This window comes from Salmonella sp. SAL04196 (assembly GCF_046550835.1).
In the GTDB taxonomy this organism is placed as follows: domain Bacteria; phylum Pseudomonadota; class Gammaproteobacteria; order Enterobacterales; family Enterobacteriaceae; genus Salmonella; species Salmonella enterica.
On the sequence record NZ_JBGDXE010000004.1, the window covers coordinates 321881 to 379551 of the forward strand.

The following is a 57671-nucleotide window of genomic DNA, read 5'->3' on the forward strand; positions in this document are numbered from 1 at the left end:
TAGTGGTGATTTTCGGCTTTTATTTTCTGCTGCAAACGCGCTGGGGCGCAGATCACATCAGCAACTGGGTATCAGAGAACAGCGGTTATCACCTCACATTCGACGTGATGGATCATCGTTTTTCCGCCCCATCCCATCTTTTACTGGAGAATGTGACCTTTGGTCGTGATGGTCAGCCTGCTACCCTAGTCGCGAAAACCGTAGATATCGGCCTGAGCATTCGCCAGTTAACCGCGCCGCTGCATGTCGACACGATTCTGTTACAGGACGGCACGCTGAATATTTCAGTGCAAACCGCACCTTTCCCGTTTGAGGCCGACCGCCTGCAACTTCGCAATATGGCGCTCAATAGTCCCGGCAGCGAATGGCGGTTGAGCGCCCAGCGCGTTAACGGCGGCGTAATGCCCTGGCACCCCGAAGCCGGTCGGGTATTGGGCAATAAAGCCCAGATCCAACTGAGCGCCGGTTCGCTGACGTTAAACGACGTTCCCGCCACTAATGTGCTTATTGAAGGCAGTATCGACCATAATCAGGTGATGTTAAACACCGTCGGCGCCGATATGGCGCGCGGAGCGTTAACCGGCGTCGCCCGGCGTAACGCTGATGGTAGTTGGGTCGTTGAAAATCTGCGGCTGAATGATATTCGGTTACAAAGCGATAAATCCCTGAGCGAGTTTTTCGCGCCGCTTACTACGGTTCCATCTTTGCAGTTTGGTCGTCTTGAAGTGACGGACTCCAGCCTGCAAGGACCAGACTGGGCAGTCACCGATCTTGACCTGAGTTTGCGCAATCTGACTCTGCGCAAAGAAGACTGGCAAAGTCAGGAAGGTAAATTATCGATGAACGCCAGCGAGTTTATTTACGGCTCGCTGCACTTGCTCGATCCAATCCTGAACGCCGAATTTTCACCACAGGGCGTTGCGCTACGCCAGTTCACCACCCGCTGGGAAGGCGGTATGGTCAGAACTTCCGGCGCCTGGTTACGCGAAGGCAAAGCGCTTATTCTGGACGATACCGCTATCGCCGGGCTGGAGTACACGCTGCCGGAAAACTGGAAGCAGTTATGGATGAAGCCGTTGCCCGACTGGTTGAACAGCCTGACGCTGAAAAAATTCAGCGCCAGCCGCAACCTGGTGATTGATATCGACCCAGCCTTCCCGTGGCAAATCACCGCTCTGGACGGCTACGGCGCAAACCTGGAGCTGGTACAACATCATCAATGGGGCGTCTGGAGCGGCAATGCGACCCTCAACGCCGCAGCGGCAACCTTTAACCGTGTGGATGTGCGCCGCCCGTCGCTGTCGTTGACGGCTAATGCCAGCACGGTCAACATCAGCGATCTGAGCGCGTTTACTGGAAAAGGGATACTGGAAGCCACTGCCAGCGTATCGCAACTGCCGCAGCGTCAGACGCAAATCAGCCTGAACGGACGCGGCGTACCAATGGATGTGCTACAGCAGTGGGGCTGGCCGGCATTACCGATTGCTGGCGATGGCAATATTCAGCTCACGGCCAGCGGCAATATTCAGGCCGATGCGCCGTTGAAACCGACGGTAAATGGGCAATTACACGCGGTCAACGCACAAAAGCAGCAGATAACGCAAACGATGCAAGCGGGCGTGGTGTCCGGCGGGGAAGTTACGTCAACGGAGCCAGCGCTGTAATTGAGGGCTTGCCCGGTGGCGATGGCGCTTACCGGGCTTACGGTTCTTGCTCATTTATAGGCCGGATAAGCGCAGCTCACGGCGCCATCCGGCGATTCAGATTTAAAGCGTAATCACCACTTCATTTCCCTGCGGGGTGATCACTACGCCCAGTTCACTTCCCGCATATGAGCCGCATTTGGTACCGCTAATCTGCGTAATATTACGCAGACACAGCGTCCAGTTGCGCGCCTCGCCTTCGCCGCTCACCGTAATGGTATTGCCTGTGCGTTTCGCCTGCAGCGTAAAGATTGTCGAACCATCCGTAGCAGGGACTTCGCAGACCGCTTCGCAGCCGTCATCCAGATGGAATAACTGGAAGGCCGTACCCTCATGCCAGGCGTAATCGGGCTTCTGGCTATTGTTGCCCAGCGCCAGTAGTGTATTGTCACGCACGTACACTGGCAGGCTCAGGAAGCCATGCTGCTGTTTATGCCAGCGACTGCCCTGCACTTCATCGTTGCGCCACAGGTGCGTCCAGCGGCCTTCTGGCAGGTAGAACTCCACGTCGCCCGCTTCACTAAATACCGGCGCTACCATGACCGCATCTCCCAGCATGTACTGGCGATCAAGATAATCACACGCCGGATCGTCCGGGAACTCCAGCATCATCGCCCGCATCATTGGCGTACCGGCTTCGTTGGCGCGCGCCGCTTCCCGATACAGATACGGCATCATCCGGCACTTCTGTTCGGTGAAGAAGCGCACCACGTCACAGGACTCGTCGTCATAGGCCCACGGAACCCGGTAGGATTTGCTACCGTGCAGGCGGCTGTGGCTGGAGAGCAAGCCGAATGCGCACCAACGCTTGTAGACATGCGCCGGCGCGGTATTCTCGAATCCGCCAATATCATGGCTCCAGAAGCCAAATCCTGACAGGCCAATGGACAGCCCGCCGCGCAGGCTTTCCGCCATCGATTCGTAGTTGGCGTAACAGTCGCCGCCCCAGTGCACCGGGAACTGTTGCGCGCCCACCGAGGCGGAACGGGCGAACAGCACCGCCTCTTCAACGCCGACGGTCTCTTTCAGCACGTTCCACACCAGTTCGTTGTAGATATAGGCATAATGGTTATGCATTTTCTGTGGATCTGAACCATCAAACCACTGCACATCCGTTGGAATGCGTTCGCCGAAGTCAGTTTTGAAGCAGTCCACTCCCATCTCCACCAGGCCCTTCAGCTTGTCGGCATACCATTCGCAGGCTTGCGGGTTGGTGAAGTCGTAAATCGCCAGTCCCGGCTGCCATTTATCCCACTGCCACAAGGAGCCGTCCGGGCGTTTTAGCAAATATCCTTTCTCTTTTAGCTCCTGGAAGACCGGGGATTTCTGGCCGATGTAGGGGTTAATCCACACGCAGACTTTCAGCCCTTTCGCTTTCAGGCGGCGAATCATCCCTTTCGGATCGGGGAAAGTCACCGGGTCCCATTCAAAATCGCACCACTGAAAAGCTTTCATCCAGAAACAGTCGAAGTGGAAGACGTGCAGCGGCAGATTGCGCTCGGCCATACCGTCGATAAAGCTGTTAACGGTCGCTTCGTCGTAGTTGGTGGTAAATGAGGTGGTCAGCCACAGGCCAAACGACCAGGCGGGCGGCAGCGCCGGACGACCCGTAAATTGGGTATAGCGGTTCAGCACGTCTTTCGGGGTCGGGCCGTCAATGACGAAGTATTCCAGATACTCGCTCTCAACGCTGAACTGGACTTTGGAGACTTTCTCGGAGCCAATTTCAAACGACACGCACTGCGGATGGTTTACCAGCACACCGTAGCCACGGTTGGTGATATAGAACGGGATGTTCTTGTAAGACTGCTCGGTGCTGGTGCCGCCGTCGCGGTTCCAGGTCTCCACCGTCTGACCGTTACGCACCAGCGCGGTAAAGCGCTCGCCCAGCCCGTAGACGGTTTCGCCCACGCCGAGATCCAGACGCTCGAACATGTAGTTGCGCCCGCTGTTGGTGTCCCGTACATAGCCGTTATTTTTCAACTGGCTACCGGTGATACGTACACCGTTGCGCAGAAAATCCAGTGACCAGATCTCGCCTTTGGTGACGCGCACGCTCAGGCTGCCGCTCTTGAGTTCGGCAAATTCGGCGTTGTTCTGCATCTCTACGTTGATATCTTGCAAGACATTGAGTGGATAATGTGGGCCGTTATCCAAAGCGCCCTGGAAGTGTTCCATCCGTACACCTATCACTCCTTCCTGCGGCGAGAAAAAGCGCAAGGTAAACAACGGGGTATCCAGTTGCCAGGTTCGTTCGCGGACATCGCGCGGCGCGGCATAGACCACCATCTCATTCCCCTGCTGTTCAACGTCGAACACCTGAACCGGGTGAATCAAATTAAGGCCAGGCTGGATCAGCCAGTTTCCGTCGCTAATTTTCATAGTCTGTTCCTTTAGTTTTGCAATTCTTTATGGGTAAATTCTTGTTCGTTGCGGTGTGCGCCCTGCGCCAGTTGTTCCAGAATGGTTTTCAGGAACGGGCTTTTCAGGGTGTAGTAGCGTTTAGCGATCGCGGCGCTCAGCAGATAACAGATGGCCGGGACGATAGTGAACAGAGCGATAATGATGCTGATCGTGGCGCTGTTTTGCGTTTTCGCCGCCGCGTCGTAACCGCCGCCTGCCAGCATCCAGCCAATCAGCGCCCCGCCGAGGGCAAGACCCAGTTTCAGCACGAACAACGTGCCGGCAAAACTGATCCCCGTCAGGCGTTTGCCGTTACACCATTCACCGTAGTCGACGGTGTCAGACATCATCACCCACTGGATAGGCGTGACTAACTGGTGCAACACGCCAATCACGAAGATAAAGACGAACATAGCGATCGTGGCGTGCATCGGTACGAAGAACATCGCCACGCTGATTACTGCGAGTAAAGCGTTGGTCCACCAGAAAACGCTCACTTTGCATTTCCAGTCGGTCAACGGTTTTGCCAGCGCCGAGCCAATCAGGTTGCCGACGCAATAGGTAGTGAGGAAGGCGACAAACACGCCCGGCTTGCCCAATATCCAGGTGACGTAATACATCATCGCCCCGCCGCGCACGCATACCGCCAGAATATTCAGGATGGTGAGCAGGCCGACTATGCGCCACTGGTCGTTGTGCCAGATATCACGCAGGTCTTCACGCATGGAGGTATGGGTGGCAGGCGCTTCAACGCGCTCTTTGGTGGTAAAGAAGCAGAACGCCAGCATCAGGAACGCCACCACCGAGAGCGCCGCGATACCCCCCTGGAAGCCCAGCGCCTTATTCTCGCCGCCAATCAGTTTCACCAGAGGCATCATCAGTACGGTAGAGAGCATTCCGCCCGCCGTTGCCAGCACAAAGCGCCAGGATTGCAGGGAGATACGCTGCGTTGGGTCATTGGTTATTACACCCCCCAACGCGCAGTAAGGGATGTTGACCACAGTGTACAGAAGGGTGAGCAACGTGTAGGTGATGGCGGCATAAATCATTTTGCCGTTCAGACTGAGATCCGGCGTGCTATAAGCCAGCACACAAACGATACCAAACGGCAACGCGCCAAACAGCACCCAGGGTCGGAATTTGCCCCAGCGAGAGCGGGTGCGGTCGGCCAGCAGGCCCATGCAAGGGTCGGAGATGGCATCAAGCGCACGCGCCAGTAAAAACATGGTGCCGACAAAACCAGCAGGAATGCCGAAAATATCGGTATAGAAGAACATCATATATAACATGACGTTATCAAAGATGATGTGGCTCGCGGCATCGCCCATACCATAGCCAATCTTCTCCTTAACGGAGAGAATTTCACTTTTCATTACGCATCCTTAACGCTCACAACACTCACTGATACCGGTTACAGTTTTTGTAAACCTTCCCTGCGAGCGTGAATATTCCGTTATTTAGTTATCAAATTACGATTCTTGTTTTCTGTGATCGGGGTAGCGTCAAAAAGTGTGATGAAATGTAACTAATGGATTTTATGGGGATTTACATGAAACCGATCATGGCAGAAGGAAAGGGAAGTTAAAAAAGCACGGGAGGGGATGTGGAAACGCCAGGAAGTAGCTATAATGCGCGCGCCTCCATGTAGCAATCGAGGCGCGGAAGATCGTCGTCTCCGGTGAGGCGGCTGGACTTCAAATCCAGTTGGGGCCGCCAGCGGTCCCGGGCAGGTTCGACTCCTGTGATCTTCCGCCAAAATCCTTCTCTTATGCCCACCATTCGTCCTCTATTTCAAGATAAAGTATTTGCTTATTATTAAGACTAGTTCTTGCATATAATAAGAAAGGAAAAGTGGAGAGAGAAAGTGGAATATTATTTTATTAACCACCACTTACCGATTGCTAAAACCGAACGTCCATTTATTGTGGAATATCGACCGCAAAGAAGGGATAAAAGTACGCCAGGACTAACGCGGGCGGGACTTAACTAATCACCAAACGAGCTTGTGGGTCATACTTACAGACTCATCCTTTCTCAAAAGAGATAACGCTTACCAGACCAAAATTATGAGATCAACGTATAGAGCCATCCGGATAAAGATACATGCCTCCCTCCAGATACACGGGTTCTCCTTCTTCTACCGCTAAATTATGATATCGCGATTGCATTTCATCATCTGCAATTTCTTCCTGTTGGTTTTCAACTCGATAATAGGTATCTACATCATAGTTCTGTTTACGGAGATCGTCATCGCTGTATACGCCAAGCCGTTTTTTTAAGCCTGTTATATTAAATATCCATTTTAACCCATCTTTAATATAATAGGCATCACCATAAGCATTTTCATCGGGGTATTCTTTATAGCCCATCCGCAATGCAACATCACAGCCATGCTTACCAACATATTTATAACTCATATCCCCCCCACAATATGTTGCTTCAATATCCCAGATAAAATTCCTAACGAAAACCTATCCTGATAACCTATGCCACATGAAGGATAGAATTTAAACTAAAGTACACGTTATATTATCCCCTAAGTCCGTATCAAGTATGCGTATTCTGTAGTAGGTAGTAATATGTTCCAATTTATTAATGTGAGTTATATATGAAGAGATTATTTACAGCGATGATTATCGCTTTTATTACCGTCACGGCATCATCCGGTGCGCTTGCCTGCCCAAAGGGTCAACATCCACATGGGGGTACGGGCTCACATCATAAGGGTGGATGGTGTTCATACGAGCAGTAACGTCGCAGCTTACTCATCTACTTGAAGGCACTATAGCCTTACGTTTATCAACGCAGGCGCTACGTTTGTCGATGCCGTAACTTTCTGAAGAAAAAACATGAACGAGTTGGTATCGATCGCAAAGAATATGGTTACCAGCAACAGTCACCTTGTCTCCAGGCTGTCGATATTCTACGGACACGACAGGAAAGGATTTTATTAATTCCTTAGAAAAACCATGTTAATCAACAGGATAAATAGTTGAAACGTGATAAAAGGCGTAACCTTTGCCCGCTTAAAGCGGGCTATATTGCAGGCAAGAGATGTTATTATACTAAAACATAAAAACAGGTGAGGCTGGTGTAATGAGAATCGACAAACTTTCACTGCTTAACTTTCGTTGTTTCAGGCAGCTCGATATTACTTTTGATGAACACATTACGATTCTGGTTGCACCGAACGGCGCGGGCAAGACGACAGTGCTGGATGCGGTACGCCTGGCGCTGTTTCCCTTTATTCGTGGTTTTGATGCCGGCCTCTACGTAAAAGATAAATCGCTGGCGATCCGTACAGAAGATGTACGTCTGGTTTTCCGCCCCGAAGCGCTGAACATGGAAATGTCGTCTCCGGCCATGATTACGGCTACCGGGGAATGGGAAAGTGGAAAGACGGCAACCTGGATGCTCGACAAGCGAGGAGAACAGCCGCCGCATGAAGATAAGACGGCGGCGCACCTTACCCGTTGGGGTGAACAACTTCAGACGCTGGTGCATGAAGAGCATAGTTTGCAGCAGGTTGATCTCCCCCTAATGCTTTATCTGGGGACTGCTCGCTTGTGGTATCAGGAACGTTATGAGGCACAGCCTACTGAACAGCGTCTGGATAACAGCGCCTTTTCACGTTTGTCTGGTTATGACGATTGCCTCTCGGCCACATCAAATTATAAGCAATTTGAACAATGGTATAGCTGGTTATGGCTTAGCTACCGTGAACATCAAATCACACAACTTGAATCACCTTCAGCAAAGTTAAAAGAAGCTGTTCGTGTTCAGCGGATGAAAGAAGCTATTCAAGCCATCCAGCAAGCCATTAACTGTCTGACGCAGGAAGTGACTGGCTGGCACGATCTGGAATACAGCTCCAGCCATAACCAGCAATTGGTGATGAACCATCCACAGCACGGTAAGATTCCCTTATCCCAGCTCAGCGACGGCCTGCGTAATGCGGTTGCAATGGTAGCGGATATCGCGTTTCGCTGTGTCAAACTCAACCCCCATTTACGCGATGAAGCCGCCTTAAAAACACAGGGGATTGTGCTGATCGATGAAGTCGATATGTTCCTGCACCCAGCCTGGCAGCAGCAAATTATCCAGTCTTTACGCAGCGCATTTCCACTGATCCAGTTTATTGTCACGACCCATAGCCCGCAGGTTATCAGCACGGTAAAACGTGAGTCTGTTCGCCTACTTGAACAGGACGAGAAAGGTAATGGTCTGGCGTCAATACCACCGGGGCGACCTACGGCGAGCCAAGTAATGATGTACTGCACAGCGTGATGGGCGTCGATCCGCAACCTCCGGTTAAGGAACAGGATGTTTTCGAACGTGGGGTTATCAATGTATTTAAGGGGTTAAGCCAGGAGTACAAAACCAATAATCCTTGTTATTTCGGCAAGAAGACTATCGTCAACAATCTGGTGAAGCATGACCGATGGGGCTACAGCCTGAACTGGGGCTGGCGACGCGACCAGCTCGCCGATCTGGAACGAATGCTCTACCTGCTGGATAGTAAAACCATTCCTGACAACCGGCATGATGTCTCTATCCAGTTTATGGACTTCGTGCGCGATAATCCGCGTGAGCAGGTCTTTGAAGACGATATGTTCACCATCCGCTACTTTTAGAAGGGCAGCGGACATATCACATTTAAGCGTCTGGATCTGGTGGAGAAGATGAATGATATCGTGGCGAAGCATTATCCGGGGGCGCTGCCCGCAAAATAAACGCTATCTGCGTAATAAGCTTCACCAGGAATTTCTGGCATACTAGGCAGATTACGGCATTGCGAGTCAGATATAAGCGGAGGCGGCATGGCAGACAAATACTTAACCCAATCCCCGGCAGGCGAATTTGTTATGTTTGCCAGCGATGACGGTGAAGTTCGTGTGGAGTGCCGCTTTGAGCAAGAGACGCTATGGCTCCCTCAGGCAACCATCGCCAACCTTTATCAGATCACTCCCCAGGCAGTTACACAGCACATTAAAGCGATCTATGAAGAAGGCGAACTTGAGCAAAACGCAACCTGTAAGTCTTACTTACAAGTTCAACAGGAAGGTAGCCGTCAGGTAAGCCGCAACAGGCTTCACTACAGCCTGCCTGTCATCCTTGCTGTGGGCTACCGCGTTCGCTCCCCGCGCGGCACGCAGTTCCGCCAGTGGGCAACCCAGATGCTCCAGGAATACCTGATCAAAGGTTTTGTGATGGACGATGAGCGGCTGAAAAATCCGCCCGTGGGTTCATCGGCTGTACCCGACTATTTTGATGAGATGCTGGAGCGTATCCGCGATATTCGCGCCAGCGAGCGTCGGGTTTATTTGCGGGTACGAGAGATCTTTGCGTTAGCCGCCGACTATCAACCATCGCTCAAAGAAACCACGCAATTTTTTCAAACCATCCAGAACAAGTTGCATTTTGCCTGTACCGGACATACCGCTGCTGAACTCATTCATCAGCGTGCTGACGCCAGCCAGCCGCATATGGGGCTAACCAGCTATAAAGGTGAAGAGGTACGTAAGGGTGACGTGACGGTGGCAAAAAATTATCTCACTCAAGATGAAGTCAGCGAGCTTAACCGCGTAGTTAACATGTGGCTGGATTTTGCCGAGGATCAGGCCCGTCGTCGTCAGCAGGTCTTTTTACGCGACTGGCAGGATAAGCTGGATCAGTTCCTGCAATTTAACGACCGTGAGGTTTTACAAGGCGCAGGTAAAGTCAGTAAGAAAATGGCCGATGAAAAAGCGCAGGCGGAATATAGTCAGTTTGCTGAACAACAACGGCGCTTAAAAGAAGCCGAAGGTGAGAAGGATATCGCCGGTTTGCTACAATGGAAAACAGAACCTTAAAAGTAGCTCAAAATGCCCAGAACCCCACAAGCAAAATCATTTGGGGGCACAATAGTGGGCACCAGTAAAAATCCAACAAGATAAAAATCAATAAATTCAACAGGCCAAGATATCAAATTAGACTCCTGTGATTGCATGATATCGTCGTGAATATGGCGGCTTTATCCAGGCGTAAAGACTGTGGGTAGTAATATCAAAACGTGTTGCGACGCTGGAAACAGAATGGCCGCGCTCAATAACCTGTTTTACCGCTTTAATTATAAACTCTTCGGGATAACGTTTACCGCTCATGGGCTCCTCTCTTTAAGCCATCTTAAATGACTCTGCGGTGTCTGTTAAACCTGTGGCGATTCATTTAATTTTTTGTACGTATTCCACATAATCGTGCTATTCACATTTAGAGATCACGTCATCGATCTGCTGACGAAAGAATCTCTATGTGTAAAGCCCGTCTCACTGAGCATCAGAACATCGCCGTAATTAAGTTGGTCGAAGCCGGACGAACGGTTAAAGATATCTGCCAGGAGGCGGATATTTGTGAAGTGACTGACGACATCTATGGACATTAGGTTTGACCACATTCTGTTTCTCACTAATGTGCTCCGGGAAAGAGTTTTCATCAGATGAGCAATTGAAAAGAGAAGCCAGAGGCTGAAGTTGCCTCGACCGATAAGTCTGTCGGTTGCTCACACTGTCACATTCAGAATTAAGTCAGATCAACTTATTGGCAAGGTATAACCCCCGGCATTAAGTTACAAGATTTTCTCATGGCATTAGCATTACACCCCCTTAAAGTTTACATGCGTCTCTATAAAATAGTCTTAAATTTGTATATAAGAAGTTGATGAGAGCACAAATGTCACCATTAAGTCATTGAATAACAATGCAATGAAAGGAAAAATCTTAAATTAGGTTTTAATAATAAGAATTCATTACAGGTTTACAGGAATTACTTTTATATTTCATCACATCACTCCGATAGTGACGAAGGCAGCAGATAGATGGTATTGAGAACCGTTATTTATCACTCTCATGATTTAGCAAATAGTGCTGTTTTAAGATTTTTTATGATATTGGAGATTATGTATAAAAATCCCAATGGGTGAAATACAAATCCGAAATGATGTATTACGACTGTCGGATCTGTCATGGTTCCTTAAAGCTGTATTTTAGGTCTTTCCAGGAGTTTATGACACTGACAATAATTCACGACTTTTGACAACCGTAGCACTGTATATTATCTGGATTGACACATTTATTTACCAATGAAATATTAATAGAAACATCGACGGGAGTCGTTCAGGATGATGAGAAAGCCTTCACAAATTGTCCATTGCATTAGTTGCGATTTATCCTGTCAATTATTCCCTGACAGCGCAGTACGGGTGCAATACTGTCATAATGCGGCATTTTCCATCTGGCCAGATGGTAATGCTTTCCTGAAAAAAGGGTTTATTGAAAAGTTATTGCTTGATAGACACAACCATTTATCCAGCGGTTTTATCTTTGTTGATTTTTCTTTCCCGAATCTTCGACGATTTACCGATTTACAATGGGCTGACAGTCTGGCAAACAGTGGTATGCATATTGTTCTGATTTCTGACAGAAGTTTAACTCCGCTGGCCAATTACTGGATTTTGAAAAGCAATAAAATACAAGGAATTATTTATTCCGATGACGATGATATTGTGCAACAGCAAAAGATGCACCGCTTGTTTACCGGTCGGCTTGCCAACAGTAAACGTGGACGAACGCTTAACTATACGGAATTTATATTACTGAAGCGCTTTGTATCAGGAATAAGTATTCAGCAGATTGTAAATATTGACAATATTGATATTAAGAAACTTTATGTGCATAAGCTGCGGCTTGAAAATAAGCTAGGGCATAGCATTCATAAAATAATATCAAATATTTTATAGATCCGTTTCCATTTTTATTATTTCCATATTATTGCGATGTGGAAGACGCTTTACGCCATAATGCAGGAGGCAGAATGCCAACTCCCCAAAATTACTCATTCATCGCCATAGCGGTATCAGCAGCATTAGCCTCTATGGTATTTCCCTCCCAGGCGGCCTGGGTTGACGTTGATAGTCTGCCATCCAGTGGGCTGGTTAGTCAGTTGCCGCCGGAATTACAGGCTATTATTCCCGCTCAGGCCAGTACCGGTTTCACCAAAGTCGGTACCATGCCCAACTACGTTTATCAGTGGAACACCGGCACCATCCCGGTTTATGGCAATGGCCTCACGCTTAATGGGCCGGGCGCGGAGGCGTTTGAACACACTGTCACGGTTATTCAAAACAGCGGGACGGGAAGTCCGGGCGTGATTTTTGGCAACGACCTGACCATTCGGACGCAGTCGGCGAATGCCGCGAATAATGGTAGAGACGTCGATGGCATCCGTACTCACGGCGCGAATACTCCGGATAACCCGGTATTTATTATTACCGGTGACCGTACCCGCATCTACGTGGATGGTCAGGATGGTGACGGTATTAACGCCGGATATAACTCACTGGGCCAGGGTTGGACCGGATCGGCCAATATTTACGTCGGCGACGATCTGTATATCAAAACAACAGGTAGCCAGGGACGTGGAATTACAGCTAACGCCATGCGGGATGCGTCACGTGCCAAAAATACGATTGTCGTCGGCAATCGTGCGCATATTGTTACTACCGGCGACAGTTCAGAGGGGCTGCGTACCGGACAAAGTGGTTCTTTGATTCGTCTGGGTGACGATGCAACCATCGAAACCTCCGGCGCATCCTCTACGGGGATTTACGCAGCATCCTCCTCCAGAACCGAGCTTGGCAACAACGCTACTATTACGGTGAACGGTGCCAGCGCACACGCGGTATATGCAACTAACGCTACCGTTAATTTGGGAGATAATGCCACTATTAGCGTCAACAGCGCCAGTAAGGCTGCATCCTATAGTAAAGCCCCTGCCGGTTTATACGCCCTCTCCCGAGGCGCCATTAATCTGTCAGGCGGTGCGGCTATTACTATGGCGGGCGATAACAGTAGCGAAAGTTACGCCATCAGCACGGAGACTGGCGGCATTGTTGACGGTTCTTCAGGAGGACGTTTCGTCATCGACGGTGATATTCGTGCTGCTGGCGCCACCGCTGCCAGCGGTACGCTACCGCAGCAGAACAGTACGATTAAGCTCAATATGACGGACAACTCGCGGTGGGACGGGGCGTCGTACATCACCAGCGCTACGGCGGGCACAGGCGTTATCTCTGTACAAATGAGCGATGCGACCTGGAATATGACCAGCAGCTCAACGCTCACTGACCTGACGCTGAATAGTGGCGCAATCATTAACTTCAGCCATGAAGATGGCGAGCCATGGCAAACGCTCACCATCAATGAAGATTATGTAGGCAACGGCGGTAAGCTGGTCTTTAATACTGTGCTCAACGATGATGATTCCGAAACGGACAGGCTGCAGGTTCTCGGCAATACTTCAGGTAACACATTTGTTGCAGTAAATAATATTGGAGGAGCCGGGGCGCAAACCATTGAAGGTATTGAAATTGTTAACGTTGCTGGCAATTCCAACGGTACTTTCGAAAAAGCAAGCCGTATTGTTGCCGGAGCCTATGACTACAACGTGGTGCAGAAAGGTAAAAACTGGTATCTGACCAGCTACATTGAGCCGGACGAACCGATTATTCCTGATCCAGTAGACCCTGTTATCCCTGACCCTGTCATTCCCGATCCGGTGGACCCTGATCCAGTAGACCCGGTCATCCCTGACCCTGTTATTCCCGATCCGGTGGACCCTGATCCTGTAGACCCTGAGCCAGTAGACCCGGTCATCCCTGATCCGGTCATTCCTGACATAGGGCAATCTGACACACCGCCGATAACAGAACATCAGTTCCGTCCGGAAGTGGGCAGCTATCTTGCCAACAACTATGCGGCAAATACGCTGTTCATGACGCGTCTCCATGACCGTCTGGGTGAAACCCAGTACACCGACATGCTGACGGGTGAGAAGAAGGTCACCAGCCTGTGGATGCGTAACGTCGGCGCCCATACTCGCTTCAACGATGGCAGCGGGCAGCTAAAAACCCGCATCAACAGCTATGTGTTACAAGTGGGAGGCGATCTGGCACAGTGGAGCACTGACGGTCTTGACCGTTGGCATATTGGTGCAATGGCAGGTTATGCCAACAGCCAGAACCGCACGCAGTCGTCCGTGAGTGACTATCATTCCCGTGGTCAAGTCACCGGTTACAGCGTCGGCCTTTACGGCACCTGGTATGCTAACAATATCGATCGGTCTGGGGCTTATGTGGATACCTGGATGCTGTACAACTGGTTTGATAACAAGGTCATGGGTCAGGATCAGGCCGCTGAGAAATATAAATCCAAAGGAATTACCGCCTCGGTTGAAGCCGGTTACAGCTTCAGGTTAGGTGAAAGCGCGCATCAAAGCTACTGGTTGCAGCCCAAAGCGCAGGTGGTATGGATGGGCGTGCAGGCTGACGACCATCGCGAAGCCAACGGTACTCTCGTGAAGGATGATACCGCCGGTAATCTGCTAACCCGCATGGGCGTAAAAGCCTATATTAACGGCCACAACGCTATTGATGACGATAAATCTCGAGAGTTCCAGCCGTTCGTGGAGGCGAACTGGATCCATAATACGCAGCCTGCCAGCGTGAAAATGGACGATGTCAGCAGCGATATGCGTGGTACAAAAAATATTGGTGAACTGAAAGTGGGTATTGAAGGACAAATTACCCCGCGCCTGAACGTATGGGGTAACGTGGCGCAACAGGTAGGTGACCAGGGCTATAGTAATACCCAAGGCCTACTGGGGGTTAAATACAGTTTCTGATTCAGGTAACAACAGAGCCGCTGATCTTCAGCGGCTTTTACCCGGAAGCGCTTTCATTTGGCTGATACGTTCCATGAACGGCTCCCAAAACAGCTTAATGTGTACAGAAAAATATCGGGCGTTTCCCGATGGTGAACATAAAGCCACGATGGCCCTGAGTCAGGATGGTGTAACTGATACTTTTCCCTGGATAGACATAAAAATCGGGTAAAACCGTCTCGATAACCGCATCGGACAGTGTTTCGTCACGCGTGACTTTGTTGATATCCGTCGATATAAAATGGGTGCTGTCTTTATTTTCACTCCATACATAGGAAACATCACGGCGGATCACGCCGCTCATTTTATTATCGACGTAATACGTTCCGCTGATGGAAACCACCCCAGTGCGTTTTTTCAGCGAATACATAAAGTCCAGCGTCAGGTTAGCCTGAGTGTTGTTATAAAACACAATCACAGGCGCCGTACATTTCTCTGGATCCCGGTTCTTTTCCGTATATAAATGAAAAAGATGCCCAAGCCCTACTCCCAGAAACAGTAGCGTCAGGCAGGCTAACATCAGTGCCTTTTTACCCATGAGCCACCCCGCGGAAAAAAAGCGTCACGCAGCCTGTATCACCGCGCGTTTTATAAGGTTGCTGACAAATCAATGCCGTAACCGCTGGGGTGCGACTGCTGGAAGGGAAATAGACCCATGGGTATTTCTGACAATCCATACCGGTTTTTAGAATCATTGACTTATAGCTTGCAAAGCGGCTACCGCTTTCGATATCTTCATTCCGCGAGAAAAAATGACAACCCTGGGTTGTTTCAACCAGCGTGTAGCGATCGTAAAAATCCTTATCGGGAACGGTTTGCCAGCTTATAGTGCCAAGCAAAATACCGACAGCAAATGTCCCGGTCATCCAAAGTACAGGTACATAATGTTTAAACCAACGCTCTGACATACGCGGCGGCGTCTCACCCTTTTTTTCTATTGTCTGAGCGAAGTCTTTGCGGATGGTCATGATGCTCACACCAGGCTCAATCTGAAAGCCTCTACGCGGAACCGTGATTATCAGCGTATCTTCATTTTCGCCAACGGTACGTAATCCGCGGCGAATAATGGAGATATTCTGATAAAGCGTATTTGCCGACACCACCATGCCGTCTTCTTCCCACACTTTTTGAAAGAATGTTTGTTGTGAGACGACGGAGGGGGCGTTTTCCAGCAGAAGGCGCAAGCAGCGGCTGGCGGGCGTTGTCAGAATAATGTTGAGATCTGGCCTCGATAATGACGCCAGGCGATTCATTTCTGGATTAAATTCAATATTATCGTTAATTATCCATAACATCGCATTGTTACCATGCCAAAACATAACGTAGTTGGAGAGGGTTAATAGACACCACTGAGTATAGTCTGATGCTGTGGCTGCGTAGCAGGACATGGATTGTCCCCTGCACATACCGATCATATAGAAGAGCGAGAGGCATAAGACATTAACAGGTAAGCGTAGACACTGCTTTTCTCATTATAGCAGACTCAGGAGTGAAAGTACGTTTGGTTTTCTTGTTCGTTAAGTCTCCTGTTTTGTATTGAGGTGAGAATATCACCTTTAATCAGGTGGCCAAATTTACTGTGCCGCTACGCTTTAATATCTCATATATAAATCATGAGAAAATATATCCTGAAAATCTATATCATATGAAAGACAGGGTTTTATTGAACGTGTTCTCTATAATGGCTTGTAATATCCAAAAAAGCAGCACTCGTTATGTAGGGATAGTTTCCAATTTATTAAGAGTTACAGTAGCCATACTTAATAACAACACGCTTCCCACTTAATATTTAAGCTGTGCTTTATGTTATTTAAATATAAATAAGTTAACTCTTAATTGAACTATTTCAAACTTATACTAAATAAGTTTAAAACTATCTATCAGAAACAATTTGTAGGGATATAGCCTGTTTTTTCAATCAATAATCCTCTCTGACATGTAAAATAGAAACATTTATTCATAATATGAATATTGTTGTGATAACAGATTCGCGTGAAAGTAAATCGACTGAAGGTGATGCCGATGAATATTCCTTCAGAAAGAACTCAACAGGGTAATCCAAAATCGGCAACGGATTACTGTCATCAGCTTAAAAACGGAAATCGCCCCGGCGATTAATGACTTTAACACTGATAGTGATTATCAGTGATAAGGCAACAACAAGGAATGAATTATGTCTACACCCGCGAATTTTAACGGTCAACGCCCTGCCATTGATGCTAACGACGCAGTAATGCTGCTGATTGACCACCAAAGTGGCCTGTTTCAGACCGTCGGCGACATGCCGATGCCGGAATTACGCGCGCGCGCCGCGGCGCTGGCTAAGATCGCTACCTTATGCAATATGCCGGTCATTACTACCGCATCCGTACCACAGGGACCGAATGGTCCGCTGATTCCGGAAATCCATGCGAATGCGCCACACGCGCAATATGTCGCGCGTAAAGGGGAAATTAATGCCTGGGATAATGCCGATTTTGTACAAGCGGTAAAAGCAACAGGCCGTAAAACGCTGATCATCGCCGGTACTATTACCAGTGTCTGCATGGCTTTTCCAGCCATCAGCGCCGTCGCGGAAGGTTACAAGGTATTTGCGGTAATTGATGCCTCCGGTACGTACAGTAAAATGGCGCAGGAAATTACGATGGCCCGCGTGGTGCAGGCGGGCGTAGTACCAATGGATACCGCGGCGGTAGCCTCTGAGCTGCAACGTACCTGGAATAGGGAAGATGCCGCAGAATGGGCGGATGTATATACCAAAATATTCCCGGCCTATCAGCTACTGATTGAAAGTTATACCAAAGCGCAGGAAGTAGTAAAAAATAATGAACTGCTGGATTCTCAGCGCGCATAAATAACGCCCTGAAGCGGCTAAATAGCCCCATTTAATGGGGCTATTTTACTTGCCATTTTGGTCCTGGGCAGAAAATCCTCACGTACTACGTGTACGCTCCGGTTTTTGCGCGCTGTCCGTGTCCAAACTGGCTGCGCCAATAACGCCTGGTGGGATAGGCTCTTAATCAAATACGCCATTAATAATCGCCGTGACCACCGCGGTACTGAGCGCGATCAGCACCAGATTATCCCCAATGATTTTCCACTCATAGCCCGGATAATAAGGTAATTGTCCCAGCATAGACGCCGGCACCGTTTTTTTAGCGATTCCCGGCGGCAGCGGTTTTCCTCTCGCCAGATTTTTCGCAATCCCCGGAGGTAAAGACTGATAACCCGTCAGCCCTAAATTCACTGCCAGTTGCCTGGCGACAGCATAGCTAATGTCCGACTCGACGTGATCCGGTTTACCGCCATTTTTACGGTGTTCCGTTTTTTGCCCGGCATTTCCTTTATGTCCGTTACCGTTATTACCCTGATTAGCCGCGTTATTACCATGTCCGCCGCCATTGCCATTTCCCGGATTCGCCAGCACAGGCGTAGCGCTCAGGGAAAACGTAATCAACGTCGCCAGGACGGCGGTTAAACCACGACGATTATTCATGATATTGCCCTTCTGATGTGGGATACCATGAAAATAGCGCCCCGCCATAAAAAGAACAACTACATCGATTCTTATTTTAAGCGGGGCTCGCCAACAGCAGCTTATCGTATCCAGATAGTCAGTAAAATCAGGATGATTGCTATCAGGACAACCTGATAAAAAATTTTGTCCAACCCTCTTTTTTGCATGGCGTCACCTCGTTATAAAACGATTTGCCAGAGGGCTAAACACAACACCAACAGGCTAATCAGTAAAAATATCAGCGCGATGATTTTATCGGGTGAGCGATTCATCTGGGCGATCCTCAAACATCATTAAAACCACTGGCCAAAGCGTTTGATATAAAAGCGCTTCATGCCTTGCGCCACCAGACAGTAGCTCAATAATGTCGCCACCAACCACGGGAAGTAGCTCAGCGGCAGCGGCTCCAGTCCAACCATCGCACCCAAAGGTGAGAATGGAATATAAATGCCTATCGCCATAATCAAGCCGGTCGTCAATAATACCGGCAACGTCGCCCGACTTTGGATAAACGGTATTTTCTGCGTCCTTAGCATATGCACGACCAGTGTCTGCGAAAGCAGACCCTCAATAAACCAGCCGGACTGAAAGAGCGCCTGCGCCTCTACGTTATTAGCCGCAAAGACGTACCACATCAACGCAAAGGTTGTGATATCGAAAATAGAAGACGTTGGGCCAATCCATAGCATAAAACGACCAATATTTTTCGCGTCCCATTTCCGCGGCTTACGCAGGAACTCTTTATCCATTTTGTCCCACGGCAACGACAACTGCGAAATATCGTACATCAAATTCTGGATCAACAGATGAATCGCCAGCATCGGCAGAAACGGAATAAACGCGCTGGCTACCAGTACCGAAAAAACATTGCCGAAATTAGAGCTGGCGGTCATATTCAGGTATTTAATGATATTGCCAAAGGTTTCCCGCCCTTTGATGACGCCTTCCTCAAGCACCATGAGATCTTTTTCCAGCAGAATAATATCTGATGACTCTTTAGCAATATCGGCGGCGCTATCGACGGAAATCCCCACATCCGCATCACGAAGCGCGGGCGCGTCGTTGATCCCATCCCCAAGAAAACCAACGGTATGACCATTTTTCTGTAGCGCTTGCAAAATACGCGTTTTTTGTAACGGCGTCAGCCGGGCGAATACTGCGCGTTTCTCCACTTCAGACGCCAGTTCGGCATCTGACATCGCCTCAACCTGGGTTCCGGTCAGGATATCGTGCGTATCAATACCCACTTCCAGACAGATACGCGCCGTCACGACCGGATTATCGCCGGTGAGGACTTTGACCGCCACGCCGTTATCCCGCAACGCGGCAATCGCTTTTCCGGCGCTCTCTTTCGGCGGATCGAGAAAAGTGAGCATCCCTTCGATGGTAAGTTCGGTCTCATCCTCCACACTTAATGTCGGATTGCTCCCGGAACCATCCAGCTTACGTGTCGCTATCAGCAATACACGGAATCCCTGCGCATTGTAATCTTCGGTTTTCGCCAGCAGCAGCTCGCGACGTGTTTCCGTCAGCGCCACCACACGATCGCCTTCGCGAAGATGGGTGGCTACCATCATCATCTCTTCAACAGCGCCTTTGCAGATCAGGCATCTGTCTCCATGCTGCGTATCCTCCACCAGGACCGATACCCGGCGACGTACAAAGTCGAATGGCAGTTCATCGCGTTTAACGAAGCGCGCTTTTGTCGATGGTGCGATGCGACCCTCGCCAAAACGCAGTATGGCGCGATCCATCACATTCCGGGCGCCGCTCTGGCTGCTACTATTCAGCCAGGCCAGCATCAATACCCGGCTGCTTTTTACACCGCTCACATCCAGATGATGCTCCAGAAAAATATTGTCCTGGGTTAAGGTGCCGGTTTTATCTGTACACAACACATCCATCGCGCCGAAGTTTTGAATAGCGTTCAGGCGCTTGACGATCACTTTGCGCCGCGACATCGCAATCGCGCCTTTTGCCAGGTTGGAACTGACAATCATGGGCAACATTTCCGGCGTCAACCCCACCGCAACCGCCAGCGCGAACAGCGAAGCCTCTACCCAGTCTCCCTTACTGAACCCATTGATCAGCAGGACAACCGGCACCATGATCAGCATAAAGCGTATCAACAGCCAGCTCACGCTGTTGACTCCACGATCGAAAGCCGTCTGGGTACGCGTACCCACAATGGATTTCGCCAGCGAGCCGAACCAGGTACGGCTTCCCGTCGCAACCACGACCGCTTGCGCTCTGCCGCTGGTTACATTGGTTCCCATCAGACAGATATTGCCCAAATCTAACAGGCTTTTATCTTTGTCAGGCAATTGCTCGCTGTCTTTACCTGCCACATCAGCCATAACATCGTATTTTTCTACGGGTAATGATTCACCACTAAGAATTGACTGGCTGATAAAGAGATCGCGCGACGCCAGCAGCCGGACGTCGGCGGGCACCAGATCGCCTGCGGCCAGAAAAACCACATCGCCCGGCACCAGTTCTTCAATGGGAATCTCTTCCTGCACCGCGCCTATATTGCCCGGCCCACGACGCAACACCGTGGCGGTGGTGCGAACCATCTTTTTCAGCGCCTGTGCTGCTCTGTTAGTGCGAAACTCCTGCCAGAAACGCAATAACCCGCTCAAACTGACCATCGTCAGAATAATCAGCACGCCGGTGAGATCGGTCTCTTCGCCACGGCGTAACGGGAGCCAGTAATCCGTGATAAAACTGACCCCTGCCAGTGCGATCAGAACGTAAATAAACGGGTTATTGAATGCCTGCAGAAGCTGAACCAGCACCGGAGGAACTTGCTCATGCGCCACTTCATTGCGCCCATACACTTTCAACCGTTCGCTGGCCTCTTCTATCGTGAGGCCCTGACGATGGCTGTTCAGCCGCGCCAGTGTCTCCTCCGGGCTATGAAAAGCTTCCGCTTCGATCGGAAATACTTTTTTATGCTGCTTATCATTTTCTGACGCCGGGCGATTGAGTTTCCGGTTTTCAATGTTCATGTCAGTCATGATGAATCCCCAAAATTAAGGTGTAGTGTTTCCTGCATATCACGCCCAGGGAATAGTAAACTCACGATTTGAAGGTGAATGCCCCGGGAGAATTATCTATGCATAAAAAAGGTTATTGCTTACTCACTATTTTGAGTGGGTTTTATTTTATCGACTCGGGAATATCCATCATTCCCTCCTTATACGCCTGGCGTAATGTTGCCAATTGAATAAAAACTATTATTGACTATCAATGCTCCAGTGAATTGCGGTGATATTATCGTTATCACCTATTCTGGATATAATCAGTTCTCGCGTTTTACGATAATCAGCATGACCCACGAGCTCGGCACGGATTTCTTTATAGCCCTGTTCCTGAGCGGGGACCGAACCTAACCCTTGTAAACAGATCGCGGCCTCTTTTACGATATTCAGTAACCACTGACGAACCTCGCTCTCATCTTCTTTATTACAGGTTACTTTCAGGATATAACGTTTTTCTCCCTCGGCGGATACCGGGAGTTGATTTATACGCTGCGCCGCTTCACGCAATAAAATATTGGCACAAAGAATAATGATCGTCGCCGCCAGCGCATTTTTGAACTGCCCTAAGCCGCATAACACGCCGATGCCCGCCGAACACCATAGCGTTGCCGCAGTGTTCAGCCCGCGCACATTCATCCCTTCGCGCATGATGACGCCCGCCCCCAGAAAGCCAATACCAGAGACAATCTGCGCCGCAATTCTCCCGGGGCTGTCTGGCGATGTCGTCATGGAGCTCAGAATAAAAACGGCGGCGCCTGTCGCCACCAGCGCATTAGTGCGTAATCCCGCCATACGTTGACGCCATTGTCTTTCCGCGCCAATCAGCGCGCCCAACAGCATAGCGGCCAGTAAATTCAAAATATAAGGAAACATTAACATACGTTCCTCCATTTTTTCTGGAAGAATAAGTACGTGCTATATTTAGCACACGACAAATTACTGCCCTGAGGCAATTAGCGTCGTGTTAACGGCGGAGGAAATAAAGCGTGTTTAAACATGAACATGACGATTACCTCGCGACAATGCGCGTGTTGTAACATTATTGGGATGACAATCGTCACAAGGGGAGATTGCTGCCCACCGGTTCGGCAAGCAGCGCAGGAATAGCGTGCGTTAACTTGCCAGATGATTTACGTAAAAGTGACTGTCCAACATATTACTCCTGCATGAATTTGCGCTTATTATAGTCAGTCAATATGTTCTGTAAAGTGCAAAGGCGGGGATAGTGACGATCTGTTTAAGTTTGTTTGATATTTTCCTATGTCAAAAAAATGACAATATTATGTCAATAACAGGCTCGCCTGAAATCATTAAACAATAAATTCCTGCTTAATGCCGACGATAGCTCTGTTATGATGCCTGCACGTAAAAAAATAAAACAACATGACGAGGAAAAAATGGGTTCCACCAGAAAAGGGATGCTAAACGTCCTGATTGCCGCCGTATTGTGGGGGAGTTCAGGTGTTTGCGCGCAGTACATCATGGAGCAAAGCCGTATGTCGTCACAGTTCCTGACGATGATACGTTTGTTATTCGCCGGGCTGATACTGGTGACCTTCTCCTTTATGCACGGCGATAAGATATTTTCGATTCTTAAAAACCGCAAAGATGCACTGAGTCTGCTGATTTTCTCCGTGGTGGGCGCGCTCACCGTTCAGCTAACCTTCCTGCTCACGATTGAAAAATCCAATGCCGCCACCGCGACAGTGCTGCAATTTTTATCGCCGACCATTATTGTCGCGTGGTTTGCATTAGCGCGAAGAACACGACCAGGCATTCTGGTCTTAACCGCCATTCTTACATCGCTTATCGGCACCTTTTTACTGGTGACTCACGGCAATCCAACATCGCTGTCGATCTCTTCAGGCGCGCTGTTCTGGGGTATCGCCTCCGCATTTGCCGCCGCCTTTTATACGACCTGGCCTTCCAGGCTAATCGCCCAATACGGCACACTGCCAGTGGTCGGCTGGAGTATGTCCTTTGGCGGCCTTATTCTGCTGCCCTTCTACGCTAAAGAAGGAACGCACTTTGCGGTGAGCGGCAGTCTGATTCTGGCCTTTTTCTACCTTGTGGTGATTGGTACGTCGCTGACGTTCAGCCTGTATTTGAAAGGAGCGCAACTGATTGGTGGCCCCAAGGCCAGCATTTTAAGCTGCGCGGAACCGTTAAGCAGCGCCCTGCTGTCGCTGCTGCTGTTGGGGATTAGTTTTACCTTGCCGGACTGGCTGGGCACGCTGCTCATTCTCTCGTCAGTGATTCTGATCTCCCTCGATTCCCGTCGACGCGCGCGGGCCGCTTAACGCCGTTGATAATCACGATGACCGGGCGGAAGAGGGAAAAGTTTAATGGCGCTTTGCCTTAATCTCTTCGTCAGAAAGCCCGGTAATCATCAGCACCATCTCTCGCTCGATCCCCTGTTCCAGCATCGTATGCGCAATACGCAAGGCCTCCTCCTGCTTACCTTGATGTATACCTTGCTGTATGCCTTGTTGCACGCCTTCACGCTTACCTTTTCTGCGCCCCGATTCACGTATTCTGTCTACGATCGTCATTAATCTCTCCTTGTGTTGGGGAACACGACGCGCCACCTCGCGGATAAACTTGCCAAAACGAGGCGTGCTGCCATGCTGTATTAGCAAATAATTAAACAGCGCTTTTAGCTGACTGTCATTAGCGTTTCCCGTAATCAGAAGTACCGCTAAGCGCTCGACCAATCCCATCAGGTCGCGCTGACGTATATGCTTTTGTACCAGCTCCAACATCGCGATACGTCGATGCTGCATAATCTCGTTATCCGGCACCACCGTAATGTCTACCAGTGGAAATGCCGTCGCATAAAGCTGACGCGCCAGTGCAGGATCGTCAAACTCATCCAGCCAGCAAAGCGAAAAGGGATACGGGCTTTTCGCGCCATGGTAAAACAGCATGGGAATCACCAGCGGTAACGTTTTATGGCCAGCATCCAGATGGCGCTGCATCGCGGCAGTCGCGTAACGCATTAACCGGAACGCCATATGCGCGTCCGGCGTACTCTGATGCTCTATAACGACATAGATATAACCGTCGCCTTCACACGTTTTTAGTGACCAAAGGACATCGGAATAAAACGCGCGTAAATTTTTCTCGATAAAACTGTCCGGCGCCAGTTTTAACGTCGTCAGATCGCAACGTATTCTTAGCGAATGGGGAAGATGAATATTGAGAAAATCCCGCGCGGTATCCGGATGGCGTAAAAACGTTTTGAATACCGCATCATGGGGCGTGGACGTGGGGCTTTTTTTCATGGCGATCCGTCACCTGAGGAATAAGATGACGCCACTGTACTCGCCAAAAATACAGACAGCATTCAGGAAAATTTAACCCTGCGAGGAGGCTCGAAAGGGAATCACTGACGGCTGCAATACGTACATTTTTGCCCGGCCTGCTACGCATTATCGCCCGGTAGCGTAACGCTAACCGGGCCTACAAATACACGTCATCTGTAGGCCAGGTAAACGCAGCGCTCTTCGGCGATAAATCTCACACCAGCGCTTTAACTATCTCCATCAACCGAATGACGTCTTCGGGGCGCGTATTGCCGGTTTGCGGATCGATAATCGAGCTGTAAACATGCGGCATGACGCGCGGCACGCCTGCCTCCAGGCAGGTTTGCAGGATAATACCGAAATTATCCAGTGAGATACCGCCGGTCGGCTCGATGAGCGTCATGCCTTGGCGGGCGGCGGTTGTCGCCAGCGCATAGAGTTCCGGTAACGACTTCTCGCCGCCCATCGGGAAAAACTTCGCCGCATGTGCGCCCATATCCTGCATCATGCGTACCGCCGCTTCACAGGAAACGCGGGCTGGCGTTCCCTGGCTGCTGCTGACGCCGGTAGAAATCACCACCTCGCCAGGCGTTCCCGTCGGGCTGACCAGGGCGTTAATATGTGTTTGCTCGCCGCCTGTCGCCGCCAGTGCGCCCGCTGCGAAGCCGCTGCCGGTAAAAGTCTGGTTGACGTGGGCCGGGTGAGTATGGGCGGCAATCATCGCCGCTTTGTAGTACTGCGCCGGGTCGCCTGCGCCCAGACCCACTGAGATTGACGGCACCTCCGCCATCCAGCGTTTCACCTCCGGCACGCCCTCTTCTACCGTAGCGAACTGCGCGGAAAGTACGCCAATGACCGCATGGCCTTCGGCGGCTTCATAGATAGCCTTCGCGTTGGCGATATCCTTTGCCAGCACGTTAATCGCTACCCGCTGACGATAAAAATTAATCTGCTGCATGTTCTGCAATCTCCCTGAGTCGCGCCACAATCAATGCCATTTCCCCTTCGGCTACCGTGCGTGGATCGAGGCTAAAAACCCCCTGATGAAGCTGATATTTGCGGGCGTAAATCGCTATCTCACCGCCGCGCAACTGCGCTTCGACGTCCTGCGCATTCAGTCCCAATTCAGATGCGTTCACCCGCACACGAATACGCCAGATTGCACGCCCGGCCTCATCCTGTTCGATATCGGCATAAAGCCCGCGAATGGCGGAAATCGCTTCCGCGACCGGCTGTAACTGTGCTGCGGTCACGGTCGTCTGGCCCTGGTGGTAATTCTCCAGCGCATACACCAGCCCAACCATGTTTTCCTTGCCGATTTTCATTGCCCTGGCAATCCCCTGGTGCTGCGCTTTGCAGGCGGCAATCCACGTTTTCTTACCAGTGATAAAGCCGGAGGTTGGCGCATTAAAGGCTTTCGCCCCACTGTAGATAACCATATCCGCGCCGCTCGCCACCCAGCCGCGCAAATCCTCTTCCGCCGCGGCATCGACAATCAACGGCAGGTGGTTGGCCTGCGCCACCTGTACAAAATCGTCAATGCTCAACATGCCTTTCTGTACGCAATGGTGTGATTTCACATACAGTAGCGCGGCGGTCTTTTCGTTAATGGCGCTTTCCAGTTGCCAGCGGGCCGCCAGATTGCTCGACCCCACTTCCACTATGCGCCCGCCGCCAAGACGAATGGCGCTGGTGACTGGCGCGCCGTAGTCCACATTATGCCCGCGCAGCATCACCACCTCATTGGCCATACCGCTACTGTCCGGCATCAGGGCGACGCGCGCCCGATCGCCGTGGGTGATAGCGGCAGCGACGGCAATGGCAATACCCGCCGAGGCGCACGAGGTGATATAGCTATCTTCAGCACCCGTATAGCGCGATACCAGTTCGCCGGTTTTTTCCACCAGCGCGTCAATCTCGACGAAAGCGGAAGCCGCGCGCGCGGTGGCCTGCATGACCTCCGGCGCGACGCTTGAGACGCCCAGAATGGTCATTTTGCCGCAGGCGTTAATGACCTTTTTCAACCCCAGTTGTTGATAGATATTCGGCGTCATGATTTACAGCACTCCCAACAACGAACAGACTATGCTCAGTGCGACAATCGACAGTAAAATGGTGGTGTAGCGCGGCCCTTTTTTTACCAGATAGAAGTAGATGGCGAATACCGCCGCCAGTGGCAGTAAGCCCGGCGCGATAGAGTCGAGGATCTGCTGAACCACCACTTCAGATCCTTTCAAGGCGCTAATTTTTAACGGCGTGGTGATTTTGACGTAGCTGGCGGAAAGCGCGCCCATCATGATCAAACCCAGCACGTTGGCCCCGTAGATCAGTTCTTTGATTCGCCCCCCTTGCAGCAGGCCGATAATCGAATCACGCCCCAGCGTATACCCCTTGTGGACCATGCCGTAGCTGATCGCCAGGGTGATCGCCGGGTAGAGAATCAGCGGGATAATACCGCCCATCGCGCTGCCATTTGCCGCGAACGGAATAAAGATCGCTATCAACAGCGGCATCACCGCCGCCCAGATAATCGAGTCGCCCATCCCGGCAAGCGGCCCCATCAGGCCAGTTTTAATGCCGGTGATAGACGAGTCGTTAATCGGCTCGCCGCGCGTTTTTTGTTCTTCCATGGCAATAGAGATGCCCTGAATCACCGCGCCGAAAGTCTGCTCGGAATTAAAGAAGTTAAGGTGGCGTTTTAGCGCTTCTACCTGCTCCTCTTTTTGCGGGTAGAGTTTTTTGATGATCGGCGTCATCGAGGCGCAGAAAATCAGGCTTTGTAAGCGCTCATAGGAGCTGGAAACCTCGGCGCCCAGCCAGTAGATAAACCAGGCTTTGGTGATGTCTGCTTTGGTCAGCGCCCCGCTTTCCCGCGCGCGCTCAACCAGTTCATGTTGCATTACGTCACTGCTCATCATGCTGCTCCTTCATTTTTCGCCAGGCCTTTAATCAGGAAGGCGACACAGGTGCCGAAGATGGCCATCGCCATGATGTCGACCTTGAGGTACAACACCGCGAAGAACCCGCCGATAAACCACGGCAACAGGCTCTTTTTACCGATCACCATAATGGTGATGGCAAAGCCCAGCGCCGGCAGAATGCCGCCCATGATTTCAAAGGAGTGGGTTAACCAGTGCGGCATCAGTTTAAGGAAACTTTCCACCACATCCTGGCCAAAGTAGTTAGCGGCAAAGACCACCGGGAAGCGCAGCACCAGCCCCAGCAATGCCGGGTAAAGAAAGGCGCAACGCATGATGCCCGCCATGTTTGCCGTTTCCGCGTGTTTATCCGCCATATGCACCCAGGCGGCGTTCAGCGTGCGCCTCAGCTGATCGAGAAACACGCCAATCACGCCAAACGGGATTGCCAGCGCGATCGCCAGGTTTGGGTCCATACCGGCCTTCACCGCGATAGGAATGGAGATACAGGCCGCCAGCGCCGGGTCCGACGGCACGTTGCCGCCCGGCGTTGAGGTCACGCCCAAATAAACGAGCTGCATCCCTGCGCCGATAATCATCGCGGTCTGCATGTTGCCAAGCAAAAGCCCGACAAATACCGCGATCACCACCGGTTGTAACAACATCGCGGAGAAGGTGTAGCCGAGGCGTAAACGGGCAAACCAGTAATACAACCCCATCAGGCTTGCAAAAAGTAAGGTATCCATAATGTTATCCTATACACTTCATCCTTCAGGCTGCCTCATTGTTGGCTGCCTTCGCTCACCCCAGTCACTTACTTTAGTAAGCTCCAGGGGATTCACTCAGTTGCCGCCTCGATGCATCCAGAATGATTTTGTGTCTATTAAAGGGTTAGAATTTTTTCAGGATATCGTCGAGCGGCTGCGGCTTATCTTCCGGGATGGTCTGGAAAAATACCTGAACGCCACGGTTTTTCAGGTCGTTAAGAATGCCGACGTCTTTTTCATCCAGCGTAATATTCTGAAAAACCGCCTTGCGGTTTGGCCCGCCGCCGAGACCGCCAACCTGAATGCGGGTAACGTCAAAGCCCAGTTGTATGGCGTTCTGCACCGCCGCCAGTGAGGGAAAAAGCACCAGCACGTTACCGTCGCCAAGCTGATTTTCTTTCCATGCGGCGGCAAAACTCTGGTTGCCGAAGCAATCCACTTTGATATTTGGCGGCGCGGCCATCAGGTAGATATTTTTCATAAACGGATCGGCATCCAGTTCATCACTCACAACGGCTATCCGGTTCGCCTGAGATTGTCCGACCCACTTCGTGACAACCTGCCCATGAATGAGACGGCTGTCGATGCGGCATAAAACGATATTGGCCATGATGTTTTCCTTAGAGTGATTGTTGTAGCTGACGTACATGGGCGACCACATCCAGGCAGCTACTGCGCCCGGCCTCAACTAACTCATCCACGCAGGCGGTTAGCATCCCTTGTTCGCGCCTGTCCAGCGCCTCCAGCAGTAGCGACGCATTCAGTCCGGCAATCACCGCCACCGGATAATCGGCGCTTAGTCGCGCCGCGACGTTGGACGTCGTGCCGCCGACAAAATCTGTCAGGATCAGCGAGCCCTCCGGCAGCGTTTTCACCACGGCCTCGACGCGTTGATAAAACTCGCCCAGCGTATCGACAGGCATTAGCGCGATTTCCGTCACGCCTTTAATTTCGCCCGTGACCATACGCAGGCTGTTGCAAAGCGGTTGTCCCCAGCCGCCATGCGTCAGCAGCAGGATGTGGGGCAACGGTTGTGTGGTAGTCAAAATGGCCTCCTGGCGCAATTACATGAGGACACCGGCATATATTGCCCGGTGGCACTGCGCTTACCGGGCCTACAGGACACTCCCGGTAGGCCGAATAAGGCGTTTACGCCGCTATCCGGCATAACGCATCATCAGAAGAGCAAAGGTTGTGCCAGAATTTGTGTCACGCGAGGAAGAAGAAAGGTCTGGCGAGGCGCGAAGCCCCGCCAGTAAAAGGATTAGCTATAGAGCAGTTCGTAGATATAAAAATATTCCGCATCCGATAAACGGATGGCGTAGGCGTCTTCGATCGGCAGAAAAGCGGATTTGATGACACTAAACGCGCGCGCGTCCAGATTCGGCTGACTTTCCAGCGCCATCTGTAACGGTTTTCGGTTAATCACAATACGCTCTACCATACAGCAGCAGTGGATCAGGAAGCGCAGTGTCACCTGGCGGCTTGGTTTCAGGGAAAGCGAAGACGTCAGATGGTTAAAAACGCCCTCCATCTCTTTCAGAATACGCTGCGGGTTAAGCACGGAAATATGGTTGATGATGCTCTCCATCGTTAGCGCGCTGATAAAGCGCATCGCGCTGCGCTCCATCTCCAGACGGCGTTCAGCGTTGGACAGATCGGGCGTTAACAGGCTCAACACCAGTTCCGGCCCTTGTTCGGAGAAAAGCTCTTCCAGCGAAATAAACGGAATATCCGGCAGCCCCGGCTGGAAAGTGCCGACAATCCCCGCCAGCCGCTCGCTGGCATTCAATGCCTGCTGAACGCGCTCCAGACTACGTACCTCGTTATAATCAAGGATCACCATCCTGGTGTCCTGCGACATCAGTTCGCCAAAGCTCTCCTCCAGCACCTTTTTGATTTTTTCCGCCGTTCCCATGCCGGTAATACAGGAGATGACCAGCACTTTGCCGCCGTTCTCCTGCTGCGGCGTACAAAGCTGGCAGGGGATATTTTTACTCTGCAGGAGCGCCGTCAGCTGTAGTAAATCGCTGGTTTCATAGCTTAAATCCAGCCCGACTTCCAGCAGACTGGTCAGCGTGATGTTCGGCATGAGCAAAACATCTATCTGGAATAACTTACTGATCGTACTGCCGAAATGGATCAATGAACCGATGTCCACCAACAGGATAAGCCGCCGATATTGGCGGGTTTGAATCATTTGGGTCAGCGTTTCCAGCGTGTCATGCACCGACTGTTCAAACGGCATGTCGATGGCGCTGAACAGCTCGCGCTCCAGCACGCGGTTGACATATTGCGCCTGACTGGTGGCGGTGGTCGCGCCGTGAGCGATCAAAATGACCCCGCAGTCGGGGCTGGCATCGATGCGCTGACGATAATGGCGGCACTCTTTCAGGAACAGGCATAGCCAGACCACTTCCGTCGCCGGACACTGAATATGCAGCAGTTCGTTGATTTTCCGACACAGCAGCGCGGCGTTGTCATATTCGTCTTTGCAGCGATCCAGGATCAAACTGGAAGAGTAAAGCTGCGGGATCAGGCCACGCTGCACGTAGCCTATCAGCGCCAGGAAGTGTTTACGCAGTGGGTTAACCAGATTTTCCGGCAGCGAAAAGCCCAACACCTGCTCTACGCAGCCAATCAGCAGCGTCACGCGCTCTTCAATCTGGTCGCCATAGCGCGGCGGATGCGCCACGCTGTCGCGGCTGTAGAGACCGTATTCAAAAATCGAGCTGAGTTTATTTTTCAGGATCGCCAGCGTCTCCGCCGGGGGGACGTTACTGTTGCGCAAATTAACATATTCGCGCGTCAGGAAGCTGTAAAAGAGGTCGCTCTCTTCAATTTCCGCCCCGGTCGCCAGCGACGTCTTCAATGCGGGCAGCGTGCGCGCGTCTATATTTAGCCGCGCTTTACCGTCAAACAGAGTATCCACCAATAGACGCTGTTCCGGCGTCGGGTTAACCGACATCTCCGCCAGCCGTTTATCCAGCTGTAGCGTGTCGTTATGCTCGGTCATTCCCGATGCCCACGCCTGAGCGCAAAGAAACTGAATATCGCTTTTTAGCTGACCGATATTGCCTTCCAGGGGTTTATTCAGCAACCAGAGCAACAACGGTTTATCAATGCTGACCGTGCGTTCTATTTTGCGGCTTTCCCGCTGTAAGAACCCCACGATCAGTTCGATCTGTTCTTCAACGGAGCGCTGGCGAATGCCCGGCAAATCAATGCATACCTGAATACGCCGCTGGAAAGTACGTAACAGCGCCGACCCGACCGGCTCGGTAGTGGCGCAAATCAGGCGTACCGAAATTGATCGCGGCTGGCTGCTCACGCCGAGCGGACGGTACTCGCCTTTATCCAGAATAGAGAACAGCTTTTCCTGCCCTTCATAAGACAGACGGTGCACCTCGTCCAGCAGCAGATAACCACCGTCCGCCTGCTCCACGAGGCCTGTTTTATGTTCATTCGCGCCGGTAAATGCCCCCTGCCGATGACCAAACAGATGAGAGGAGAGCAGTTCCGGGTTATGGGCGTATTCCGCGCAGTTAAAGTAGACCAGCGGCGGGATAACGCCGCTCGCCTGTTCACAGGCGAAACGGTGCATCAGTTCCGCAAAAAAGGTTTTACCGACGCCGGACGGCCCGGTAAGCAGAACGTGTAAACCGTGCGGATAGAGTACCGCCGCACGGCCTTTTTCTACCGCATCACGCAGGCTACGATCGTAACCAATCAGGCTGGTAAACGGATCGTCGGGCGCGTAATGCTCTTCATGCGGTAGCACATCCGCCACCGTTCGCACCTCGCGTTCAGACTCTTCCAGCTGTCGTCCCAGCAACGTTTCCAGCGCCTGGCGATGCAGAAAATAGACCGGGCGGCCACGGCTTTTGATTGCCAGGCCGTCATTCCATAACTGATTGAGATCTTTGCTGACGGAGTTACGCGCCAGCCCAAGATTGAAACCTATCGCCTCCGCCGTAAACGCCGTCTCCTGCGCCAAATCGGCAAGACATAGCCCGCGCGTCAGCCGTTCCAGCTCTCCCAGTACGATCTCAATACGTCTCATTACACTACCGCTTACGAAATAAAAGAGTAGTCAGAACATACACTATTCTGCCACGCAAGAAAGTGAAGGCGCAGCGAGAAACCGCCTTCCCACTTTTGCCTGACTTCAACGCCAACGGATAACACGCCCCGATGAGTGAACGTCGCACGGTCTACACTTACTCTTGAAAAAGTGCAAACCGATAAGGATACCGTTTATGAAACGAAAAACGCTTCTGCTTATTGCCGCGCTTGTCGCGCTACCGGGCGTCACGTATGCCGACTCTCCGTTTAGCTCACTCCAGTCGGCGCATGAAAAAACCACGATTTTAAAGGATTTGCGCAAAATGTGTACGCCCAAAGGCGCGCTAACCGATGAAGCCTGGGAGAAAAAAATCATGGCGAGCGAGGGGAACCAGCAGCATATTCGGGAGGCGATGATCGCGATAGAGCGCAACAATCAGCATAACTACTGGCAGGCTCTCGGCAAGGTGGAATGCCCGGAGATGTAGCACACCTTTTCCGTTTTTTGGTCGCGAAAATGCGGACTGTAACCGGTTTCTGTTCGCCAAAACCGCGTATTCTGGAGCGAATTTACGCGATCAAGGAGCACGACAATGCGATACCGTTTTCCCGATAACTTCTGGTGGGGCAGCGCCTGCTCAGCGTTGCAAACCGAAGGGGATAGTCTGAATGGCGGTAAAAGCCAGACCACGTGGGATGTGTGGTTCGAGCGCCAGCCGGGTCGTTTTCATCAGGGCGTCGGTCCAGCAGAAACCTCAACGTTCTATCGCCACTGGAAGCAAGACATCGCGCTACTGAAACAGTTAAAACATAACAGTTTTCGCACCTCGCTAAGCTGGGCGCGGCTCATTCCAGACGGCGTAGGCGAGGTGAATCCACAAGCGGTGAGCTTCTACAATCACGTCATCGACGAGCTACTGGCGCAGGGCATCACGCCGTTTATTACGCTGTTCCATTTTGATATGCCGATGGTCATGCAGGAGAAAGGCGGCTGGGAAAATCGCGACGTCGTAGAGGCGTTTGGTCGGTACGCGCAAACGTGTTTTACCTTGTTTGGCGACCGCGTGAAGCACTGGTTTACCTTTAATGAGCCGATTGTGCCGGTGGAAGGCGGCTATTTGTACGACTTCCACTATCCCAATGTGGTGGATTTTAAACGTGCAGCCACCGTGGCGTACCATACCGTGCTGGCGCACTCGACCGCCGTGCGCGCCTGGCGCGCCGGGCGCTACGACGGTGAAATCGGCGTAGTGCTGAATCTGACGCCGTCCTACCCACGCTCGCAGCATCCCGCCGATGTGCAAGCCGCGCATCATGCGGATCTGTTATTCAACCGCAGTTTTCTTGACCCGGTATTAAAGGGAGAATACCCGGCGGAGCTGGTGGCGCTGCTGAAAACCTATGACCAGTTGCCTGCCTGTCAGCCAGGTGACCGTCAGCTTATTGCCGACGGCAAAATCGATTTACTGGGGATTAACTATTATCAGCCGCGCCGCGTGAAATGCCGTGATACGGCGGTGAATCCGCAAGCGCCATTTATGCCGGGGTGGTTATTTGACTATTACGACATGCCGGGGCGCAAGATGAACCCTTACCGCGGCTGGGAAATTTACGCGCCCGGAATTTACGACATCATCACCAACCTACGGGATAATTACGGCAATCCGCGCTGTTTTATCTCCGAAAACGGGATGGGCGTTGAGAACGAGCAGCGTTTTGCGCAAGCGGGACAGATTCACGATGATTACCGGATTGACTTTATTTCTGAGCATCTTAAATGGCTGCATAAAGGCATTAGCGAGGGCTGTCACTGTCTTGGCTACCACATGTGGACCTTTATCGATAACTGGTCATGGCTGAACGGCTATAAAAATCGCTATGGTTTTGTACAACTGGATTTAGCCACCCAAACGCGCACGGTGAAAAAAAGCGGAGAATGGTTTGCCGCTACCGCAGAGCATAACGGTTTTGATTAAGCGTTTATTATTGCCGGATAACGACTAACGTCGTATCCGGCCTACAAATGGCAGAAATATCAACTCATTGGCGTAATACGGACTTTCGCCGCCACGACTAACGCCGTCAACAGCATCAGTCCGCCGGAAAGCGCCAGCGGCGAAAGGAGCCCGAAATTGTCGAGCGCATAACCGCCCACCGCCGCGCCACAGGTATTTGCCAGTTGAATCACCGCGACCTGGATGGAACCGGCTTTTTCCGCCTGATCGGCAAGGGAACGAGTGATCCACGTTGACCATCCCACCGGCACCAGCGCAAACGCCAGTCCCCAGATAATCGCTATGACCGCCGCCACGGTTTTGTCGCTTCCCCACACAATGAGCGTCAGCGCGCTCAGCGCCAGTAGCAGCGGCGCACCGGCCAGCGCCAGTTTTACCGAACGTTTCAGGACATAAGATGAGAAAGAAGTGCCAACGAAGCTGGCAATACCAAAGCTTAGCAACACCAGAGTCAGACCATCAACGTCAAAGCCCGCCAGATTCATATAGACCGGGCGAATATAGGTAAAGAAAGCGAACTGCCCGGCAAAAGACATAAAGATGGCGATCATCCCGGCCATCACGCCAGGGCGTTGCAACAGGCTAAACATATTCTGTTTCTGGTGAGAAGGTTCGCCCGGCAGCGACGGCAGTGATTTCACCACCCAGATGACGCACAGTACGCCCATCACCGCAGCGGCGTTAAAGACATTACGCCAGCCAATAATACCGCCCAAAAAACTGCCCAGCGGCGCGGCGATCACTAACGCGATGGAAACCGCGCCAAAAATCACCGACAGCGCTTTCGGCACGGTACGCGCGGGAACCAGTCGCATGGTCAGCGACGCCGACATCGCCCAGAATCCGCCCAGCGCCAACCCAAGACAGGCGCGGCCCAGCAATAGCAGCGTAAAGCTGTTGGCAAAGGAGACCATCAGACAAGAAGCCGTCAGCAAAACGGCGAACAGAATAACGATATAACGCCTGTCGGTCGCCTGAATAATCTGGGTAATGAACAGGCTGGAAAACATCGCGACAAATGCCGTAACGGTGACCGACTGACCGGCGACGCCCTCGGAGATCCCCAGATCCTGCGCCATCGGCGTCAACAGACTAACGGGCAAAAACTCAACGGTAATCAGGCAGGCGACACAAAACGCTACGGCAAAAACGGCTGACCAGTTAGGCCTGGCAACCCCATCAGCGCGGAATTTTTCTGCGATATTTTCATTCATTGTGGTTACCTGCGTCGTTTTAGTGCGGAAAATCCACGCAGTGTAACATTACAAAATGTGATCTGATTAACGTTTTAGCAACTGACATTGTTGCGCTGCATTTTGCGAGGCTGGTCGAGCGTTGAGAATTATCTTCTCTCGTTGCGTGCAAAACCAAAAGGTAAGACATAGTGTATCACTTGGTGCTATACTTTAGATTACAGGATGTCAACCTGATGCGAATCTTCAAAACCAGGTGGTTTAACAGAGAAGCGAAGTCCCACACGATAAAAGATGACGAGTTAAGCGAGGCCATCAACGCCGTACTGCAAGGAAAAGCAGATAATCTTGGCGGCGGAGTTTATAAAAAACGTCTCAATCAAAATCGCGATCGCGCAATCGTGTTGGCAAAGGGAGGCGAGCATTGGTTTTACACCTTCCTGTATGCCAAACAGGATATGGCCAACATTAGCTATCGCGAACTCGCGGGTTTCCGTGAGTTAGCAAAACACTATGCTTGCCTGACCGAAGATCAGATAACGGCACTCATTAATAACAAAGAACTGGTAGAGGTGCGCTATGTCAGCAAAAACTAAATTCAAAAGCCCTGCCTTTGAAGCGATTCATAGCGCGGCATCTGGATTATTTAGCGTGGATGCCATTCCCCAGGAGACAATGCGCAGTTTTGACACGGCCTGCTTAAGCAGCATCAAAGATCTGCAGCCACTTGAAATAAAAGCGTTACGAGAAGAACTCAACGTTAGCCAGCCGGTTTTCGCTCGGTACCTGAATACCAGCGTATCAACGGTTCAAAAGTGGGAAAGCGGCGCCAAGCGTCCCAGCGGGATATCACTGAAACTACTTAATGTTGTCCAAAAACACGGGCTAAAGGTGCTGGTATGAGAGTTTTACCGATGGTCTGTTAAGGCTAAGTCGGATGTCTGGGGTTGGGCAAAGTAAAAATGTCCGCTAAGCGCCAACAGCAGACGCTGCTCACTTTATCAATCATCGGGAAAGATTAATGAGTACTATAAGTTGTTAATCGACAGTATCATGGTTTTATGAATCAATTGATAGGCGTTATGACATGGATATTAATGAGTTTCCACCGGGAGTAATGGAACACCTTGGCTGGTATGTGTATCGATTAATTGATCCCAGGGACGGAAGTACCTTCTACGTGGGGAAGGGAAAAGGCAATCGTGTATTTGCTCATATGCGCGGTGAGGTCGCAGCAGTGGATGATGATGAGTTACTTAGTAACAAGCTCAAGCAACTTCGAGAGATAAGATTAGCTGGTCTTGAGGTCATTCATGTTATTCACCGACACGGTATAGCTGATGAAAAGACCGCTTACGAGGTTGAAGCCGCCCTTATAGACGCCTACCCCGGTTTAACTAATATCATGAACGGTGCTGGCAGTAATGAATATGGCGCTGCACACATCAAAGAGTTAATCGCCACGTACCAACCTGAAACAATTGTATTCCAACATAAAGCCCTGATGATCTCTGTTAACAGAAGTTCAAAAGATGTGGACCTTTATGATGCCGTACGTTTTAGCTGGCGGGTCAGCGTTGAGCGTGCCCGTAAGGCTGAAGTTATATTGGCTACAGTGAAGGGAATCGTAAGGGGTGTATATGTCGCTGATGAGTGGCTCAAATCTACCCGTGAGAATTTCCCAGAGATATCCTCATGGGATGAAGACGAGGAGTTTGAAGCTACTCAAAATTCCCGCTTTGGATTTCGAGGAAAAGTAGCGCCACCTGCGATAGCACAGCTTTATCTCGGTAAAAAGATTCCAGAGGATCTTAGAAAGAAAGGTGCGATGTCACCTGTGAGATATTCTCCTGGTTTCGATTCCTAAAGAGTCTGTCAGTAATTCTGTATAACTTTAAAGGTGATCGCTCAGGTGGTCACCTAACTTGAGAATAAAACGACTCACCGCCAGTTTTGGATCGGCATACTCCATTTTTTCGAACGTAGCAACAATTTCGCGCGGGGTCATCCCTTTAGTCAGTTCCGCCGCAAGGGCTTTGAGTTTCTTTTCGTCCATAATTTGCCTGTCCCGTTGTTGAAATGAGCACTTCAACAACGGGTAATTAAACAAATTTAATAACAGTCTCAGACGGGATTGTTTTCCGGGTGGAGACGATTCATACGATAATGAGTGCAGGAAGCCTCTACAACTTCCTGCGCCGTTTGACGGGAATTGCACTATACTGACTCACCAAAGCCATCAGCAAATGCAGATTTTAATTCATCCATAAAAGCCAGTTCATCCTGTCCATCACAAATTAAATCAATCATTGTGTTTCCCTTTACGCCAGCCCCCAAAATACTCATCATTCCTTTAATGGGAATTTCTTTGTCATTATTAACTAGCGTTAATGAAGACTGGTATTTTTTGACAATTTTCGCAAGCGTAGCGGCTGGCCGCGCATGAAGCCCCGTACTGTTCATAACGCGTACTGTTTGTCTAATCATATATTTTCCTTAAGAGACTTTGCGAAATGCTGAGTGATGTTTATTCATCATCTTAATTTTAGAATAAACATCATCCTCAACTGCCTGTTTTGCGTTCGCCATGACACGCGCCAGATTAGCCTCGTTGTTATTATTTACCCAAGCCTTACCAACAGTAGTAATAAAGGCTTTGCGCAAATCACTCGCAATATTCACTTTGGCTACTTTGTAATTAACAAAGCTGCGAAGAATATCCGCGTCAATACCAGAACCTCCATGAATAACCAAAGGTACCGGACTGACAGACGCGATGCGTTGTAATAGCGGGATATCAATGCGTGGGATATCTTCAAGACCATGTACATTACCAATTGACACTGCCAGCATGTCGCACCCTGTCTCCTCAACAAAGCGCTGAACCTTCTCAGGTTCAGTTTTGCAGTCAGCCTCGCTGACATGATCATCTTCCTTACCCAGAATAGCGCCTAATTCCGCTTCGACGGGAACACCAAATGATTTACAGAAATCGACGGCTTCTCGGGTAAATGCAATATTTTCTTCGAACGGTAGCGCCGCGCCATCAATCATTACTGAGGTAAATCCGGCCCGGACAGCCTGCTTAACATCTTCCAGAGTTTTCCCATGATCCAGATGCAGGCTGACAGGAATATCCATTTTATCGGCATGTCGCTTAACTATTTCATAAATGTAATCGTAACCTGAAAGCTGTGCATTAGTAGGAGCAATTTGAATAAAATTGGGCAATCCGGAACGTTCTATTGCATTAAGAATGGAAATTGTTGTCTCCAGGTTCGTTGTATTAAATGCACCCGCAAGGACATGTTTTTCCTGAATACAATTGAGCAGGATCCTACCATTGACTAAAGGCATATTAACTCCAGATATTTATGTGAGCAGTGTAAGTAAATTATCGAACTATTGAGTTATCACAGTTATTCACCAATAAGCGCCCCTTCTTGCCGCAGTTTAAATTGATAAAATGACAGCCATTGCTGCTGATATATTTTCAACTTTGCAGAACGAACCGCGTCAGGAAAATATCGCTCAGCCACAGGAACAGTCGGGGGGACAACATTCGGACAGGCTATCAACAATGCTCCAAGGGAGACGGTTTCATCAAAAGCAATGGCCTCAATTGGACACTGGAGGATGTCAGCCTTCAACTGGAGCCAGTATGGGTTTTTCACCGCAGGGCCAATGACTTTTACTGTCCTGCCCGCCGGGATATTAAAGCACCCGTGACAGTGTGCAAACTCCATCACCAGGCCGATAAAGACACTCTCAAGCAGAGACTCCGGAGGAAGTGAATCCGTCAGACCAAAAAGCAGGCCACGGGTGTGCCGATTTTTATTTGGCGAACCCGAGCCCCGCAAATGAGGAATAAATACCGGCACATGCTCGACAGACCAGGAAGGTTTGAGGTATTGCTCCATGGCTTTTTCCAGGCCTGTGCTTATTTCCTTATCAGTTAAACGAAAGGTTTTTTTCACCCATTCAAGCGCATAACCGCCGACAGGCAGAGAAGCGAAAAGCGTGAAAAATTCACCATCGGAGTAACAACCATTTGCCAGCTTATCCCTGCGAGCCTGCACATCAAGCGTTGGTTGTGTATTCAGCAGTAAAATACCCTCTGTCGTGCCAGTAGAATTCAGCACATCGCCCGGTTGCAGCTGTAATGCGCGGGCACCGACCATATGATCGTGCCCGGCCAGGGTAACTTTTACCTCATGAGAGAAGCCCAATTCCTCTCTAAGCGTTGCCGTCACCCATCCGGCCACTTCACCTGGCTTTATCAACGGAGCCAGTACACCGAACGGTATGCCGAGAATCCCGGCAGCATTACGAGACCAGGTACGGCGAGCAATGTCCAGACACAACGTTCTACTGGCCAGGGATATTTCCGTCTTTTTCGCACCTGTCATTCGCCACAACAACACTTCTGGTGCATGTAACCAGCAGATATCTTTTCTTTCATGCAAGGAGTAGTTATCAAGCAACCATCTCATTTTAAATGCTGAGTAATTACTGTGAGGTGGCAATCCCGTTATAGAATACAGTTCTTCAGCCTCTGCCTTGCTTAATGACGAGAGATAAGATTCACCACGTCGATCATACCAGGCCAGCATCGGGGTAAGAATGACGCCCTCCTTATCCACAAAGACACCAGACTCACCGAAACTCGCAATACTGATATTTTTTACCGGAAACGGTACTGAAGCCACCAGTTCAGCCATTACCAGTCGCAGTGCCTGCCACAGCGCTTCGACATCGAAATCTACCTCGCCTTTGTCCGACGATATTATTGGCGTCGGAAACTTGCGGACTTCCAGAACTGACACGTCATGACAGGAATAACAGCTGACTTTGCAGTTAGTTGTGCCAATGTCAATGACAAGCGCTGCGTGGTAATCAGGCATAGACCGTTCCTTTTGTCAGGCGAAAAACACCATAAATAATCAGCGCAAGCACAGGAATCAGCCCGATAGCAATAATATTTCCGTTGAATATTTCAAGCAGCCAGAAACGGAAGGGGTTACCGCCATCAAGGAAGCTTGATACCTGACCACTTGACCCCTCAGCCATTTTGAAATTGACATCCTTAGCCATACTGGTAATAAATGGCGCAATTTTGGTCGCAATCCACAAGTCGGCGACAATAACAGGAATTGCGGTTATCACAGCCCGGAAAATATTGCCACGACATGCCAGTACAATCATGGAAGCCATGACTGCCAGGTTCGCAAGGTCTCCGAGTGGCAGGACTTTATTGCCAGGAAGAAGGAATGCAATAAAGACAGAGATGGGTGTCAGAATCAGTGCTGTAGATATAATGGCTGGGTTACCTACTGCTACCGCGATATCCAGTCCGATAAAGAGATCATCACGGCCAGGATATTTGGCATTCAAATATTTCTTAATGGCTTCAGACAGAGGTAATAAACCTTCCATCAAAATTCGTACCATACGCGGAAGAATGAACATGACACCGCCAATGCTGATCCCCAGCAATAGGATATGTTTAAAGTCATACCCGGCAATGATGCCCAACAAGACCCCCAGAATAGTACCCACCATCATAGGCTCACCGAAGATTCCCATTTTTTTCTGAACGTTTTCCGGATCAATATGAATACGGTTAACGCCAGGGATTTTGTCGATAATTTTGTCGAACAGCAATCCAATCGGAAAGAAGACGACAGATGACAGGGTCGGAAGTGAAATACCTTCCAGACCGAAGTACTTTGCCACTAATGGCGCAGACCAGTCCGCCAGTTTGAGAACCACGATCGCGGCAATAGCGGCTGCGGACAGACCCAAAACAAAACTCCCTGTGCTGTAGTAAACCAGCGTTCCAGCCAGGGCAAAGTGCCAGTAGTTCCACATGTCGACATCAACAGTACGTGTCTTATTCAGAGCCAGCATGGCGACATTAATCAGCATCGTCAGCGGAATGACAAAGGGTGCGATTGGTGAGCCCCAGGTAATTGCGGCCAACGGTGGCCAGCCTAAATCGACCACAGGCAGACTAATACCAGTTCGCTCAACCATTGCCTGTGCAGCCGGGCCTACGTTGCTGGTAAGTATGTCAAAGATGGCATAAATTCCGACAAACCCTATTCCGACAATTAACGATGAGCGAAGTGCTTTAGCGGGTTTTACTTTGAAGAACAATGCCAGGAAAAAAAGGACCAGCGGCAATAAAACCGTTGGGCCAAATCCCAGGACATATTGCACAACGGTATAGAGAGTATGTGCTATATCATTCATATCCGACCTCTTATTCAGATGTGACCAGACCTCGCGTTAGCGCCTGGATAATTTATCTGTTTTTTTATTTATGAAATCAGGCTTGGCCTTTAAGGATTGAAACTATTTTTTCAAGAACTTTATCTTCACCTACTCCGGTAATGATTGGCAGGCCACTAACAACCGGAATATCCAGTTCATAAGGAACTTTCGTTGTTGATACAACCAAAGCTGCACCATCGGTATTGTTTGGCAATGAGGCTACATTAGTTTGTGAATAATTAACATCAAGTCCATTGTCTTTACAATATTCCATTACTTTTTCTGCCACAGCCGTGGAAGTAGCAACACCCGTTGCGCAAACAAATAGTATCATTTTACTCATACTTCACCTCTTTCAGATATGCGTGTGTAAATTGACTGATAAATTTCATCATCATTCATGACCAGTAACTGCTGCATAAAATCCTCATCCTGGATCACATCCATAATCCAACCCAGTACGTTGAGCTGCTTATTGCTTTCACCTAAAGCAAGCATAAACACCACCCTGACAGGTACGGGATCTGGTTCCCCGCCCATATCTTCGAAATTGACGGGTTCTGCCAGTATTCCAACGCTAATGGCGTTTTGGCGAACATACCTGTGATCAGTATGTGGAATAGCGACACCTACAGGCTCAACCGGTAGACCCGTTGGAAAATTCTGTTCTCGCGTAATGACGTGATCGGCAAAATCAGATACAACCATACCATCGTTAATTAACGGACTGGCAAGAGCCTTGATTATGTCATTCTGACTCACCTCTTTAGGGAGGTGGCGAACATAATGACGGCGAAAATGAATATCCTGCATAGATTCCTCTTTGCTAGTTAGGCATCCAGGCGCTGTAAAATAGTGCCAAGATAATATTTATTACCTTTTAACCAGACGTTACCAAAATCAATGGCCAATCCTCTAGAGAAAAATACCAACTGTTCCAAATGCAAAACAGGTGCGTCTTCACCAATATCAAGATAATGGCCTCGCTCATTACCAATTAATTTGGCTGCGTAACGGCTTTCAGAAAAACTTATTTTCTTATCGGATAATCTTTCTATTGCTGAAAATAAATTCTCCCTGGTAAAATCTACATCAATAATACCGGGGCAGAGATCAATGTTGATACGATTTTCAATCAACATGACTTTTTCATCGCCAATACAACGAAGGCGTTTAAGAAATAAAACATCTTGTCCCGGTTTGATACTCAGTTTTTCTGCTACAAAGCGGTTAGCGGGTTCCAGTCGGGAGGTTATGACGCTGGTTGTGAAGTTTATCTTCTGGCTGGCTAAGGCTTCAGCAAAGGAGAGCAAACCTTCACCCAGTGGGTAAGCAACATTTTCCTTCTTTACGAAAGTTCCTTTACCCTGCACTTGCACAAGAACACCTTCCCGGACAAGTTGGTCAACCGCTTTTTTAACGGTACCGCGACTCACCTCCAGCATATCCATGATTTGAAACTCTGAAGGTATCCGGTCATCCTCAACTAATTCTCCGCTATAAATACTTTCCCTTATCCACTCCACAACCTGTTGATACAGTGGGATGTGTGAACTTTTACTCAATGTTTTCATGGGGCGCGCCTAAACATTTAGAGTTGTCTATAGACAATCATGTACAACTTCGAGTTTATGATAAGAAATTTTGAGACAGGAGGTATGGCAAGGAGTCACAGTTTTAGTGTTCAAAACGAGATCACATTTCCGTGATATATGTCACGGAAATGATGAGCTATAAGTCTCTGATGTTTTGGCGTCGTTAGCGGTTATTCGGTGCGTTACTTCTGTGGTTCACCCTTAGCAAATACGCTGGCGGCTACGCTTTATTTAGCTAACGATGAATCGCGCCATCTGGCCGTTAATCGTGGCTCGCCGCCCCTGCCAGCCTCATTCATCTCGTCTTTTGTTAACGAGATAGTGAAGAGTATCAATGCAGCCAGTGGACACCCTCTTCCGGCTGAAAAAAGGCGTTATAGCGCAGTTGAAACGCGTTGATCTCCTGCATATCGGGTTCCATTTCGCGCAAAAAACCCAGCGCCAGCCGTACCTGTGTATCGGTGATCGGCGCGGCTAAACGCGCTTTTTGCAGCAACCGATGCCACCGCTGCAAATTCTGATCGCCGCCATCGACAATCACCATTTGCCAGATCAGTAACACCTGAGCGGCATTTTGCAAATGCGACTCATCAGGGCGATGCAGATACTGTAAAAACTCACCGCCCGCCGTTTTACCCATCTGATCAATCATCGATTCTATCGGCACTACATCAATATTCAGACGTTCGCTCAGGCGGCGAATCGCCCGGCGGGTATCCGATGTCAGCACCCGAAAACCCACAATAAACACCACCACAAACGTGGCCAGAATCAACCAAATCATGCGCACATCCGTCACCAAACAGGATGCCCATCATAACGGTAAATTTATAACTGTCGACGTTCTGGCCTGTCAGGATGTGATTTATTAACGCCTGTCTTCATTTACGCAAGACGCCGGATATCCTGTCTGACGAACGCAAGGCATAAAAAAGCCCGGCGTTAAGCCGGGCAAAACGTTACCAAATGCACACATTTAAGCGATATTGACTTGCTGAATTTTTTTCTCACGGCGGATTTTGCGCTCTTCCATCACGGCGACCATCGCCATCAGGCAGATACAGCCGATCGCGGCGGCGTCCAGCGCGGCGAAGGTGCCCGCCCAGCCGGTCAGACCAAAAACGGGGGTGCCGTCGGCAATCATGCCCAGACCCAGCTTGGCAAAGCTATCGCCGATAAGATAAGCGAAGGTTCCCTTGATACCGTCCGCAGCGCCGATAGCTTTTTTCGGTACGAAACCGACTGCCGCCACGCCAATTAACAGCTGCGGCCCAAACACCAGGAAACCGAGCGCGAACAGCGAGGCCAGATAGACATACTGGTTGCTGGCGTGCTGGTAGACGCCGAGGGTGGCGATGATTAACGCCAGCGCCACACAGGCTACCAGCGCACGACGACCGTTCGCCAGGTCAGAGAGCCAGCCCCACAGCAACGTGCCGACCAGCGCGCCCACTTCGAACAGGGTAAAGCCCTGAATCGCCACCTCTTTAGAAAGTTTCAGTTCCTGGAAGGCGTAGACGGTTGACCACTGGTCGATACCAATACGCACCACATACAGGAAGATATTGGAGAAGCACAGCAGCCAGATCACTTTGTTTTTCAATACATATTCAACAAAGATCTGCCACTTGGTCATTTCGTTTTCTTCAGTCTCTTTATCCTCTTCGCTGATCTCTTCGCCGAACAGTTCTTCAGCTTTACCCAGACCGTAAGACTCCGGGGAGTCGCTGCCAAAACGCAGACCGATAAAGCCAACAATCAGCGCGATAATCGACGGGAAGATAAACATGCCGATGACGTGACCGTCGAACAGGTAGTTGGCGCCGAACAGCGCCACGCCTGCCGCGCCCGCGCCGCCGAGGTTGTGGGAGATATTCCAGAAGCCGAGAAAGGTGCCGCGTTTACGACGCGGAGTCCATTTGGTGATGGTCGAGTAGCTGCACGATCCGCCGGTACTCTGGAAGAAACCGCTCAGGGCATAGAAAGCGATCATCAGAAACAGACTGGTTGACCCCGCGCCCATACTGGCGCTGAAGCCGAGCATACAGATAGCGGAGAGGATCAACATAAACGGTAGAAACTGCTTGGTATTTTTACCGTCAGCGTAGTAGGAAACCAGCGTTTTCCCCACGCCGTAGGTGATCGAAAAGCCCAGGCCAATCATCCCCAGCTCGGTCATGCTCAACCCGTAGGTAGAGATCATGTCGTTCTGCGCGATGTTAAAGTTTTTGCGGATCAGGTACATGGTCAGGTAGCCGATAAAAACCACCAGATAGGACTGCATGAACGGCTTGAACCACATTTTACGCCGCACATCGAGCGGCAGATCCAGGGTCGGCTTGCGCACCTGGTTTAAGAAGGCCAGCATGGATTACTCCTGAGCTAATTTTTATACCTGCGAATGGCAGGCATTGTAAAAATCCACAGGAAAAGTGGCCTGCGACAGCGTCCAGGCAAAACCGGGAAAATTTCTTAGTTTTGCCCCATTCAGCGCAAAAAGGTGAGGTGCGTCACGCTTCGCTGGTCTCGCGTGGGGCCTGGGCGTTCAGAAATGGCAGCAGCAATAGCGCGGAGATCCCCGCCGCGATGGCGATGACCGCAAAAAAACCGGTCCAGTGCCAGATCTCCAGCACTTTCGCTAACGGCCAGCCGGAAAGCGACGCGCCGAGATAGGCGAACAGGCCGACAAAGCCGGTGGCCGCGCCCGCCGCCTCTTTATGCGAGCACTCCGCCGCCGCCATGCCAATGAGCATCTGCGGGCCGAAAACAAAGAAACCGGTGGTGAAGAAACAGGCCGCCTGCATCACGTAACTGGCGAACGGCATCAGCCACAGCGAACCCACAGAGAGCAGAATCCCGGCGGCGAAGATTAAATTCATCGGTCCGCGGTTGCCGTTGAAGAGTTTGTCCGAGCCCCAGCCCGCCACCAGCGCGCCGATAAATCCCCCCAGCTCAAACATCGATACTGCCGTGTTGGCCGTGACCAAATCTACGCCCAGCGTCTCGGACATATACAGGTTGCCCCAGTCATTGATCGCCGCGCGCACCACGTACACTAAGACGTAACACAGCGAAAGCAGCCAGATATAGGGATTCAACAGCACATATTTAGCGAGGATTTCTTTGCGGCTTAGCCCCGCGCCCTCTTGCTGTTGGGCTACCTCCAGCGCATCGTGCCGCCAGTCGCCTACCGGCGGTAAACCAATCGCCTGCGGACGGTCGCGCAGCCGCCAGCAGAGGACCATGCCCACCCCGATGGCAAGCAATCCGGCCACCATCATTCCGACGCGCCAGCCATAATGCAGGGCGACAGCGGCCATGACGAGAGGGATCAGCGCCCCGCCGACATTATGCGCGGTGTTCCATAACGCCCACCAGCCGCCGCGTTCGGTACGCGAGTACCAGGCGGTCAGCAAACGGGCGCAAACCGGCGATCCAAACCCCTGGAAAAAGGCATTCAACGCCCATAGCAGAGCAAAGGCCCACAGCGAGGTCGAGAAGCCGAACAGAATATTCACTACGCCGGTCGCAATCAGCCCGATGCCCATAAAATAGCGAGCGTTGGAGCGATCGCTAACGATGCCGGAAACAAATTTCGACACCCCGTAGGTGATGTAAAACAGCGTCGCCAGCAGGCCGATATCGCTGCGGGTCAGAATGCCGCTGGCAAGGATTTCCGGCGCGGCGGCGTTAAAGCTTTTACGGGTGAAATAGAACAGCGCATAACCCAACCAAATGGTGATCAGGATGTGCCGCCGCCAGTAGCGATAGCGGGCGTCAACCTCGTGCTTATCGGTGATGAGCGGCGCGTTGGCCGGGGCTTTTAAAAACGAAAGCATTATCCTTCCTTAAACGTAACGCTGGGGCAACGAGACGCTCACCCGCGTACCGTGGGTACAAGAGATGGTTAGCGTCCCGCCGAGCGCCGACACGCGTTCGCGCATTCCGGTCAGGCCGAAGCCCTGCTGCTGAGAGCCCGGCGGCAGGCCGCTGCCGTCATCCTCAATCACCAACATCAGCCGCTCATCCTGCTGCCAGCCCTGGAGCGTCACCGCGCTGGCATTGGCATGTTTTACGATGTTATTCAGCCCTTCCTGACAGACGCGAAACAGCGTCACGCGCTGACTTTCACTCAGCGCCGTTTCGTCAATTCGCCAGTCGAGGTGACTGACAATACCGCGGCTTTCCAGCTCCATTTCGCGCAGCAGCGAACGGATGGCCTGCGCCAGCGTTAAGTCGTCTAGCTGGCGCGGGCGCAAGCGCCCCAGCAGGCGACGCACGGCGTCATACACGCCCAGCGAAAGCTGCTCGATAAGTTGCCCGCTCTGCTTCACGCCGCCGTTATCCGCCGCCAGTCGTTGCACAATGCCCGCCTGGGTTCGAATCGCGGTGATGGTCTGCCCGATGTCATCGTGCAGCTCACGCGCAACATCGCGCCGCACGCTCTCTTCGGTCTCCAGAAGACGCTCCGCCAGCCGATGGTTGCGCGCCAGCTCCTTTTGCAACGACTGGTTCAGCTCGCGCAGACGCTGAATGCCAGCGCCAAGCAGTAGCCCGGTCAGGCTTTGCACCAACAGCGAAAGTAATAAATCGACGGGATGATCGTGCCAGGTCTGGCTGGCGATCAGCGCGATAGCATTCATCAGCGTGGCAATGAGCGCGCCCTGCCAGCCATAATGCCAGGCGAGCGCGATAATCGGCAATGCCAGGCAGAACGGCGTGAAGCGCGAAAGTTCAGCAGGTAAACCCAGTTGCAGCCACAGACTGACGATAAACAGCAGCAGATACCAGATCAGATGCCGCCCGCGCCAGTTTACCGGCTGCGATACCAGCGATGGTCCCAGCGGCAGCCAGGTAGTGCTGGTGAGATAGTGCCAGAAAACCAGGCAGATGGGGGCCAGCGTCAGACCACCCGTGAGGGTCAGCAGTAGCGCGTTCCATGCCGCTTCCCCCTGCCCCAACCAGGGCAGGGATTGCAGTAGCGCCGCGGCGGTGAGGGCCGCGCCCTGAAGCAATAACGTGCGCCAGTCGCGCTGATGGCGGTAACGCGAAGTCAGCGCCACGGGCAGTAGCGTCAACACACTACCGATCATCAAAAGCGGCAGATGGGCCAGCGCAACTTCCTGCGCTAACCAGTACACCAGCAGCCACTCCGCGCCCAGCAATACTGGCCAGTATCCGCGCGGACATTGCAGCATAAGTCCCAGGCGCAGGCCGAAGGGAAAGAGCAGCGCCGCCAGCTCCGGGCGCTCTACCAGATGCAGGCTGATGCTCCACAGGCAGAACCACGCGGCGGAGAAAATAAAAAAACAGGCAACAACGGTGATTAAACGGGAAAAAAAGGTGTTCATTACCAACCGTCAAACATGCGATGCGCCAGTTCAACGTCATTGCTGACGCCTAATTTTTCCAGCAGATTCGCGCGATGGACATGCACCGTTTTTGGCGACAGCCCCAGCTCGGCGGCAATCTCTTTTACCGCCATACCCTGGGCGAGTTTTTCCGCCACCTGACGCTCGCGTTTGGTCAGCGGATCTTGCCGACCCGCCGCCAGTTTCACGGCAATATCGGGGGTCAAATAGCAGCCGCCCGTCGCCACCGTATGCACCGCGGCGATCAGTTCATCCGGACTACAGCGTTTAGAGAGGAAACCGCGCGCGCCGGCGTTCAACGCCTGTTCCACCAGCGCCGGGCTATCGTGAACCGAGAGCATGATCGTCGCCATCCCTTTTGGCAGTTGGCTTAGCAGCTCCAGTCCGGAAATATCCGGCATCGAGATATCGCAGATACACACCTGTACGCCGCGCCCCGGTAAGCCTGCCAACGCTTCGCGCCCGGAACCAAATTCGGCGACCACCTGCAAATCAGGTTCCAGCCCCAGTAGCTGTGCAAAGCCGGAGCGGACGATAAGGTGGTCGTCGATAAGGGCAACGGTGATCATGGGTTCTGTCCTGATGGATAAAAAAAACGCGCTTACCTTAACGATAAGCGCGCGGCTGTTCAAGCCTTGAGCGGTCAGACAATGCCTGTCGTGACGGTGAACGTCCGGGTTTGCTGCGGTTCCAGTTGAAGCAAGGTTCCATTTCGCTGCGCCGCGAGAAAACCTTCAGGCCGACAGGTCGCGGGCAGGGCAAAGGCGGCAACCTGCTGATCGCCGTTATAAAGAATCCAGCGGGTCACGTAATTCAGCTCCGCGCTGGCGAAACGTGTCACGAACGTGGTGCCATCCGGGGCGATCATACTGAATTCCGGGGTATCCGTGTACCTGTCCAGTTCATCGGCGAAGAACACGATTTCCGGGTCGTAAAAGCCAGGCTCGTTGAGCGTTGCCAGCGAGGCTTCACCCTGCAAAAGTCGTTGATTAAACGCCAGCCACTGCGCCGTGGGTTTGACATGCGCCGGCACCGACTCGCGTAGCTTCAGCGCGGTATCCGGGATATTCTGGCGGAGCGTGGCGTTCGGCACATAGGCATAGTTCATGTGGCACATGTACTGTAGCGGCATGGCGACTGAAGCCAGGTTAGTCACTGTCATCTGAATATCAAACAGCGCGCTTGCTTTACGCATTACCACCGTAGGTTGCGCCTGATAATGATGACCGAACCCCATCACATACTCGTAGCGCCCGGTCACGCGCAGACTGTCGCCCTCTAACTCCAGCCAGGCGTCGTCCATGGCAGCGCAGGGCATCTCGCCGTGCAGCGGATGTGTATCTTCCGGCGACGGGCAGCCATTCGCCAATAGTCCGGAATGGAAAGCAAAGCAACCATACGTTGCCACCACTTCCGCAGCCGGCTTCGGCTGGCGGAACATGTTGCGCATAGTCAGATCATGACCGTCAAACTGCGCGTCCCAAATCATCTGCCCCATCCAGGGCAGAATCACCAGATGACCGCGGCTGTTTTGTATTTTCAGTCCTTCCACGCCGCTGGCGTAACGAAACGCCGTAACCGTAAAATCGTCATTTTCCAGCAAGATACGCGGCTGCTCGCTAAAAAGCTCCCGCCATAATGTAATACGTGTTGTCATGGTTGATCTCCTCAGGACGCGGCGACTTCAGCCAAGTTGCCGCGCACTTTGCTTTCGCGCCAGAAGTAAACGCCAACGTAAACAAAGCACAGCATGGAAACCAGGAATGAGAGCTGTAGCGAGTGGAACATGTCCGCCACATAACCCTGAATCGCAGGAACCACCGCCGCGCCGACAATCGCCATCACGATGACCGCCCCCGCCATTTCGGTATGTTCGTTATCGACGGTATCGAGCGTTCCGGCATAAATGGTCGCCCAGCAGGGGCCAAACAGAACACTGACCAGCACCGCCACGTATACCGCGCTAAAGCTGGGCGCCAGCGCCACGTAGGCCAGGAACAGCGCGCCGATCACAGAGTAAAGGATCAGGACTTTTTCCGGGTTAAAGCGCGTCATCAGAATGTTGGCGATAAACTTGCCGATAAAAAAGCAGGCGAAGCTGTAGACCATAAAGGTTGAGGCATCGCGCTCATTGATATCGCCTAATTCCAGCGCCAGACGGATAGTGAACGACCAGACCGCCACCTGCATTCCCACATACAGGAACTGCGCCACAATACCGCGACGGAAACGGGCGTTGCTGGCGAGATAGCGTAACGTATCCAGCGCCGAAGGACGTTTATGACTCGCGGTTTGCGCGACTTTACAGGTCGGGAAACGCGTCAGCAGGAACAGTACCATCACCACTACCAGAACCATAATCATGTACTTATAGGGTTCCAGAGTGTTTTCCAGCATCAGCACCTTGAAGTTGTGGACTTGCTCGGCATTCATGCCCGCCATCTGTTTTTCCAGGCTTTCCCCTTCGGAAAAGACCAGATATTTACCCAATAAAATGCCTGCCGCCGCGCCGATCGGATAAAAGGTCTGGCTGATATTCAGCCGCAGCGTGGCGTAGGCTTTCGGCCCGATCATCGAACTGTAGGTATTCGCCGCCGTTTCCAGGAAACTCAGGCCAATCGCAATGGCGAAAATCGCCGCGAGGAACATGGTGTAGGTCGCCATGTGCGACGCCGGGAAAAAGAGCGTACAGCCGACAATGTATAGCGTCAGGCCGATAAGTATCGCCACTTTATAACTGGTTTTTTTAATGACCAGCGAGGCCGGAATAGCAATTAAAAAATAACCGCCATAAAAGGCGCTTTGTACTAATGCCGAAGCAAAGTTGCTCAGCGAAAATACACTTTTAAATTGCGTAATCAGAATATCATTTAACGCGGCTGCGCATCCCCATAATGGGAATAAACAGGATAACAAAATAAACTGGAACAGAGGTGTCTTATTCAGATACCCGTCGGGCATCTGAACGATGTTTTTATCGTTCATAGTGCTACCTTTAACAGTGCAGGGTGATTGTTATTCGTTCAACGAAAGATACTCATTAAATTGCTCAATGCTTGGATAAGAGGATTGGGTGCCTTTCCCGGTGACGCTGAAAGCGGCAAAGAGGACGGCTTTTTTCATGGCGGCTTCCACATCCCCGCTCTGGACATAGTAATGCGCGAAACAGCCGATAAAGGCATCGCCCGCGCCGCTGGTATCGACAGCGTTCACTCTAAACGCCGGAACATGGACTTCCTGGTCACGCGTCATCCACAGCGCGCCTTTCTCACCCATGGTGACAATAATATTGTTCAGCCCTTTATCTACCAGCGAACGTGCCGCTGCGCGAATATGGTCATAGGTATCCACTGGCATACCGGTTAATATTTCCAGCTCGGTTTCATTGGGTACAAAGAAATCGCATTTACAGGCATAAGACATATCTAATTCCCGTAATGCTGGCGCAGGGTTTAATAACACTTCAATCCCGTGTTTCTTGCCAAATTCTATTGCGTGATAAACCGTTTCCAGCTGAACTTCCAGTTGCAGAACAATAAGCTGGCATTTTTTTAAATCTTCCGCCGCGCGATCGATATCTTCCGGCGAGAGAAACTTGTTAGCGCCTTTGATGATCAGAATGCTGTTGCTGGAGTTGGCGTTGACGAAAATCGGCGCTACGCCGCTGCTGGTACACGGTACTTTTTCTACATACGTCGTATTGATCCCCCAGGATTCGAGATTACGAATGGTGTTGTCGGCAAAAATATCGTCGCCCACTTTGGTCAACATCAATACTTTTGAATTGAGCTTAGCGGCCGCCACGGCCTGGTTCGCCCCTTTTCCGCCGCAGCCGATTTTAAACGCCGGCGCTTCCAGAGTTTCCCCTTCTTTGGGCATCTGGTTGGTGTAGGTGATAAGGTCCACCATGTTAGAGCCAATAACCGCGATATCCATTTTACTCCCTCTCAGAAATCGTCACACGACAATGATATTAAAATAACATTATCATGTTACTTCCGTATCATTTGTGACTATGATCGCGATTAGAGGATCATTTTGCCATTTACTGCGTGAACAATCCCTGGCGGGACATACGCGCATCAAATCATTTTAGGGTTACAATTTACTGAAAATTAACTATTTATTGTTTTAAAACGCGAATAAACCCACTTTTATTTCCTGACAGCCAGACGTATAGTAGTGCCACACTGCAATGTTCTCAGAAACACATAAATGTTACTGATGGAACATAACAACATGATTTGCGGAGAGGGTGAATGGAGACCAAGCAAAAAGAACGTATCCGACGCTTGATGGAGTTACTGAAAAAGACCGATCGAATCCATCTGAAAGACGCCGCGCGGATGCTGGAAGTTTCGGTGATGACCATTCGCCGCGATCTCAGCCAGGATGATGACCCTTTACCGCTGACGCTGCTCGGCGGCTATATCGTCATGGTAAATAAGCCTGCGTCTTCAACCAATATGCCGCTGCCGGCGAAAAAGACGCATCATCGGGACGACCTTCCCGTTGCGATCCTGGCCGCCGGCCTGGTGCGTGAAAACGATCTGGTTTTTTTTGATAACGGTCCGGAAATGCCATTAGTTATCAGCATGATACCGGATGATATTACCTTTACCGGGATTTGCTACTCGCATCGGGTATTTATCGCGCTGAATGAAAAGCCTAATGCCACGGCGATTCTGTGCGGCGGCACCTATCGGGCCAAGAGCGATGCCTTTTATGATGCCAATAATCCTTCGGCGCTGGATTCGCTCAATCCGCGCAAAGTGTTTATTTCCGCCAGCGGCGTACATGAACATTTTGGCGTGAGCTGGTTTAACCCGGATGATCTTGCCGCCAAACGTAAAGCGATGGAGCGCGGTCTGCGCAAAATTTTGCTGGCGCGTCACGCCCTGTTTGATGAGGTCGCGCCTGCCAGCATTGGTCCGCTTTCTGCCTTTGATGTCCTGATTAGCGATCGCCCATTACCGACAGATTATGCCGTTCACTGTCGGAATGGTTCCGTCAAAGTCATCACGCCTGATTCGGAAAGTGAATAACTTACTCAAAAAAGACGGCAATTTTATTGAACATGGTGGGATCGGACTGGTTTCGTACCACCTTCGCCACGTCTTCCAGTTTATCGATCTGACTGATCATCTGTTCAAGCCGCTGATCGTCATTGACCAGAAGCCAGATGCGGCTCTGATCGCTACCCTGAATCGGTAAACAGAGAATACCCTCAACGTTGAAAGCGCGTCGGGCGAACAGCCCGCAGACGTGGGTCATCACGCCAGGATGGTTGCGAACGGTCAGCTCCAGAATAACGTTATCATGTGATTGTTTCTGCATGGCTTATTCCCCCACCATCTCTGTATTTGCCGCGCCCGGCGGCACCATCGGATACACTTTTTCTTCCGCATCAATGCGCACGTGGATCAACGCCGGTCCAGGACGACGAATGATAGCCTGCAACGCCGCCTGCGGATCGGCTTCGTTATTCAAATCACAGGTGTCCAGACCAAACCCGGCGGCAATCTGCATAAAATTGATGCTCCCCGGATAGGTTGCCGCAAAAACGCCCTGTTTATAGAACAGACTCTGTTGCTGATGTACCAGTCCCAGCGCGTCGTTATTCATCAGGATAATTTTCACATCCAACTGGTTTTCACTGGCGGTAGCCATCTCCTGAATATTCATCATCAAACTACCGTCACCGGAAAAACACAGCACCTTGTTGCCCGGATTCGCCAGCGCCGCGCCAATCGCCGCGGGCAGACCAAACCCCATGGTGCCCAGCCCGCCGGAAGTCAGCCACTGACGCGGACGGTTGAGCGGATAAGCCTGCGCGGTCCACATCTGATGCTGACCTACGTCAGTGGTAATAATCGCGTTGTCGTCCACACAGGCGGCGACCGCATTAATCAGCCCATAGTGACTAAGCGGGTTATTTTCCTGGGGAATACTGCAAGGGAATTCTTGCTGCAAGTCCGCCACCAACTGATGCCATGCTTCCCGCGGCTGTGCCTCGATATGGGGAATTAACTGTGCCAGTACATCATCGACATCCGCCTGAATAGCCACATGCGGCTGCTTAATTTTGCCTAACTCGGCGCGATCGATATCCACATGGATGATTTTGGCGTTCGGACAAAACTGCTCCGTTTTGCCAATCGCCCGGTCATCAAAACGCGCGCCCAGGACAATCAGTAAATCGGCCTCTTGCAGAATAAAATTGGTACTGCGCGCGCCGTGCATCCCCAGCATTCCTAACGACAGCGGATGCGCCTTAGGCAGCATTCCCAGCGCCATTAAGGTCATTGTCGTCGGCAGTTGCGCTTTTTCCGCCAGTTCGCGCACGCGTGTCGGCGCATTGATCACGCCGCCGCCCAGATACAGCACCGGACGCTTCGCCGCGTTAATCATTGCGGCGGCCTCGCGGATACTCTCCGCGCTAAACTCCGGCGGGGGTGATTTTTCCGCCGGCGACGGCAACGCATCCAGCTCAATTGTCGCCGTCTGCACATCTTTAGGAACGTCTATCCACACCGGGCCGGGACGCCCCGACTGCGCCAGACGAAAAGCATCGCTCATCACCTGAGGCAGCTCATTGATATTTCTGACCAGATAGTTGTGCTTGGTGATGGGGATAGAGATACCGTAGGTATCCACTTCCTGAAACGCGTCAGTACCGATCATGGACGCCGGAACCTGCCCGGTAATGCAGATTAACGGAATGGAATCCAGGCGCGCATCGGCAATGGCCGTGACCAGATTGGTCGCGCCCGGCCCGCTACAGGCCATACAAACAGCAGGTTTACCCTCTGTCCGCGCCATCCCCTGCGCAATAAACCCCGCGCCTTGTTCGTGGCGCGCCAGAATATGACGGATTTGCGTGCTTTGGCTTAACGCGTCGTAAACGGGGAGGATCGAACCGCCGGGAATGCCGGTGACGATACGAATCCCCTGGCGCTCCAGAAAATGAACAATAAATTCCGCGCCCGTAAAGCGCTGAGGTGTAGATGTTGTGCCCGAACTTGCCATGCTCCATTCCTTTTGTTCTGAGCCGACGTTCCGGGAAGGTGTCTTAAACAAAAAACCCCGCCCGGTTTGCGCCGGCGGGGTTTTGGAATCGTGTGTGTTCCGGACCCTACGGCGCATTGCCGACGACCACCACCACACGCACGACGACCACTGCGCGAGATGGCGCAGTTGTTAGTAGGGTCGCGTTCAGCATGGAAGGGTTCATTAGGGGCCTTGTCTGTTTGTTATTAACACGTTTTATACAAGCACAGCGCTTTCAGCATGACAACGGAAAAATTTTCATCTGCACAAAAATGCTTCAGCGATCACATTTTTCTACGAATTTACACGCTTTGAGTATAGGCGTGATAAGCGTAGCGCCCTCCGGTAATCGCCGGGATTGATGATCACGCGTTTCACAATGCCGGAAAACAAAAAACCTCGCCGAAGCGAGGTTCTTACAGCGTAATGCGGGTGGTAGCCGCGAAGCACACTGTGTTATGTCAACAGCAGAAGTATACGCGTTCTGTGCAGAACGCGCAATTTCGGCGCGAATTTTGATGAATTTGAGTATGGATCAGAAGCTCCGTTCTGTCTATAAATTACTGTTAATTTATACAGTACTTAACTATAATGTCTTTGACACAATGTGTTATGCGGGGGCCGCATCGTAAACCGGCGCAACGAAGTCCTGGCTGAAACGGGTGGTGCCGTCAGCGCCTTAACCCCCTCGTGAGCACACTGTGTTATGTCAACACGCACACTATTCCTCGCAAAAGGGATCGCGTGCGCAACAGCTGGCAACAGGCAGCGGAAAGGTACGTCGGCTGGCAGTGCTCCTTAACCACAGGAGACGCGTATGAGCGTAGTGGATATCACCATTCTTATCCTGAAACTCATTGTTGCAGCACTGCAACTGCTTGATGCTGTTCTGAAATACCTTAAGTAATTCAGATTCAAGCCGCACCGAAGGGGAGCGGGCAACCGCTCCCCTTTCACCTTATCCGCTGGTCTTTCGCTTCCCGGGTATGTTACGTTTTTATGACATCCTCAACGACGCCTGACGCTATGACCCTTTCCGTTTTCTGCATTTTGCTGTTCGCCGCGCTGCTACATGCCAGCTGGAACGCCATTGTCAAAGCGGGAAACGATAAGCTCTACGCCGCGATCGGCGTCAGCGGTTCCGCGGCGGTCATGGCATTGATCCTTTTGCCCTTCTCGCCGCAGCCAGCTCACGCCAGTATCCCTTTTTTAGCGGCCTCTACCGCGCTCCAGGTGGTGTATACCGTCCTGGTGGCGAAAACCTATCAGGTCTCGGACATGAGCCAGACCTATCCTCTTATGCGCGGCACCGCGCCGCTGCTGGTGGCGCTCATTAGCGTTCTGTTTCTTGGCGACAGCCTGTCGTCGCTAGCCTGGGTCGGCATCGCAGTGATCTGCATGGCGATACTTGGGATGGCCTGTAATGGCCGCGCCAGCTCTCAACGTGGTGTCGTGCTGGCATTAACTAACGCCTGTTTTATTGCCGGATATACGCTGGTGGACGGGACCGGCGTAAGACTCTCCGAAACGGCGCTGGGCTATACGCTATGGTCATTTTTTCTCAACGGCGCCTGCCTGTTAACCTGGGCGATGATTGCGCGGCGGCGGGAAGCGTCGCGTTATCTGGCGCAACAGTGGAAAAAAGGCATTTTTGGCGGGATTGGCACTATGGGATCTTATGGGCTGGCGCTAT

General features: G+C 51.2%; 53 protein-coding genes, 1 tRNA gene and 5 pseudogenes (2 of these 59 running past the window's edge). 20 read left to right on the forward strand and 39 right to left on the reverse strand.

The window, feature by feature from the left end:
• Positions 1-1664, forward strand: partial view of an AsmA family protein gene (locus ACLJPE_RS16600; RefSeq protein WP_039513485.1) — the 3' portion only. 46 nt of this gene lie to the left of the window's left edge; only the last 1664 of its 1710 coding nucleotides appear in the window; its start codon lies off the left edge, out of view; it ends in the stop codon at positions 1662-1664.
• Positions 1665-1766: 102 nt separating this feature from the next.
• On the opposite strand, the gene yicI is transcribed toward ACLJPE_RS16600, so the two are convergent.
• Both yicI and ACLJPE_RS16610 read right to left on the reverse strand, forming a co-directional pair.
• Complete coding sequence (gene yicI, locus ACLJPE_RS16605; protein ID WP_039513478.1) at positions 1767-4085, reverse strand: alpha-xylosidase; 2319 nt, start codon at positions 4083-4085, stop codon at positions 1767-1769.
• Positions 4086-4096: 11 nt separating this feature from the next.
• Positions 4097-5479, reverse strand: coding sequence for a glycoside-pentoside-hexuronide family transporter (locus ACLJPE_RS16610; protein WP_000834259.1), 1383 nt, complete (start codon positions 5477-5479; stop codon positions 4097-4099).
• 287 nt (positions 5480-5766) lie between these two features.
• Between ACLJPE_RS16610 and ACLJPE_RS16615 the strand changes: the two genes are divergently transcribed.
• Positions 5767-5861: transfer RNA gene (locus tag ACLJPE_RS16615), tRNA-Sec, on the forward strand.
• A 317-nt stretch (positions 5862-6178) separates the two neighbouring features.
• Here the strand turns inward: ACLJPE_RS16615 and ACLJPE_RS16620 are convergent.
• Positions 6179-6523 (reverse strand): hypothetical protein, encoded by a 345-nt coding sequence (locus ACLJPE_RS16620; protein ID WP_023233385.1) that lies wholly within the window; start codon positions 6521-6523, stop codon positions 6179-6181.
• A 413-nt stretch (positions 6524-6936) separates the two neighbouring features.
• Here ACLJPE_RS16620 and ACLJPE_RS16625 point away from each other — a divergent pair.
• The 4 genes and pseudogenes from ACLJPE_RS16625 to rhuM form a co-directional block, all read left to right on the forward strand.
• A pseudogene (locus ACLJPE_RS16625) lies at positions 6937-7068 on the forward strand (TA system toxin CbtA family protein); the annotation flags it as partial.
• A gap of 134 nt (positions 7069-7202) precedes the next feature.
• A complete protein-coding gene (locus tag ACLJPE_RS16630) occupies positions 7203-8393 on the forward strand; it encodes an AAA family ATPase (RefSeq protein ID WP_023232882.1) in 1191 nt (396 codons plus the stop codon).
• A gap of 29 nt (positions 8394-8422) precedes the next feature.
• Positions 8423-8839 (forward strand): annotated as a pseudogene (locus ACLJPE_RS16635) (DUF4942 domain-containing protein); the annotation flags it as partial.
• Between the two features lie 87 nt (positions 8840-8926).
• Positions 8927-9958: a virulence protein RhuM gene (gene rhuM, locus ACLJPE_RS16640; RefSeq protein WP_023251600.1), complete on the forward strand. Its 1032-nt coding sequence runs from the start codon at positions 8927-8929 to the stop codon at positions 9956-9958.
• A 159-nt stretch (positions 9959-10117) separates the two neighbouring features.
• Here the strand turns inward: rhuM and ACLJPE_RS16645 are convergent.
• Positions 10118-10249, reverse strand: a pseudogene (locus ACLJPE_RS16645) (transposase); the annotation flags it as partial.
• Between the two features lie 146 nt (positions 10250-10395).
• Between ACLJPE_RS16645 and ACLJPE_RS16650 the strand changes: the two are divergent.
• From ACLJPE_RS16650 to misL, 3 genes and pseudogenes are all read left to right on the forward strand, one after another.
• Positions 10396-10506, forward strand: a pseudogene (locus ACLJPE_RS16650) (transposase); the annotation flags it as partial.
• A gap of 756 nt (positions 10507-11262) precedes the next feature.
• Positions 11263-11880, forward strand: a complete 618-nt coding sequence (locus ACLJPE_RS16655) for a helix-turn-helix transcriptional regulator (RefSeq protein WP_000984812.1) — start codon at positions 11263-11265, stop codon at positions 11878-11880.
• Positions 11881-11954: 74 nt separating this feature from the next.
• Complete coding sequence (gene misL, locus ACLJPE_RS16660; protein ID WP_023251599.1) at positions 11955-14822, forward strand: intestinal colonization autotransporter adhesin MisL; 2868 nt, start codon at positions 11955-11957, stop codon at positions 14820-14822.
• Between the two features lie 94 nt (positions 14823-14916).
• Here misL and ACLJPE_RS16665 read toward each other — a convergent pair whose 3' ends face one another.
• Positions 14917-15381, reverse strand: coding sequence for a hypothetical protein (locus tag ACLJPE_RS16665; RefSeq protein ID WP_001521985.1), 465 nt, complete (start codon positions 15379-15381; stop codon positions 14917-14919).
• Positions 15382-15391: 10 nt separating this feature from the next.
• A complete protein-coding gene (locus tag ACLJPE_RS16670; protein WP_023136629.1) occupies positions 15392-16249 on the reverse strand; it encodes a transcriptional regulator in 858 nt (285 codons plus the stop codon).
• 785 nt (positions 16250-17034) lie between these two features.
• On the opposite strand from ACLJPE_RS16670, the gene ACLJPE_RS16675 reads away from it, so the two are divergent.
• Positions 17035-17715 (forward strand): isochorismatase family protein, encoded by a 681-nt coding sequence (locus ACLJPE_RS16675; RefSeq protein WP_000106461.1) that lies wholly within the window; start codon positions 17035-17037, stop codon positions 17713-17715.
• Between the two features lie 162 nt (positions 17716-17877).
• Here ACLJPE_RS16675 and cigR read toward each other — a convergent pair whose 3' ends face one another.
• The 5 genes from cigR to ACLJPE_RS16700 form a co-directional block, all read right to left on the reverse strand.
• The gene (gene cigR, locus ACLJPE_RS16680; protein ID WP_001065322.1) at positions 17878-18357 is read right to left on the reverse strand and encodes an anti-virulence regulatory inner membrane protein CigR; all 480 of its coding nucleotides are present in this window, start codon (positions 18355-18357) and stop codon (positions 17878-17880) included.
• Positions 18358-18458: 101 nt separating this feature from the next.
• The gene (gene mgtU / locus ACLJPE_RS16685; protein WP_252515021.1) at positions 18459-18545 is read right to left on the reverse strand and encodes a magnesium transporter protection protein MgtU; all 87 of its coding nucleotides are present in this window, start codon (positions 18543-18545) and stop codon (positions 18459-18461) included.
• 12 nt (positions 18546-18557) lie between these two features.
• A complete protein-coding gene (mgtR, locus tag ACLJPE_RS16690; protein WP_001082118.1) occupies positions 18558-18650 on the reverse strand; it encodes a protein MgtR in 93 nt (30 codons plus the stop codon).
• Positions 18651-18671: 21 nt separating this feature from the next.
• A complete protein-coding gene (gene mgtA / locus ACLJPE_RS16695; RefSeq protein WP_039513474.1) occupies positions 18672-21398 on the reverse strand; it encodes a magnesium-translocating P-type ATPase in 2727 nt (908 codons plus the stop codon).
• Positions 21399-21617: 219 nt separating this feature from the next.
• Positions 21618-22313: an MgtC family protein gene (locus ACLJPE_RS16700; RefSeq protein ID WP_000392700.1), complete on the reverse strand. Its 696-nt coding sequence runs from the start codon at positions 22311-22313 to the stop codon at positions 21618-21620.
• 506 nt (positions 22314-22819) lie between these two features.
• Here ACLJPE_RS16700 and ACLJPE_RS16705 point away from each other — a divergent pair.
• Positions 22820-23722 (forward strand): EamA family transporter, encoded by a 903-nt coding sequence (locus ACLJPE_RS16705; protein ID WP_000535970.1) that lies wholly within the window; start codon positions 22820-22822, stop codon positions 23720-23722.
• A 42-nt stretch (positions 23723-23764) separates the two neighbouring features.
• Here the strand turns inward: ACLJPE_RS16705 and ACLJPE_RS16710 are convergent, their stop codons facing one another.
• From ACLJPE_RS16710 to dagR, 8 genes are all read right to left on the reverse strand, one after another.
• Positions 23765-24706 carry an Rpn family recombination-promoting nuclease/putative transposase gene (locus ACLJPE_RS16710; protein ID WP_000749540.1) on the reverse strand — a complete coding sequence of 314 codons (942 nt, stop codon included), beginning with the start codon at positions 24704-24706 and terminating at the stop codon, positions 23765-23767.
• 235 nt (positions 24707-24941) lie between these two features.
• Positions 24942-25685 carry a 2-dehydro-3-deoxy-phosphogluconate aldolase gene (gene dagF / locus ACLJPE_RS16715; RefSeq protein WP_001186150.1) on the reverse strand — a complete coding sequence of 248 codons (744 nt, stop codon included), beginning with the start codon at positions 25683-25685 and terminating at the stop codon, positions 24942-24944.
• The gene (dgaE, locus tag ACLJPE_RS16720) at positions 25672-26781 is read right to left on the reverse strand and encodes a D-glucosaminate-6-phosphate ammonia lyase (RefSeq protein WP_039513470.1); all 1110 of its coding nucleotides are present in this window, start codon (positions 26779-26781) and stop codon (positions 25672-25674) included. Before dgaE ends, dagF begins: the two co-directional genes overlap by 14 nt.
• A 3-nt stretch (positions 26782-26784) precedes the next feature.
• Positions 26785-27645 carry a PTS system mannose/fructose/sorbose family transporter subunit IID gene (locus tag ACLJPE_RS16725; protein WP_001526325.1) on the reverse strand — a complete coding sequence of 287 codons (861 nt, stop codon included), beginning with the start codon at positions 27643-27645 and terminating at the stop codon, positions 26785-26787.
• Positions 27642-28391, reverse strand: coding sequence for a PTS mannose/fructose/sorbose/N-acetylgalactosamine transporter subunit IIC (locus ACLJPE_RS16730; protein ID WP_000380259.1), 750 nt, complete (start codon positions 28389-28391; stop codon positions 27642-27644). Before ACLJPE_RS16730 ends, ACLJPE_RS16725 begins: the two co-directional genes overlap by 4 nt.
• A 145-nt stretch (positions 28392-28536) precedes the next feature.
• Entirely contained in the window at positions 28537-29022 is a 486-nt protein-coding gene (locus tag ACLJPE_RS16735) for a PTS system mannose/fructose/N-acetylgalactosamine-transporter subunit IIB (protein WP_001284298.1), read from the reverse strand.
• A gap of 10 nt (positions 29023-29032) precedes the next feature.
• Positions 29033-29458, reverse strand: coding sequence for a PTS sugar transporter subunit IIA (locus ACLJPE_RS16740; protein ID WP_000214106.1), 426 nt, complete (start codon positions 29456-29458; stop codon positions 29033-29035).
• Between the two features lie 218 nt (positions 29459-29676).
• Entirely contained in the window at positions 29677-32475 is a 2799-nt protein-coding gene (gene dagR, locus ACLJPE_RS16745; RefSeq protein WP_001252680.1) for a transcriptional regulator DagR, read from the reverse strand.
• Positions 32476-32671: 196 nt separating this feature from the next.
• Here dagR and ACLJPE_RS16750 point away from each other — a divergent pair, with 196 nt between their 5' ends.
• Together ACLJPE_RS16750 and ACLJPE_RS16755 are read left to right on the forward strand one after the other, a co-directional pair.
• Positions 32672-32965, forward strand: coding sequence for a YicS family protein (locus tag ACLJPE_RS16750; protein ID WP_000824213.1), 294 nt, complete (start codon positions 32672-32674; stop codon positions 32963-32965).
• A gap of 105 nt (positions 32966-33070) precedes the next feature.
• Positions 33071-34453 carry a glycoside hydrolase family 1 protein gene (locus tag ACLJPE_RS16755; protein WP_023230917.1) on the forward strand — a complete coding sequence of 461 codons (1383 nt, stop codon included), beginning with the start codon at positions 33071-33073 and terminating at the stop codon, positions 34451-34453.
• A 59-nt stretch (positions 34454-34512) separates the two neighbouring features.
• Here the strand turns inward: ACLJPE_RS16755 and nepI are convergent, their stop codons facing one another.
• The gene (gene nepI / locus ACLJPE_RS16760; protein WP_001004800.1) at positions 34513-35706 is read right to left on the reverse strand and encodes a purine ribonucleoside efflux pump NepI; all 1194 of its coding nucleotides are present in this window, start codon (positions 35704-35706) and stop codon (positions 34513-34515) included.
• 215 nt (positions 35707-35921) lie between these two features.
• Between nepI and ACLJPE_RS16765 the strand changes: the two genes are divergently transcribed.
• The 3 genes from ACLJPE_RS16765 (at position 35922) to ACLJPE_RS16775 (ending at position 37552) form a co-directional block, all read left to right on the forward strand.
• Positions 35922-36281 (forward strand): type II toxin-antitoxin system RelE/ParE family toxin, encoded by a 360-nt coding sequence (locus tag ACLJPE_RS16765; RefSeq protein ID WP_017442035.1) that lies wholly within the window; start codon positions 35922-35924, stop codon positions 36279-36281.
• A complete protein-coding gene (locus ACLJPE_RS16770) occupies positions 36265-36588 on the forward strand; it encodes a helix-turn-helix domain-containing protein (RefSeq protein ID WP_021000920.1) in 324 nt (107 codons plus the stop codon). The genes ACLJPE_RS16765 and ACLJPE_RS16770 overlap by 17 nt, the downstream gene beginning before the upstream one ends.
• A 184-nt stretch (positions 36589-36772) precedes the next feature.
• A complete protein-coding gene (locus ACLJPE_RS16775) occupies positions 36773-37552 on the forward strand; it encodes an LEM-3-like GIY-YIG domain-containing protein (protein WP_000353909.1) in 780 nt (259 codons plus the stop codon).
• Positions 37553-37579: 27 nt separating this feature from the next.
• Here the strand turns inward: ACLJPE_RS16775 and ACLJPE_RS16780 are convergent, their stop codons facing one another.
• From ACLJPE_RS16780 to rbsK, 16 genes are all read right to left on the reverse strand, one after another.
• Positions 37580-37741, reverse strand: coding sequence for a hypothetical protein (locus ACLJPE_RS16780; protein ID WP_000343619.1), 162 nt, complete (start codon positions 37739-37741; stop codon positions 37580-37582).
• A gap of 161 nt (positions 37742-37902) precedes the next feature.
• On the reverse strand, positions 37903-38172 hold the full coding sequence (locus tag ACLJPE_RS16785) for an HPr family phosphocarrier protein (protein WP_000621109.1): 270 nt from the start codon (positions 38170-38172) through the stop codon (positions 37903-37905).
• 9 nt (positions 38173-38181) lie between these two features.
• On the reverse strand, positions 38182-39042 hold the full coding sequence (locus ACLJPE_RS16790) for a class II aldolase (RefSeq protein WP_001131797.1): 861 nt from the start codon (positions 39040-39042) through the stop codon (positions 38182-38184).
• 62 nt (positions 39043-39104) lie between these two features.
• Positions 39105-40589: an FGGY-family carbohydrate kinase gene (locus tag ACLJPE_RS16795; protein ID WP_023230916.1), complete on the reverse strand. Its 1485-nt coding sequence runs from the start codon at positions 40587-40589 to the stop codon at positions 39105-39107.
• On the reverse strand, positions 40582-41940 hold the full coding sequence (locus tag ACLJPE_RS16800) for a PTS galactitol transporter subunit IIC (protein ID WP_000997827.1): 1359 nt from the start codon (positions 41938-41940) through the stop codon (positions 40582-40584). The genes ACLJPE_RS16795 and ACLJPE_RS16800 overlap by 8 nt, the downstream gene beginning before the upstream one ends.
• 76 nt (positions 41941-42016) lie before the next feature.
• Positions 42017-42304, reverse strand: a complete 288-nt coding sequence (locus ACLJPE_RS16805; RefSeq protein ID WP_000041396.1) for a PTS sugar transporter subunit IIB — start codon at positions 42302-42304, stop codon at positions 42017-42019.
• A complete protein-coding gene (locus ACLJPE_RS16810) occupies positions 42301-42774 on the reverse strand; it encodes a PTS sugar transporter subunit IIA (RefSeq protein ID WP_001152237.1) in 474 nt (157 codons plus the stop codon). The genes ACLJPE_RS16805 and ACLJPE_RS16810 overlap by 4 nt, the downstream gene beginning before the upstream one ends.
• A gap of 17 nt (positions 42775-42791) precedes the next feature.
• Positions 42792-43535, reverse strand: coding sequence for a GntR family transcriptional regulator (locus ACLJPE_RS16815; protein ID WP_000854956.1), 744 nt, complete (start codon positions 43533-43535; stop codon positions 42792-42794).
• A 352-nt stretch (positions 43536-43887) separates the two neighbouring features.
• Positions 43888-44340 carry a DUF1198 domain-containing protein gene (locus ACLJPE_RS16820; RefSeq protein WP_001519640.1) on the reverse strand — a complete coding sequence of 151 codons (453 nt, stop codon included), beginning with the start codon at positions 44338-44340 and terminating at the stop codon, positions 43888-43890.
• A 192-nt stretch (positions 44341-44532) separates the two neighbouring features.
• Positions 44533-45924, reverse strand: coding sequence for a hexose-6-phosphate:phosphate antiporter (uhpT, locus tag ACLJPE_RS16825; RefSeq protein WP_000879181.1), 1392 nt, complete (start codon positions 45922-45924; stop codon positions 44533-44535).
• Positions 45925-46066: 142 nt separating this feature from the next.
• Positions 46067-47395, reverse strand: coding sequence for an MFS transporter (locus ACLJPE_RS16830; protein WP_000948174.1), 1329 nt, complete (start codon positions 47393-47395; stop codon positions 46067-46069).
• 9 nt (positions 47396-47404) lie between these two features.
• Positions 47405-48907, reverse strand: coding sequence for a signal transduction histidine-protein kinase/phosphatase UhpB (uhpB, locus tag ACLJPE_RS16835; RefSeq protein ID WP_001091263.1), 1503 nt, complete (start codon positions 48905-48907; stop codon positions 47405-47407).
• Positions 48907-49497, reverse strand: a complete 591-nt coding sequence (uhpA, locus tag ACLJPE_RS16840; protein ID WP_000633672.1) for a transcriptional regulator UhpA — start codon at positions 49495-49497, stop codon at positions 48907-48909. The genes uhpB and uhpA overlap by 1 nt, the downstream gene beginning before the upstream one ends.
• 74 nt (positions 49498-49571) lie before the next feature.
• Positions 49572-50585 carry an aldose 1-epimerase family protein gene (locus ACLJPE_RS16845; RefSeq protein ID WP_000213214.1) on the reverse strand — a complete coding sequence of 338 codons (1014 nt, stop codon included), beginning with the start codon at positions 50583-50585 and terminating at the stop codon, positions 49572-49574.
• Between the two features lie 11 nt (positions 50586-50596).
• Positions 50597-51913: an L-fucose:H+ symporter permease gene (fucP, locus tag ACLJPE_RS16850; RefSeq protein ID WP_000998359.1), complete on the reverse strand. Its 1317-nt coding sequence runs from the start codon at positions 51911-51913 to the stop codon at positions 50597-50599.
• 30 nt (positions 51914-51943) lie between these two features.
• Positions 51944-52864 carry a ribokinase gene (rbsK, locus tag ACLJPE_RS16855; protein ID WP_000350272.1) on the reverse strand — a complete coding sequence of 307 codons (921 nt, stop codon included), beginning with the start codon at positions 52862-52864 and terminating at the stop codon, positions 51944-51946.
• Positions 52865-53187: 323 nt separating this feature from the next.
• On the opposite strand from rbsK, the gene ACLJPE_RS16860 reads away from it, so the two are divergent.
• Complete coding sequence (locus ACLJPE_RS16860; protein WP_000448638.1) at positions 53188-53973, forward strand: DeoR family transcriptional regulator; 786 nt, start codon at positions 53188-53190, stop codon at positions 53971-53973.
• A 1-nt stretch (position 53974) separates the two neighbouring features.
• Here the strand turns inward: ACLJPE_RS16860 and ilvN are convergent, their stop codons facing one another.
• The 3 genes from ilvN to ivbL form a co-directional block, all read right to left on the reverse strand.
• Complete coding sequence (gene ilvN, locus ACLJPE_RS16865; protein WP_001171826.1) at positions 53975-54265, reverse strand: acetolactate synthase small subunit; 291 nt, start codon at positions 54263-54265, stop codon at positions 53975-53977.
• A gap of 3 nt (positions 54266-54268) precedes the next feature.
• Positions 54269-55957 carry an acetolactate synthase large subunit gene (gene ilvB / locus ACLJPE_RS16870; RefSeq protein ID WP_000168439.1) on the reverse strand — a complete coding sequence of 563 codons (1689 nt, stop codon included), beginning with the start codon at positions 55955-55957 and terminating at the stop codon, positions 54269-54271.
• Positions 55958-56063: 106 nt separating this feature from the next.
• Complete coding sequence (ivbL, locus tag ACLJPE_RS16875) at positions 56064-56162, reverse strand: ilvB operon leader peptide IvbL (RefSeq protein WP_001541152.1); 99 nt, start codon at positions 56160-56162, stop codon at positions 56064-56066.
• Between the two features lie 522 nt (positions 56163-56684).
• Between ivbL and ACLJPE_RS16880 the strand changes: the two are divergent.
• From ACLJPE_RS16880 to ACLJPE_RS16890, 3 genes and pseudogenes are all read left to right on the forward strand, one after another.
• Positions 56685-56799 (forward strand): annotated as a pseudogene (locus ACLJPE_RS16880) (hypothetical protein).
• Complete coding sequence (gene tisB, locus ACLJPE_RS16885) at positions 56796-56885, forward strand: type I toxin-antitoxin system toxin TisB (RefSeq protein WP_000117642.1); 90 nt, start codon at positions 56796-56798, stop codon at positions 56883-56885. Before ACLJPE_RS16880 ends, tisB begins: the two are co-directional and overlap by 4 nt.
• Positions 56886-56977: 92 nt before the next feature.
• Positions 56978-57671, forward strand: the 5' portion of a protein-coding gene (locus ACLJPE_RS16890) for a DMT family transporter (protein ID WP_001636137.1). It continues 167 nt past the right edge of the window; only the first 694 of its 861 coding nucleotides appear in the window; the start codon lies at positions 56978-56980; the stop codon falls past the right edge of the window.

What these genes read in the sequence shown, in the direction of transcription:
- yicI (WP_039513478.1), bottom strand. Translation starts at nt 4,085, where the DNA reads ATGAAAATTAGCGACGGAAACTGGCTGATCCAGCCTGGCCTTAATTTG.
- ACLJPE_RS16610 (WP_000834259.1), bottom strand. Translation starts at nt 5,479, where the DNA reads ATGAAAAGTGAAATTCTCTCCGTTAAGGAGAAGATTGGCTATGGTATG.
- ACLJPE_RS16620 (WP_023233385.1), bottom strand. Translation starts at nt 6,523, where the DNA reads ATGAGTTATAAATATGTTGGTAAGCATGGCTGTGATGTTGCATTGCGG.
- ACLJPE_RS16630 (WP_023232882.1), top strand. Translation starts at nt 7,203, where the DNA reads ATGAGAATCGACAAACTTTCACTGCTTAACTTTCGTTGTTTCAGGCAG.
- rhuM (WP_023251600.1), top strand. Translation starts at nt 8,927, where the DNA reads ATGGCAGACAAATACTTAACCCAATCCCCGGCAGGCGAATTTGTTATG.
- ACLJPE_RS16655 (WP_000984812.1), top strand. Translation starts at nt 11,263, where the DNA reads ATGATGAGAAAGCCTTCACAAATTGTCCATTGCATTAGTTGCGATTTA.
- misL (WP_023251599.1), top strand. Translation starts at nt 11,955, where the DNA reads ATGCCAACTCCCCAAAATTACTCATTCATCGCCATAGCGGTATCAGCA.
- ACLJPE_RS16665 (WP_001521985.1), bottom strand. Translation starts at nt 15,381, where the DNA reads ATGTTAGCCTGCCTGACGCTACTGTTTCTGGGAGTAGGGCTTGGGCAT.
- ACLJPE_RS16670 (WP_023136629.1), bottom strand. Translation starts at nt 16,249, where the DNA reads ATGTCCTGCTACGCAGCCACAGCATCAGACTATACTCAGTGGTGTCTA.
- ACLJPE_RS16675 (WP_000106461.1), top strand. Translation starts at nt 17,035, where the DNA reads ATGTCTACACCCGCGAATTTTAACGGTCAACGCCCTGCCATTGATGCT.
- cigR (WP_001065322.1), bottom strand. Translation starts at nt 18,357, where the DNA reads ATGAATAATCGTCGTGGTTTAACCGCCGTCCTGGCGACGTTGATTACG.
- mgtU (WP_252515021.1), bottom strand. Translation starts at nt 18,545, where the DNA reads ATGCAAAAAAGAGGGTTGGACAAAATTTTTTATCAGGTTGTCCTGATA.
- mgtR (WP_001082118.1), bottom strand. Translation starts at nt 18,650, where the DNA reads ATGAATCGCTCACCCGATAAAATCATCGCGCTGATATTTTTACTGATT.
- mgtA (WP_039513474.1), bottom strand. Translation starts at nt 21,398, where the DNA reads ATGACTGACATGAACATTGAAAACCGGAAACTCAATCGCCCGGCGTCA.
- ACLJPE_RS16700 (WP_000392700.1), bottom strand. Translation starts at nt 22,313, where the DNA reads ATGGAGGAACGTATGTTAATGTTTCCTTATATTTTGAATTTACTGGCC.
- ACLJPE_RS16705 (WP_000535970.1), top strand. Translation starts at nt 22,820, where the DNA reads ATGGGTTCCACCAGAAAAGGGATGCTAAACGTCCTGATTGCCGCCGTA.
- ACLJPE_RS16710 (WP_000749540.1), bottom strand. Translation starts at nt 24,706, where the DNA reads ATGAAAAAAAGCCCCACGTCCACGCCCCATGATGCGGTATTCAAAACG.
- dagF (WP_001186150.1), bottom strand. Translation starts at nt 25,685, where the DNA reads ATGCAGCAGATTAATTTTTATCGTCAGCGGGTAGCGATTAACGTGCTG.
- dgaE (WP_039513470.1), bottom strand. Translation starts at nt 26,781, where the DNA reads ATGACGCCGAATATCTATCAACAACTGGGGTTGAAAAAGGTCATTAAC.
- ACLJPE_RS16725 (WP_001526325.1), bottom strand. Translation starts at nt 27,645, where the DNA reads ATGATGAGCAGTGACGTAATGCAACATGAACTGGTTGAGCGCGCGCGG.
- ACLJPE_RS16730 (WP_000380259.1), bottom strand. Translation starts at nt 28,391, where the DNA reads ATGGATACCTTACTTTTTGCAAGCCTGATGGGGTTGTATTACTGGTTT.
- ACLJPE_RS16735 (WP_001284298.1), bottom strand. Translation starts at nt 29,022, where the DNA reads ATGGCCAATATCGTTTTATGCCGCATCGACAGCCGTCTCATTCATGGG.
- dagR (WP_001252680.1), bottom strand. Translation starts at nt 32,475, where the DNA reads ATGAGACGTATTGAGATCGTACTGGGAGAGCTGGAACGGCTGACGCGC.
- ACLJPE_RS16750 (WP_000824213.1), top strand. Translation starts at nt 32,672, where the DNA reads ATGAAACGAAAAACGCTTCTGCTTATTGCCGCGCTTGTCGCGCTACCG.
- ACLJPE_RS16755 (WP_023230917.1), top strand. Translation starts at nt 33,071, where the DNA reads ATGCGATACCGTTTTCCCGATAACTTCTGGTGGGGCAGCGCCTGCTCA.
- nepI (WP_001004800.1), bottom strand. Translation starts at nt 35,706, where the DNA reads ATGAATGAAAATATCGCAGAAAAATTCCGCGCTGATGGGGTTGCCAGG.
- ACLJPE_RS16765 (WP_017442035.1), top strand. Translation starts at nt 35,922, where the DNA reads ATGCGAATCTTCAAAACCAGGTGGTTTAACAGAGAAGCGAAGTCCCAC.
- ACLJPE_RS16770 (WP_021000920.1), top strand. Translation starts at nt 36,265, where the DNA reads ATGTCAGCAAAAACTAAATTCAAAAGCCCTGCCTTTGAAGCGATTCAT.
- ACLJPE_RS16775 (WP_000353909.1), top strand. Translation starts at nt 36,773, where the DNA reads ATGGATATTAATGAGTTTCCACCGGGAGTAATGGAACACCTTGGCTGG.
- ACLJPE_RS16780 (WP_000343619.1), bottom strand. Translation starts at nt 37,741, where the DNA reads ATGGACGAAAAGAAACTCAAAGCCCTTGCGGCGGAACTGACTAAAGGG.
- ACLJPE_RS16785 (WP_000621109.1), bottom strand. Translation starts at nt 38,172, where the DNA reads ATGATTAGACAAACAGTACGCGTTATGAACAGTACGGGGCTTCATGCG.
- ACLJPE_RS16790 (WP_001131797.1), bottom strand. Translation starts at nt 39,042, where the DNA reads ATGCCTTTAGTCAATGGTAGGATCCTGCTCAATTGTATTCAGGAAAAA.
- ACLJPE_RS16795 (WP_023230916.1), bottom strand. Translation starts at nt 40,589, where the DNA reads ATGCCTGATTACCACGCAGCGCTTGTCATTGACATTGGCACAACTAAC.
- ACLJPE_RS16800 (WP_000997827.1), bottom strand. Translation starts at nt 41,940, where the DNA reads ATGAATGATATAGCACATACTCTCTATACCGTTGTGCAATATGTCCTG.
- ACLJPE_RS16805 (WP_000041396.1), bottom strand. Translation starts at nt 42,304, where the DNA reads ATGAGTAAAATGATACTATTTGTTTGCGCAACGGGTGTTGCTACTTCC.
- ACLJPE_RS16810 (WP_001152237.1), bottom strand. Translation starts at nt 42,774, where the DNA reads ATGCAGGATATTCATTTTCGCCGTCATTATGTTCGCCACCTCCCTAAA.
- ACLJPE_RS16815 (WP_000854956.1), bottom strand. Translation starts at nt 43,535, where the DNA reads ATGAAAACATTGAGTAAAAGTTCACACATCCCACTGTATCAACAGGTT.
- ACLJPE_RS16820 (WP_001519640.1), bottom strand. Translation starts at nt 44,340, where the DNA reads ATGATTTGGTTGATTCTGGCCACGTTTGTGGTGGTGTTTATTGTGGGT.
- uhpT (WP_000879181.1), bottom strand. Translation starts at nt 45,924, where the DNA reads ATGCTGGCCTTCTTAAACCAGGTGCGCAAGCCGACCCTGGATCTGCCG.
- ACLJPE_RS16830 (WP_000948174.1), bottom strand. Translation starts at nt 47,395, where the DNA reads ATGCTTTCGTTTTTAAAAGCCCCGGCCAACGCGCCGCTCATCACCGAT.
- uhpB (WP_001091263.1), bottom strand. Translation starts at nt 48,907, where the DNA reads ATGAACACCTTTTTTTCCCGTTTAATCACCGTTGTTGCCTGTTTTTTT.
- uhpA (WP_000633672.1), bottom strand. Translation starts at nt 49,497, where the DNA reads ATGATCACCGTTGCCCTTATCGACGACCACCTTATCGTCCGCTCCGGC.
- ACLJPE_RS16845 (WP_000213214.1), bottom strand. Translation starts at nt 50,585, where the DNA reads ATGACAACACGTATTACATTATGGCGGGAGCTTTTTAGCGAGCAGCCG.
- fucP (WP_000998359.1), bottom strand. Translation starts at nt 51,913, where the DNA reads ATGAACGATAAAAACATCGTTCAGATGCCCGACGGGTATCTGAATAAG.
- rbsK (WP_000350272.1), bottom strand. Translation starts at nt 52,864, where the DNA reads ATGGATATCGCGGTTATTGGCTCTAACATGGTGGACCTTATCACCTAC.
- ACLJPE_RS16860 (WP_000448638.1), top strand. Translation starts at nt 53,188, where the DNA reads ATGGAGACCAAGCAAAAAGAACGTATCCGACGCTTGATGGAGTTACTG.
- ilvN (WP_001171826.1), bottom strand. Translation starts at nt 54,265, where the DNA reads ATGCAGAAACAATCACATGATAACGTTATTCTGGAGCTGACCGTTCGC.
- ilvB (WP_000168439.1), bottom strand. Translation starts at nt 55,957, where the DNA reads ATGGCAAGTTCGGGCACAACATCTACACCTCAGCGCTTTACGGGCGCG.
- ivbL (WP_001541152.1), bottom strand. Translation starts at nt 56,162, where the DNA reads ATGAACCCTTCCATGCTGAACGCGACCCTACTAACAACTGCGCCATCT.
- tisB (WP_000117642.1), top strand. Translation starts at nt 56,796, where the DNA reads ATGAGCGTAGTGGATATCACCATTCTTATCCTGAAACTCATTGTTGCA.